This is a genomic window from Cupriavidus sp. FW306-1B-F12B (assembly GCF_058781795.1).
Genome location: NZ_JBYSXC010000025.1, coordinates 1 through 54,771 on the forward strand (window position 1 = coordinate 1; position 54,771 = coordinate 54,771).

Sequence of the window (54,771 nt, forward strand, 5' to 3'; positions counted from 1 at the left end):
GGGCTGAGCCCCGTGCAATACAGGACTCAGCCCTTGGCGGCCTAACTTACCCGTCCAACTTTACGGGGTCAGTTCAGTTTCCGGTGCCGTTTTTTTCTGCCGCTGGCGCGGCAGGCTTACATCCCGACGTAGTTCGGACCGCCGCCGCCTTCCGGCGTCACCCAGACGATGTTCTGGGTCGGATCCTTTATGTCGCAGGTCTTGCAGTGCACGCAGTTCTGCGCGTTGATCTGCAGGCGCTCCTTGCCCGACGTCTCGTCCTGCACGAACTCATATACACCTGCCGGGCAGTAGCGCGACTCGGGGCCGGCGTACTTGTCCCAGTTGATGTTGACCGGAACGCTGGCGTCCTTGAGCGTCAGGTGCGCCGGCTGGTTCTCTTCATGGTTGGTGTTGCTGATGAACACCGAGCTGAGGCGGTCGAAGGTCAGCTTGCCGTCCGGCTTCGGATACTCGATCTTCTGGCACTCGGCCGCCGGCTTCAGGTACACATGGTCCGGCTTCACGCGGTGGATGGTCCACGGCGGGTTGCGGATGCCCAGCTTGGGCAGCAGCCATTGCTCGATGCCGGTCATCAACGTGGCGGTGGTGCGGCCCTTCTTGAACCACTGCTTGAAGTTCTTGGCCTGCAGCAGTTCCTTGTGCAGCCAGCTCTGCTCGAACGCGGCCGGGTAGGCGGCCAGCTCGTCGTGCTGGCGGCCGGCCTGCAGCGCGTCATAGGCGGCCTCGGCGGCCATCATGCCGGTCTTGATGGCGGCGTGGCTGCCCTTGATGCGCGAGGCGTTCAGGTAGCCGGCATCGCAGCCGACCAGCGCGCCGCCCGGGAACACGGTCTTGGGCAGCGACAGCAGGCCGCCGGCGGTGATGGCGCGCGCGCCGTAGGAGAGGCGCTTGCCGCCCTCGAAGTACTGGCGGATTTCCGGATGCGTCTTGAAGCGCTGGAATTCCTCGAACGGCGACAGCCACGGGTTGGTGTAGTCCAGGCCGACCACAAAGCCGACCGCGACCTTGTTGTCTTCCATGTGGTACAGGAACGAGCCGCCGTAGGTGGCGGGGTCGAGCGGCCAGCCGGCGGTGTGCACCACCAGGCCGGGCTTGTGCTTGGCCGGGTCGATCTCCCACAGCTCCTTCAGGCCGATGCCGTAGCTCTGCGGATCCTTGCCGGCATCGAGCTTGAATTTCTCGATCAGCTGCTTGCCCAGGTGGCCGCGCGCGCCTTCGGCGAAGATGGTGTACTTGGCATGCAGTTCCATGCCCAGCTGGAAGTTGTCGGTGGGCTCGCCTTCCTTGTTGATGCCCATGTTGCCGGTGGCCACGCCCTTGACCGAGCCGTCTTCGTTGAAGAGCACTTCGGCGGCGGGGAAGCCCGGGAAGATCTCAACGCCCAGCGCCTCGGCCTGCTGGCCCAGCCAGCGCACGAAGTTCGACAGGCTGATGATGTAGTTGCCTTCGTTGTGGAAGCACTCGGGCAGCAGGGCCGGAGGCGTGCCCTTGGAGCCGGACTCGTTCAGGAACAGGAACTTGTCTTCGGTGACTGCCTGGTTCAGCGGCGCGCCCAGTTCCTTCCAGTTCGGGATCAGTTCATTGAGGGCGCGCGGGTCCATGATGGCGCCCGACAGGATGTGGGCGCCGGGCTCGGAGCCCTTTTCCAGCACGCACACGTTGACGTCGGCGCCTTTCTCCTGCGCGAGTTGCTTCAGGCGGATGGCGGTGGCCAGGCCGGCGGGGCCGCCGCCGACGATGACCACATCGTATTCCATGGCTTCGCGCGGGCCGAACTGCTCCAGGAGCTGTTGCTGATCCATTGTCTCTAACCCTCTATTTCTTTGCTGCTTGCTTGCAATTGTGGGAAATGCGGTGATCGTTTTGCCGAGAACCGGGCCAGCGCGCGGACGGGAGCCGCGGGTGGGTGAGTTGGCAGCGATTTGGGGTCCAAAGACTCCCGGATCGCGCGTTTTCCCTCTTTCCCTTTGCTGGTCAAGTTCTTAGAATCTCCGGCATTGTCCGGGACTCGCCACCCACAGGCAAGGATTTTTTTGGAACGGTCGTTCTTTTTTTTGATATGCTGCCTTCTGCTCCCGAATAGGCCGGAGGAGCTCCCGCACAAGAGGTAATCATGGGTTTGTCGATCAATCTGGAAGGCAAGGTCGCGCTGGTCACCGGCGCTTCAAGCGGGCTGGGCTCGCGTTTCGCGACGGTGCTGGCCGCCGCCGGCGCCAAGGTGGTGCTGGCCTCGCGCCGCACCGAGCGGCTCAAGGAACTGCGCGCGGCGATCGAGGCCGAGGGCGGCAGCGCCCATGTGGTGCGGCTGGACGTCACCGACCCGGACAGCATCCGCGCCGCGGTGGCGCATGCGGAGACTGAGGCCGGCTCCATCGACATCCTGGTCAACAACTCCGGCGTGTCGACCACGCAGAAGCTGACCGATGTGACCGCCGATGACTTCGATTTCGTGTTCGACACCAATACCCGCGGCGCCTTTTTCGTCGCCCAGGAAGTGGCCAAGCGCATGATCGCGCGCGCCAAGGGCGCCGAGCGCAACGGCAGCCCGCTGCCGCAGGCGCGGATCGTCAATGTCGCGTCGGTGGCGGGGCTGAAGGTGCTGTCGCAGATCGGCGTGTATTGCATGAGCAAGGCGGCCGTGGTGCACATGACCAAGGCCATGGCGCTGGAATGGGCGCGCCATGGCATCAATACCAATGCGATCTGCCCGGGCTATATCGATACCGAGATCAACCACCACCACTGGGACTCGGACGCGGGCCAGAAGCTGATCCAGATGCTGCCGCGCAAGCGCCTGGGCAAGCCGGAGGATCTAGACGGCCTGTTGCTGCTGCTGGCATCCGACCAGTCGCAATTCATCAACGGGGCTGTCATCACCGCCGACGACGGCATGGTCTGACCGCCTGATCGCTGACCCGGGGGCGCAAGGCCCCAGCTTCCCGGTTGCGCGCCAAAAGCGCCGTGGGATGGCCGGTTTGCACGCCCCAGGGCTTATCCGGTCCCCTTGGGTGCGCCGTAGTCAGCACACATCAATCATCAAAGAAAATTCGTGCGTGGCGGGCCAGTCTTGGCATAATCCGCCATGTCTGCAGATTAAGTCTTTACATACAAATAGAAAAACGCCGCGGTGGCCGCATGGCCCGAGCGGTCCGGACCGGAGGCCGGGGAGATGGAGCAACAAGAAGAGGCACGGCGCAACGCCGTGCCGCAACACGTCGTCGATTCCGCGGTGATCCCGCAGGCGGCCGACGAAGCGCAGGACGCTGATTTCCGGGTATCGCCCCGCATCGAGGACTGGATTGGCGTGATCGTGATGGTGCTGCTGGTCGGCATCACCTTCGCCAACGTGGTGGTCCGCTATTTCACCGACGAGTCGTTTGCCTGGACCGAGGAGTTCTCGGTCTTCCTGATGATCGTGCTGGCGCTGGTCGCCGGCAGCGCCGCGGTGGCGCGCGACCGTAATATCCGCATCGAATTCTTCTTCGAACGCGGCAGCGAGGCCCGCCAGCTGCGCCTGGCGTTCCTGTCGGCGCTGGCCGTGGCGGTGATGTTCATCGCGCTGGCAGTGCTGGGCGCACGCATTACCTGGGATGAGTACTCCTTCGGCGAGACCTCGCCGGGCATCGGCGTGCCGAGCTGGTGGTACTCGATCTGGCTGCCGGTGCTGTCGGCCGGCATCGCGCTGCGCGCGCTGGGGCTGGTGCTGCGCAACGTGCGCGCGCTCAAGGCGCTGCATGAAGGCAAGACCACCACGACGGAGAAGGCGCAATGACGTTCGTCGCCATCACTTTGTTCGTGGTCTTTATCGGCCTGATGCTGCTGGGCGTGCCCATCGGCGTGTCGCTGGGCCTGGGTGGCCTGGTTGCCATCGGCCTGTCCAACCTCGACACCCAGATGTTTGGCCTGCTGGCCGTGCCGCAGAACTTCTATGCGGGGCTGGCCAAGTATCCGCTGCTGGCGATCCCGATGTTCGTGCTGGTGGGGTCGATCTTCGACCGTTCCGGCGTGGCGCAGCGGCTGGTGACCTTTGCCATCGCCATCGTTGGCCGCGGCCCGGGCATGCTGCCGCTGGTGGCGATCCTGGTGGCGATGTTCCTCGGCGGCATCTCGGGCTCCGGCCCGGCCAACGCGGCCGCGGTGGGGGGCGTGATGATCGCGGCGATGTCGCGCGCCGGTTATCCGGGCTCGTACAGCGCCGCGGTGGTGGGCGCGGCAGCCGCGACCGACATCCTGATCCCGCCGTCGGTGGCCCTGATCATCTACAGCGTGCTGGTGCCCGGTGCATCGGTGCCGGCCTTGTTCGCCGCGGGCATGATCCCCGGCATCCTGGCCGGCGTGGCGCTGATCGTTCCGGCGGTGTGGCTGGCGCGCAGGCACAGCATGGGCGCGATCGAGGCCGCGCTGGCGCGCCCGCCGTTCTGGAAGAGCCTGCGCGAGGCCGCGTGGGGGCTGGTGGCGCCGTTCCTGATCCTGGGCGGCATGCGCGCCGGCTGGTTCACGCCGACCGAAGCCGCCGTGGTGGCGGTGGTCTACGGCCTCTTCGTCGGCATGGTGGTGTACCGCAGCATCGGCATGCGCGACCTGTTCACGATCTTCCAGGAGGCGGCCGAGACCTCGGCGGTGATCCTGCTGGTGGTGGCGCTGGCCGGCATCTTCGCCTATGCGCTGTCGACGCTGGGCGTGATCGACCCGCTCGCGCACGCCATCGCCAATTCCGGGCTGGGCGAGTACGGCGTGCTGGCGCTGATCGTGCTGCTGCTGATGACGGTGGGCATGTTCCTGGATGGCATCTCGATCTTCCTGATCTTCGTGCCGCTGCTGCTGCCCATTGTCAATGCCTTCCACTGGAACCCGGTGTGGTTCGGCGTGGTGCTGACGCTGAAGGTGGCGCTGGGCCAGTTCACGCCGCCGCTGGCCGTGAACCTGATGGTGTCGTGCCGGATTGCCCGGGTGCGCATGGAAGAAACCGTGCCCTGGGTGATCTGGATGCTGCTGGCGATGTTTATCGCCATGCTGATGGTGCTGGCCTATCCGCCGCTGGCGACCTGGCTGCCTGAGTACCTCGGCTACTGATGTTCCGCATTCACCAACAAGAATTGACGCTTTCCCGAGAGGAGATGAAATGAAACGTCGTGCCCTGATGCTCGCAACGGCTGCCGCCATTGCCGCTTCCGCCTTCGCCCCCGCCGGCGCAATGGCCCAGACCTACAAGTCCGAGTACAAGATGTCGCTGGTGCTCGGCCCGGCCTTCCCGTGGGGCAAGGGCGGCGAGATCTGGGCCGACCTGGTCAAGCAGCGCACCAACGGCCGCATCAATATCAAGCTGTACCCGGGCACCTCGCTGGTGGCCGGCGACCAGACCCGCGAGTTCTCGGCGATCCGCCAGGGCGTGATCGACATGGCGGTGGGCTCGACCATCAACTGGTCGCCGCAGGTCAGGGAACTGAACCTGTTCTCGCTGCCGTTCCTGATGCCCGACTACAAGGCGCTGGACGCGCTCACGCAGGGCGAAGTCGGCAAGTCGATCTTCACCACGCTGGAAAAAGCCGGCGTGGTGCCGCTGGCCTGGGGCGAGAATGGCTTCCGCGAGGTGTCCAACTCCAAGCGCGAAATCCGCAAGCCGGAAGACCTCAAGGGCATGAAGCTGCGCGTGGTCGGTTCGCCGCTGTACATCGAGACCTTCAACGCGCTGGGCGCCAACCCGACCCAGATGAGCTGGGCCGATGCGCAGCCGGCGATGGCCTCGGGCGCGGTCGACGGGCAGGAGAACCCGCAGTCGGTGTTCGCCGCCGCCAAGCTGTACACGGTGGGCCAGAAGTTCGTCACCACCTGGGGCTACGTGGCTGACCCGCTGATCTTCGTGGTCAACAAGCAGATCTGGGAAAGCTGGACCCCGGCCGACCGCGAGATCGTGAAGCAGGCCGCCATCGACGCCGGCAAGCAGGAAATCGCGCTGGCCCGCAAGGGCCTGGCCGAGCCGGGCGCGCCGGCCTGGAAGGACATGGAGGCGCACGGCGTCAAGGTTACGCACCTGACGCCGGCCGAGCATGACGCCTTCCGCAAGGCCACCGCCAAGGTCTACGACAAGTGGAAGAAGCAGATCGGCACCGAGCTGGTGACCAAGGCTGAAGGCGCGATCGCCAAGCGCTAAGCCACGCAGAGGGCCCGCCAGACTCGGCGGGCCTGTTCTTTTGGAGGCTGTGATGAAGCACGTCTATACGGTGGTCATGCCGATCCGCTGGGGCGACATGGATGCCATGGGCCATGTCAACAACACCGTCTATTTCCAGTACCTGGAGCAGGCGCGCATCGAGTGGTTCGCGTCGCTGGGCCGTGGCGGCAAGGATGCAGGCGGGCAGGGGCCGGTCATCATCAATGCGCACATGACTTTCCTGAAGCAGCTGCGCTACCCGGGCGACATCGAGTGCCGCGTCTACGCCGGCCAGCTCGGCCGCACCAGCTTCGAAACCCGCATGGAAATCCGCCGCACCGACCTGCCCGACGTGGTCTGGGCCGAGGGCGGGGCCAAGGTGGTGTGGTGCGATTACACGCAGGAGAAGTCGGTGCCGGTGCCGGCAGAGATCCGCGCGATCATCGAGGGCTGACGCCCGCCACGGGGCTCAGTGGTTGACCAGCCGCTGCACCAGGTCCACCGAGGTACTGGCCCCGTACTTCTTCATCAGCCGCGCCCGGTAGATGTCCACCGTGCGCGGGCTGATCGCCAGCAGCTTGCCGATCTGCTTGCTGGTCTTCCCCTCCACCAGCTGCGCCGCGATCTCGCGTTCGCGCGCGGTCAGCTCGGCCGTGACCTGGCGCTTCTGCGACAGGTCCTCGAAAGTCCAGATCCCGGCGCCCAGCGGTTGCGTGCGGTCCAGCGCGCGCCCGGTGACATGGCACCAGAACAATTCCCCGCCGGCGCGCTTCATGATGCGCTCGTCCGAGTACATGCCGCGCGTGCCCATGATCGGCGCAATGCGCGCGCCGGTGCGCTCGAACTCGTCGGCGGTGGGGTAGAGCACCTGGAACGACTGGCCCAGCAGCGCTTCGCGCGTGGTGCCGAAAATGCGGCAGACCTCCTCGTTGCAGTCTTCGATCACGCGTTCGCGTGACAGCACCAGGCCCACGGGGGCGAGCTGGAAGGCGGTCTGGTAGTCGATTGCGGGCATCTGCTTATGTATTTTTACGTAATGGCGTAGCCGGCTGTGCTTGCGTATGCTGTCGGTCGGACGAGTTGCGGCGACTGTCGCCCGCCTGTTGCCGATTGTACCGTTACAATTTCCCTGCGTCGCCCGCCGCACAACCCGGTGGCGGGAAGAGCGACAGGGAACTACCGAGGAAGGAGCGAAGCATGAACAAGGTCTACGCCAGCGCCGCAGAAGCGCTTGCAGGCGTCGTCCGCGACGGCCAGACGATCGCCGTGGGCGGTTTCGGCCTGTGCGGCATCCCCGAGGCGCTGATTGCCGCGCTGCGCGACAGCGGCGCCAAGCAGCTGACCTGCATCTCCAACAACGCCGGCGTCGATGGCTTCGGCCTGGGCCTGCTGCTGGCCACGCGCCAGATCAGGAAGATGATCTCGTCCTACGTGGGCGAGAACAAGGAGTTCGAGCGCCAGTACCTGGCGGGCGAACTTGAGCTGGAATTCACGCCGCAAGGCACGCTGGCCGAGAAGCTGCGCGCCGGCGGCTCGGGCATCCCGGCCTTCTTCACCAAGACCGGTGTCGGCACCATCGTCGCCGAAGGCAAGGAAATCCGCGAATTCGACGGCCAGCAGTACGTGATGGAGCGTTCGCTGACCGCCGACGTGGCGCTGGTCAAGGCATACAAGGCTGACAGGGCCGGCAACCTGGTGTTCCGCCGCACCGCGCGCAACTTCAACCCGATGTGCGCCATGGCGGGCAAGGTCACCATCGCCGAGGTCGAGCATATCGTCGAGACCGGCGAGCTGGATCCGGATGAAATCCACCTGGCCGGCATCTTCGTGAAGCGCCTGGTGCTGAACACCACCCCCGAGAAACGCATCGAGCAGCGCACCGTGCGCGCGGCCAGCTAAGGAGACGCATCATGGCATGGACACGTGACGAAATGGCCGCGCGCGCCGCGACCGAGCTGCAGGACGGTTTCTACGTCAACCTGGGCATCGGCCTGCCGACGCTGGTGGCCAACTGGGTGCCCGAAGGCATGGAAGTGTGGCTGCAGTCCGAGAACGGACTGCTAGGCATCGGCCCGTTCCCGACCGAGGACGAAGTCGACGCCGACATGATCAACGCCGGCAAGCAGACCGTGACGACGCTGCCGGGCTCGTCGATCTTCTCGTCGGCCGACTCGTTCGCGATGATCCGCGGCGGCCACATAAACCTGGCGATCCTGGGTGCGATGCAGGTCAGCGAGAAGGGCGACCTGGCCAACTGGATGATCCCGGGCAAGATGGTCAAGGGCATGGGCGGCGCAATGGACCTGGTCGCCGGCGTCGGCCGCGTGGTGGTGCTGATGGAACACACCGCCAAGAAGAAGGACGGCACCGAGGACATCAAGATCCTGAAGGACTGCAACCTGCCGCTGACCGGCGTGGGCGTGGTCAACCGCATCATCACCGACCTGGGTGTGATCGACGTGACCGACGAAGGCCTGAAGCTGGTGGAAACGGCTCCGGGTGTCAGCCGCGAGGAAATCCAGGCCAAGACGGGCGCTCCGCTGCTGTAAGCGGGCTGAGCTCCGAAGCCTGGCAGGGCCCCTGAGGTGCGATGCGCCGCAGGGGCTTTTTTTCGGGTCGCTTCGCTTTGGAATTGCCCGGCCGGGCTACGCCAGCCGGCTGCACTCCCTAGCTCTTCCGGCGAATAGCCCGGCAACATCGCTGCGCACTAAGCTGGCTGCTCTCCGGCAAGGCGCAGACCCTGCCGCGGTCGAACCCTCACGGAAGGTGCGCCATGCCGGCTTCCCCGAACCAATCCTTGCCACTGGTCTACGCCTGCTCCGGCTGCTCCAGCGTCGCGCAACTGGCCAATGCCTGCGCGGTACGGCTCGACCGCGGCGGCCGTGCCGAAATGTCCTGCATCAGCGGCGTGGGCGGCGGCGTGCCGGCGCTGACGCGAGTGGCGCGCTCGGGGCGGCCGATCCTGGCGCTGGATGGCTGCCCGCTGGCCTGTGTCAAGGCCTGCCTGGCCAGCGTGGGCGTGGCGGCGGACCGGCACCTGGTGCTGAACCGACTCGGCGCGACCAAGCGCCAGCACGGCGCATGCACCGAGGCCGAGGAACAAGCGATCTGGGGAGAGGTAGAGGCGGCACTGGCGAGCCTGGCCGCCGCAGGCTGAAGCCCGGACGCGCCGTGGCGCGCCCGGTAGCCGCAGGTCAGCCTGCCTGCTTGTTGTAGCTGGCGAACACCGAAGCGGCGCCGTCCGCTTTTACGATCAGCACGTCGAAGGGGTCCTTGCGCGGACCCTGTTCCATGCCGGGCGAGCCGACCGGCATGCCCGGCACGGCCAGGCCGACGGCCTTGGGTTTTGCGGCCAGCAGCTTGCGGATATCCGCCGCCGGCACGTGGCCCTCGATGGCGTAGCCGCCGATATACCCGGTGTGGCAGGAGCCAAAGCGTTCCGGCATGCCGAAACGCTTGCGGTACACGCCGGTGTCCTCGACATCATGCACCGTCACGGTGAAGCCGTTGCTGCGCAGGTGCTTGACCCAATCCTCGCAGCAGCCGCACAGCGGGCTCTTGTAGACGTCGATGGCAAGCGGCTTGGCGGCTTGCGCCAGCGCGCCGGCCACCGGTGCCAGCGCCCCGGCCGAGACCGCGCCCAGCGCCAGCGCGCGCAGGAAACTGCGTCGTTGCATCGCTTGCTCCTTACTGCGCCACCCAGCCACCGTCCATGTTCCAGATCGCGCCGCGGACTTGGCGGGCTGCTTCGGACGACAGGAACACGGCCAGCGCGCCCAGCTCATCGGGCGTGACAAACTGTCCCGAGGGTTGTTTCTCCAGCACCAGCTCGCGCTTGGCCTGTTCCACCGGAATGCCCTCCTTCTGCGCGCGGGCTTCGACCTGCTTCTGCACCAGTGGCGTCAGCACCCAGCCCGGGCAGATCGCGTTGGCGGTGACGCCGGTCTGCGCGGTTTCCAGCGCGGTCACCTTGGTGAAGCCGACGATGCCGTGCTTGGCCGCCACGTAGGCGGACTTCTGCGCCGAGGCCACCAGCCCGTGGGTGGAGGCGACATTGATGATGCGGCCCCAGTCCTTCTGCTTCATGCCGGGCAGCGCCAGGCGCGTGGTGTGGAAGGCCGAGGTCAGGTTGATGGCGATGATCGCGTCCCAGCGCTCGGGCGGGAAATCCTCGATCGCGGCCACGTGCTGGATGCCGGCGTTGTTGACCAGGATGTCGGTGCCGCCGAAGTCGGACTGCGCGTAGCGCATCATGTCTTCGATCTCGGCCGCCTTGCTCATGTCAGCGCCGTGGTAGCCGACCCGGATTCCCTGGCCGGCCTGCGCGATCTCTGCCTTTGCGGCGTCCGCGTCACCAAAGCCGTTGACGATGATGTTGGCGCCCTGGGCCGCCAGCGCTTTCGCGATGCCGAGCCCGATGCCGCTGGTCGAGCCAGTCACCAGTGCGGTCTTGCCGTTGAGCATGTAAGCCTCCGTCGAGAGAAAGGGATGCCACAGAAGGGATGCCACAGGGTTGGCGGAGCGCGCCGTGGCGGTGCGCGGCCGCGCATGCGGGGCGCTGACACTGTGCTGTGGCATTGTACCCGCTGCGGCGTACAATCCAGCTTTGCTCAACCTCCGGCAGCGCCGTCTTTTTGCGGTCCGCGGTCCGGTTCGTCAGGGAGTCCAGATGTCTGCCAGTCCGCGTCTCGGTTTTGTCCAGTGCATCAGTCCGGCGGGCCTGCACCGCATGGCCTACCACGAGTGGGGCGACCCCGCCAATCCGCGCGTGCTGGTGTGCGCGCATGGGCTGACGCGCACCGGCCGCGATTTCGACGCCGTCGCCAGTGCGCTGTGCGGCGATTACCGCGTGGTCTGCCCCGATGTGGCCGGGCGCGGCCGCTCGGAATGGCTGGCCGATGCCAACGGCTACGTGGTGCCGCAGTACGTGTCCGACATGGTTACGCTGATTGCGCGGCTCAATGTGGAGAAGGTGGACTGGTTCGGCACCTCGATGGGCGGGCTGATCGGCATGGGTCTGGCGGGGCTGCCGAAATCGCCGGTGCGCAAGCTGCTGCTCAACGACGTGGGCCCGAAGCTGGCGCCGTCGGCGGTGGAACGGATCGGCGCCTACCTGGGGCTGCCGGTGCGCTTCAAGTCCTTCGAGGAAGGCCTGGCCTACCTGCAGACCATCGGCGCATCGTTCGGCCGCCATACGCCCGAGCAGTGGCGCGAGCTCAACGCCGCCATCCTGAAGCCGGTGCAGGGCACCGACGGCCTGGAATGGGGCTTGCATTACGATCCGCAACTGGCGGTGCCGTTCCGCAAGTCCACGCCCGAGGCCATTGCCGCCGGCGAGGCCGCGCTCTGGCGCAGCTTCGAGGCCATCGAAGGCCCGGTGCTGGTGGTGCGCGGTGCGCAGTCGGACCTGCTGCTGCGCGAGACCGTGGCCGAAATGGTGGCACGCGGCAAGCATGTGAGCTCGGTGGAAGTGCCCGACGTGGGCCATGCCCCGACCTTTGTCGATCCGGCGCAGATTGCGATCGCCCGGCAGTTCTTTACCGGGGCCTGATTGCATCGCATGCCGGCCTTGTTTTTATCAGTCAACGCATTGTCATGAGTAACCTTGAACTGAAGCGCGCCCACGTGGGCAAGCGGTTGTCCGAATACGCGGTCTATAACGGCGTGGTGTATCTCGCCGGTCAGGTGCCCGAGGTCGATCCCAAGGCCGATATCCGCGGCCAGACGCGCGAGGTCCTCGGCCATATCGACCGGCTGCTGGCCGAGGCCGGCAGCGACAAGACCCGCATCCTGTCGTGCCAGATCTTCCTGACCAATGTCGACCAGATCGGCGAGATGAACGAAGTCTGGGACGCCTGGGTGCCGCAAGGCAACACGCCCCCGCGCGCCACCGTCGAAGCCCGCCTGGCCAATCCCGATTACCTGATCGAAGTGGTGGTGACCGCTGCGCTCAACTGATGCAGGCGTTGTGACATGGTGACGTCCACCGACCTGACCGGTCGGGTCGCGGGCATTCCGGATGCCGAACTGGTCGAGCGCGCACTGGCCTACGTGCGCGAGCATGGTGCCGAGGTCGCGCTGCCCACCGGCGAGACCGTGCAGTCGCACGCGCAGGGCATGCTGCGCATCCTCGACGGCCTGCGCGTCGACGACGCCGCGCGCGCCGCCGCCTGCCTGTTCGGGCTGGTGGCCTTCGTGCCCGGCACCGAGGCCGAGATCGCGCCGCGCTTTGGCGACGAGGTGGCACGGCTGGTCGACGGTGTGCGGCAGCTGCTGCGCATCGGCGCCATTGCCGGCAGCCGCCCCGATGCCGAGCCCTCGAAGAACGAAGCGCAGGCGCGCCACGAGCAGGTCGAGGCGCTGCGCAAGATGCTGCTGGCGTTTGCGCAGGATATCCGCGTGGTGCTGGTGCGCCTGGCCTCGCGGCTGCAGACCCTGCGCTGGCTGGCCGAGACCAAGCAGGCGCCGCTGCCCGGCGTGGCGCGCGAAACGCTGGACATCTACGCGCCGCTGGCGAACCGCCTCGGCATCTGGCAGATGAAGTGGGAGCTGGAGGACCTGGCGTTCCGCTTCGAGCAGCCCGATACCTACAAGCGCATCGCCAAACTGCTGGACGAGAAGCGCATCGAGCGCGAAGGCTATATCGGCAGCGCCATCGAACGGCTGCAGTCCGAGCTGGCGACCGCCGGCATCCGTGCCGAGGTCAGCGGGCGGCCCAAGCATATCTACAGCATCTGGAAGAAGATGCGCGGCAAGGAGCTGGATTTTGCCGACCTGTACGATGTGCGCGCCTTCCGCGTGATCGTCGACGATATCAAGGACTGCTACACGGTGCTCGGTATCGTCCACCATATCTGGCAGCCGATCCCGCGCGAGTTCGACGACTACATCTCGCGGCCCAAGGCCAACGGCTACAAGTCGCTGCATACGGTGGTGATCGGCGATGACGGGCGCGCCTTCGAGGTGCAGATCCGCACCCACGAGATGCACCACTTCGCGGAATACGGCGTGGCCGCGCACTGGCGCTACAAGGAAGCGGGCAGCCGCGGCTATGCCGGGCAGTTCTCCGCCAGCGAGCGCTATGACGAGAAGATTGCCTGGCTGCGCCAGCTGCTGGCGTGGAAGGACGATGCCGACCACAGCGTGGCGCACGACGAATCATGGGAGCAGATCAAGCACGCCGCGATCGACGACCACATCTACGTGCTGACGCCGCAGGCGCGCGTGGTGGCGCTGCCGCAGGGCGCCACCGCGGTGGACTTTGCCTACTACCTGCACAGCGACCTCGGCCACCGCTGCCGCGGCGCGCGCGTGGACGGCACCATGGTGCCGCTGAACACGCCGCTGAAGAACGGCCAGACCGTGGAGATCATCGCGGTCAAGCAGGGCGGCCCGTCACGCGACTGGCTCAACGCGGACCTGGGCTACCTGGCCAGCAGCCGCGCGCGGGCCAAGGTGCGGGCCTGGTTCAATGCGCTCGATTCGCAGGAGACCATCGCCCAGGGCCGCGTGCTGATCGACAAGACCCTGCAGCGCGAAGGCAAGACCGCGGTCAAGCTGGAAGACCTGGCCACGCGGCTGGGCTTCAAGACGCCGGAGGACCTGTTTGCGGCAGTGGCCAAGGACGAGTTCAGCCTGCGCCACGTGGAGCACGCGCTGCGACACCCGGAGGGCGAGGTCCAGGTGCCGCTGAGCGAGGAAGACGCTGTCACCAAGAAGAGCCGCGCGACCAGCGTGGCGCGCGGCGCCAAGAGCGGCGTGCTGGTGGTGGGCGTGGATTCGCTGATGACGCAGATGTCGCGCTGCTGCAAGCCGGCGCCGCCGGACGACATCGTCGGCTTTGTCACGCGCGGGCGCGGGGTGTCGATCCATCGGCGCAGCTGCCACACCTTCCAGCAACTGGCCGGGCGCGCGCCGGAGCGGGTGATCCAGACCGAGTGGGGCCAGAAGAGCCACGCCGCGGTCTACCCGGTCGACATCCATGTCGAGGCGATCGATCGCCAGGGGCTGCTGCGCGATATCTCCGAAGTGCTGTCGCGCGAGAAGATCAACGTCACCGGCGTCAAGACGCTCTCCAGCAAGGGCGTTGCGCGCATGCAGTTCACTGCCGAAGTGTCCGAGGCCACGCAGCTGCAGCGCGCGCTGCAGTTGATCGAAGACGTGCAGGGGGTGTTGCAGGCGAAAAGAAAGTGATGCTATACTTGCGGCTTCGCTAGGCTCGTAGCTCAGCTGGTTAGAGCACCACCTTGACATGGTGGGGGTCGTTGGTTCGAGTCCAATCGAGCCTACCAACGAATTGCAGTAAAGCAGTAAAAAGAAGTGCGGCAAGTCCGATTCAACCCCATACGGAACGGAAGGGCATCATGGTTATGACACCGCGAACTACTACCGCTGGCAAGCGACAGTAGTCGAGGTGCGCCTTCGACCCGGTTGGATCGGGTTTGACAAAGAGAAACGCGGCCTTGGCCGCGTTTTTTTTCGTCTGTCGCCTGCCAGCGCCCTGATAAGCTGCCGCGTTTCCGGTGCCGCAGGGCAGGGCAGCAAAGAATAAATCGCCGGTCCCGCAGACATTCAGGGCCGGTGCCACAAGATGCAGTTTGATCCGCTCGGGCGAAGCGCAAGACGCCGCCGGCGGAATCCTGGAGAGTCGAAATGATCGCAATCACGCTGCCGGATGGGTCCCGCCGCGAGTTTCCCGGCCCGGTGACGGTTGCCGAAGTCGCGCAGAGCATTGGCGCCGGCCTGGCCAAGGCCGCGCTGGCCGGCAAGGTGGACGGCCAGCTGGTCGACACGAGTTACAAGATCGACCGCGATGCGGGGCTGGCCATCGTCACGGACAAGGACGCCGATGGCGTCGATGTGATCCGCCACTCCACGGCGCACTTGCTGGCCTATGCCGTCAAGGAGCTCTATCCGGAAGCGCAGGTGACGATCGGCCCGGTGATCGAAAACGGCTTTTACTACGACTTTGCCTACAAGCGTCCCTTCACGCCCGAAGACCTGGCCGCCATCGAGAAGAAGATGACGGAACTCGCCCGCAAGGACGAGAAGGTCGTGCGCGAAGTATGGAACCGCGACGAAGCGGTGGCGCTGTTCGAGTCGATGGGCGAGAAGTACAAGGCCGAGATCATCGCCTCGATCCCCGCCGACCAGGAAATCGGCCTGTACCGCGAAGGCAGCTTCGTCGACCTGTGCCGTGGCCCGCACGTGCCGTCCACGGGCAAGCTGAAGGTCTTCAAGCTGATGAAGGTGGCCGGCGCCTACTGGCGCGGCGACGCCAACAACGAGATGCTCCAGCGCATCTACGGCACGGCCTGGGCCAGGAAGGAAGACCAGGAAGCCTACCTGCACATGCTGGAAGAGGCCGAGAAGCGCGACCACCGCAAGCTGGGCAAGACGCTCGACCTGTTCCACCTGCAGGAAGAGGCGCCCGGCATGGTGTTCTGGCACCCGAAGGGCTGGCAGGTGTGGCAGGCCGTCGAGCAGTACATGCGCGGCCGCCTGACGGACGCCGGCTACGATGAGGTCCGCACGCCGCAGGTGATGGATCGTTCGCTTTGGGAAAAGTCCGGCCACTGGCAGAACTACAAGGAGAACATGTTCGTCACGGAGTCGGAGAAGCGCGATTACGCGATCAAGCCGATGAACTGCCCGGGCCATGTGCAGATCTTCAACCACGGCCTGCGTTCGTACCGCGACCTGCCGCTGCGCCTGGCCGAATTCGGCGCCTGCCATCGCAACGAGCCGTCGGGCGCGCTGCACGGGCTGATGCGCGTGCGCGGCTTTGTGCAGGATGATGCGCACATCTTCTGCACGGAAGAGCAGATCGTGGCGGAGGCCAAGGCCTTCAACGAACTGGCGTTCTCGGTCTACGACGACTTCGGCTTCAAGGATGTGAAGGTCAAGCTGTCGCTGCGCCCGGACCAGCGTGCCGGCTCGGACGAGATCTGGGATCACGCCGAAGAGGGCCTGCGCCTGGCGCTGCGCGCCTGCGGCGTGGATTGGGAAGAGCTGCCGGGCGAGGGCGCGTTCTACGGCCCCAAGGTCGAGTACCACATCAAGGATGCGATCGGCCGCTCGTGGCAGTGCGGCACGCTGCAGCTTGACCTGGTGCTGCCGGAGCGCCTGGATGCCGAATACGTCTCCGAGGACAACTCGCGCAAGCGCCCGGTGATGCTGCACCGGGCCATCCTGGGTTCGTTCGAGCGTTTCCTGGGCATCCTGCTGGAAAACCACGCCGGTGCGCTGCCGGCCTGGCTGGCCCCGGAGCAGGTGGTGGTCATGAATATTGCGGATTCGCAGGCGGAATACGCCGAAAGCGTCGTGCAATTGCTGCAAAAACAAGGGTTTAGGGCCAAGGCTGATTTGCGTAATGAGAAAATTACGTATAAAATCCGCGAGCATTCGCTTCAAAAGGTTCCCTACCTGCTGGTAGTGGGCGACAAGGAGCGGGATGCCAGTCAAGTGGCCGTGCGTGCCCGTGGCAACGTGGATCTGGGTGTGATGCCCGTCTCCGCGTTTGTTGAGCGTCTGCAAAACGACGTCGCCAGCAAAGCCTGATGGGTGGTGAGCACGGCTTGTTTTTTTGTCTTCTTGAGGTAACGCAACATCGCTACGGACAAAGGTCATCGCATCAACCGGGAAATCAGCGCGCCTGAGCTGCGCCTGGTAGGGGTTGATAACGAACAGCTCGGCATCGTCAAGTTCATGGACGCGCTCCGGCTGGCTGAAGATAAGGACTTGGACCTGGTCGAGATCGCGCCGAACGCGGTTCCGCCCGTCGCCCGGATCATGGATTACGGGAAGTTCAAGTACGAGGAAGCCAAGCGCGCCCACGAGGCGAAGCTGAAGCAGAAAATCATCCAGGTCAAGGAAGTCAAGTTCCGGCCGGGTACGGATGATGGCGACTACAACGTCAAGCTGCGCAACCTGAAGCGCTTCCTGGAAGACGGCGACAAGACCAAGATCACGCTGCGGTTCCGTGGTCGCGAGATGGCCCACCAGGAAATCGGCGCGCGCATGCTCGAACGCCTGAAGGCGGACCTGGAAGAAATCGGCCAGGTCGAGCAGATGCCGAAGATGGAAGGGCGCCAGATGGTGATGGTGCTCGCCCCCAAGAAGAAGAAGTAATTCCTGCGCGGTGCAGCGGCCGGGATGCCAGGCATCCCGGCGTTGCTTCGCGCGGAAGTCGCGCGTGGTCCGCAAGGGCCGCTGTGCAACAACAAGTGGATGCGGGTCTTGCAAGCGTCGGCGTGAGCCGTCCACCTGCATGCATGTCATATGAGCTGGAGTTTTTCATGCCGAAGATGAAGACGAAGAAAAGCGCCTCCAAGCGCTTTACTGCCCGTCCGAACGGTTCGTTCAAGCGTGGCCAGGCCTTCAAGCGTCACATCCTGACCAAGAAGACCACCAAGAACAAGCGTCAACTGCGCGGTACTCAGGACGTCCATGAGACGAACCTGAAGTCGGTGCGCGCGATGATGCCTTACGCATAACCCCTGACGAAAACGAAAGGAGAATTACATGCCTCGAGTAAAGCGTGGGGTCACTGCACGGGCCCGTCACAAGAAAGTCATCGATGCTGCCAAGGGTTACCGCGGCCGTCGCAATAATGTCTACCGCATCGCCAAGCAGGCGGTCATGCGTGCTGGCCAGTACGCGTACCGCGATCGCCGCAACAAGAAGCGCGTGTTCCGCGCTCTGTGGATTGCGCGTATCAATGCCGCGACGCGTGAGCATGGCATGACCTACAGCGTGTTCATGAACGGTCTGAAGAAGGCCTCGATTGAACTGGACCGCAAGGTGCTGTCGGACATGGCTATTCACGACAAGCCTGCCTTTGCCGCCATCGTCAACCAGGTGAAAGCCACCGTTGCCTGATGCCGGCTGCGGCAGCGCGTAAGCGCTGCCGGGCAAGCACCGACCGCAAGGTCGACCGCCGACCGCAAGGTCCGCTGAAACGGGGCTCCTCACCGAGCCCCGTTTTTATTTCGAATGCCGTTTCAGTTGCCGCTATCCGGTTGCCGAGACCGCATTCGAAACGAACACCGCACGTAGTGCCAACCCACGTCGGACCGGTGCGTACCGGCCCGACGCCAAAAATCCCACGACCGCCGCCATGTCTCAGGATCTGGATCAAATTGTCGCCGATGCCCAGGCCGCCTTCGCCGCTGCCAACGACAACGCCACGCTGGAAAACGAAAAGGCCCGCTTCCTGGGCAAGACCGGCGCGCTGACCGAACTGCTCAAGGGCCTCGGCAAGCTCGACCCGGAAACCCGCAAGACGGAAGGCGCCCGCATCAACCAGATCAAGCAGCAGGTTGAAGCTGCCCTGCAGGCACGCCGCCAGGCGCTGGCCGATGCGCTGATGAACGCGCGCCTGGCCGCCGAGGCCATCGACGTCACGCTGCCTGGCCGTGCGGTCAGCCGCGGCAGCCTGCACCCGGTGATGCGCACGTGGGAGCGCGTCGAGCAGATCTTCGGCTCGATCGGTTTCGATGTGGCCGACGGCCCCGAGATCGAGACCGACTGGATGAACTTCACCGCGCTGAACAATCCGGACAACCATCCGGCGCGTTCGATGCAGGACACGTTCTACGTGGATGGCCGCGACAGCGAAGACAAGCTGTTGCTGCTGCGCACGCATACCAGCCCGATGCAGGTCCGCTACGCCAAGATGCATGTCGAGAAGTACGCCGGCAAGGCGATGCCGCCGATCAAGGTGATCTGCCCGGGCCGCACCTACCGTGTCGACAGCGACGCCACGCACTCGCCGATGTTCAACCAGGTCGAAGGCCTGTGGATCGGCGAGGACGTCAGCTTTGCCGACCTGAAGGGGGTGTACACCGACTTCCTGCGCAAGTTCTTCGAGCGCGATGACATCCAGGTGCGCTTCCGCCCGTCGTACTTCCCGTTCACCGAGCCGTCGGCAGAGATCGACATGGCCTTCGGCAACGGCAAGTGGCTGGAGATCTCCGGTTCGGGCCAGGTGCATCCGAACGTGCTGCGCAACATGGGCCTCGATCCCGAGCGCTATATCGGTTTCGCGTTCGGCTCCGGCCTGGAGCGCCTGACCATGCTGCGCTATGGCATCAACGACCTGCGCCTGTTCTTCGAGGGTGACGTGCGCTTCCTGCGCCAGTTCGCCTGACGCGCCGCCGTCCCCTCGTCAACGACCACACAGAATACTTACCGGATCAGAAGCGCCATGCAATTCTCGGAATCCTGGCTTCGCACCTTCGCCAACCCTGAAAAGATCTCCACCGACGCGCTGTCGCACACGCTGACCATGGCCGGCCTGGAAGTGGAAGAGGTCGGCTCGGTCGCGCCGCCGTTCGACAAGGTGGTGGTCGCGCGCGTGCTGTCGACCGAGCGCCATCCCAACGCCGACCGCCTCAACGTGTGCCAGGTCGATGCCGGCACCGGCGAGACCCTGCAGATCGTCTGCGGCGCGCCCAACGTCAAGCCCGGCATCCTGGTGCCGTGCGCACTGGTCGGCGCCGTGTTGCCGCCGTCCGAGGATGGCGGCAAGCCGTTCGAGATCAAGATCGGCAAGCTGCGCGGCGTGGACAGCTACGGCATGCTGTGCTCGGCGCGCGAACTCAAGCTGTCGGAGGACCACGGTGGCCTGATGGTGCTGCCGGAAGACGCGCCGGTCGGCCAGGACATCCGCCAGTACCTCGACCTGGACGACCAGGTCTTTGTCATCAAGCTGACGCCGAACAAGGCTGACTGCCTGTCGATCCACGGCGTGGCGCGCGAAGTGTCGGCGCTGACCGGCGCTGCGCTGAACCTGCCGGAGATGACGCCGGTGGCGGTGACGATCCAGGACAAGCTGCCGGTCAAGGTGTCGGCGCCGGACCTGTGCGGCCGCTTCTCCGGCCGCGTGATCCGCGGCGTGAATGCGCGCGCGGCCACGCCGGCATGGATGGTGCAGCGCCTGGAGCGCTCGGGCCAGCGCAGTGTTTCCGCGCTGGTCGATATCTCGAACTACGTGATGCTGGAACTGGGCCGTCCGTCGCACGTGTTCGACCTGAGCAAGATCCACGGCGGCCTGGACGTGCGCTGGGGCCGCAAGGGCGAGAAGATCAAGCTGCTCAACGGCAATACCATCGAGGTCGACGAGCAGGTCGGCGTGATCGCCGATGACAAGGAGATCGAAAGCCTGGCCGGCATCATGGGCGGCGACAGCACCGCCGTGACGCTGGACACCACGGACATCTATCTCGAGGCCGCATTCTGGTGGCCCGCTGCGATCCAGGGCCGTGGCCGCCGCTATAACTTCTCGACCGATGCCGGACACCGCTTCGAGCGCGGTGTGGACTACGCTACCACGGTCGAGCATATCGAGCGCATCACCGCGCTGATCCTCGAGATCTGCGGCGGACAGGCCGGCCCGGTGGACGACCACGTGGTCAACCTGCCGCAGCGCAAGCCGGTCAGCCTGCGCGTGGCGCGCGCCGAGCGCGTGCTGGGCATCGAGCTGTCGCCTGCGGCCATCGCCGATGTATTCCAGCGCCTGCAGCTGCCGTTCACGCGCACCCAGGGCGCCGAGGGCGAGGTGTTTGAAGTCACGCCGCCGAGCTACCGCTTCGATATCGAGATCGAGGAAGACCTGATCGAGGAAGTGGCCCGCATCTATGGTTTCGAGCGCATCACGGCCCGTCCGCCGATCGCCGAAAGCGAGATGCGCCCGACCAACGAGGCCCGCCGCTCCAGCCACGTGGTGCGCCATGCCGTGGCCGCGCGCGACTACCAGGAAGTCATCAACTTCGCCTTCGTCGAAGAGAAGTGGGAGCGCGACTTCGCCGCCAACGACAACCCGATCCGCCTGCTGAACCCGATCGCCAGCCAGCTGGCGGTGATGCGCTCGACGCTGATCGGCGGCCTGGTCGACAAGGTGCGCTACAACCTGAACCGCAAGGCTGCGCGCGTGCGCCTGTTCGAGGTGGGCCGCGTGTTCCATCGCGACGCCAGCGTGAAGGATGGCGGCCTGACGGTGGCCGGCTACGATCAGCCGATGATGGCCGCGGGCATTGCCTATGGCCCGGCGTTCGAAGAGCAGTGGGGCATCCCCGCGCGCAACGTCGACTTCTTCGACATCAAGGGCGATGTCGAGGCACTGTTCCATCCGCGCGTGCCGCGCTTCGAGCCGGTGTCGCACCCGGCGCTGCACCCGGGCCGCGCCGCGCGCGTGCTGCTCGACGGCAAGGCGGTGGGCGTGGTCGGCGAGCTGCATCCGCGCTGGCTGCAGGAATACGAGCTGACGCACGCCCCGGTCGTGTTCGAGCTGGCGCTTGACGCGCTGCGCGACACCGGCCTGCCGGTGTACACCGAGATCTCCAAGTTCCCGGCCGCCGTGCGCGACCTGGCCATGGTCGTGAAGCAATCGGTGCGCGTGCAGGACCTGCTCGACGCCATGCGCGCGGCACTGGAAAAGCAGGGCTACGGCCGCTACTGCCAGAGCCTGGTGCTGTTCGACGAGTTCCGTCCCAAGGGCGCTTCCGCTGCCATTGGCGCGGACGAGAAAAGCCTTGCGTTCCGGGTGACCTTGCAAGATACTGGGTCGACCCTCCAGGACGAAACCGTCGACAGCGCAGTGCGCTGCATGGTCGACGCGCTGACAGAGGCCTTCCAGGCCCGGCTGCGCGGCTGAGCCATCGCCAGTACGCAACAAGTACGCGACGGACACACGATAAACAAGGGCGCCCGGGCTTGCCCCGGGCGGATCGCCAGACACACACTTGAGCGATCGACATGAATGATCGAGACGCGAATTCCATGACCGCTGCAGCACTGGGTGAGATGAGCGACCGGCAGGCTTCCTCCCTTGACGACGCGATGCCGGATGCGCGCGCGACCGAAGTTCCCACGCTGACCAAGGCCGAACTCGCCGAGATGCTGTTCGACCAGGTGGGCCTGAACAAGCGCGAATCGAAGGATATGGTCGAGGCCTTCTTCGACGTCATCCGCGAAGCGCTGGAGCAGGGCGACAGCGTCAAGCTGTCCGGCTTCGGCAATTTCCAGTTGCGCGACAAGCCGCAGCGGCCCGGCCGCAATCCCAAGACCGGCGAAGTCATTCCAATCACCGCTCGCCGCGTGGTCACGTTCCACGCCAGCCAGAAACTCAAGGGCCTGGTGGAAGAACGCGCGGGCATCGTCGGCTGACGCGTCACCCGAACGGCGGATTGCTTCCCGAAGCCGGCATCGGTATGCTTCTGGGCGCGCACCTGGTGTGCGCCAACCGCATGGCCGGCATGGCCTGACGCTCGTCTACACACCACATGTCGGACAAATCCAGCGATCGCATCGCGTTGCCGCCGATTCCGGCCAAGCGCTACTTCACCATCGGTGAGGTGAGCGAGCTTTGCGCCGTCAAGCCGCACGTCCTGCGCTATTGGGAACAGGAGTTCACGCAACTCAAGCCCGTCAAGCGCCGCGGCAACCGCCGCTACTACCAGCACCATGAAGTCCTGCTGATCCGCCGCATCCGCGAACTGCTCTACGAACAGGGCTTCACCATCAACGGCGCGCGCAATCGCCTCGATGAAGGCCGTCATCACAGTGGGGCAGCGGCAGCGCCTGAGGCCGCAGAGGCTGGCGAAGAAAATGCGGCGGCATTGTCGGTCGACATCGGCGGCCTGCGCAATGAACTGGTCGAAGTGCAGCACCTGCTCGCGCAACTGCGGGAGATCGCGAAGCACGGATAATTTCGACGTCGGGAGCTAGTCATACGGGAAATGCTTCTGTTATAATCTTTTGCTTCGGGGCGTAGCGCAGCCTGGTAGCGTACCTGCATGGGGTGCAGGTGGTCGGAGGTTCAAATCCTCTCGCCCCGACCAGACAGAACCCGCTTGGTGAATAGCCAGGCGGGTTTTTTATTTTCTGCGTGGAAATGGCCGGCCGGTGCGGTAACGCTTTGATACAGCCGTCGCCGATGCCCGTTGCTATGCTCTGCCATCCTCCCGACCGATTCCCCACTTATGTTCCGAAAGCTCTGTGTGGCTACCCTTGCGCTCCTCTGGCTGACGGCCGCGGCTGCCGCACGCGCCGATGACCGCGGCTACCCGAGCGCATATCGTGGCGGTGAGTACAAAGAGAAATTCCGTAGCGGCCCTTGTGAAATCGAACGCGAACAGAAGCGCGATGGCGAATACAAGGAAGAGCGCAAATGCAAGGGCGGCCCGCGTGGCTATGAGCGGAAGCAGAAGTACCGCGACGGCCCTTGCCTGATCGAGCGCGAATGGAAGGACGACGGTGAATACGAAGAGAAGGTCGAATGCAAGCGTGGATAAGTGCATGACCTTTCGGCCCGCCATGCGCGGCGCTGGCTGTTACTGCGAAAAGCAGGCCGCTTTCTACCTAACCTGTTGCAACGATAGCGATCGCTGCTGTCGTTCTTACTTTTCCTGTGGAGCTTGCGCCATATATGCGCAACGCACGCAAGCACTCGGACGCCCGGGAAGGGCAGGTCGCCGATTGCATCAGCGAGCTTGGTTGGACGCGGCCGGTGCTGGCTGACTCCGGGTAGCCCGCCAAGCTGCCCTATTGGACCGCATCCAATACTCAGGCATGGTGTGGCTCTGACATAGGCCAAAGGTCTTCTCGCTGGACCAGGGAATCGGCTTCGCTGTCGGTGAGACTGTCACTCACAAAGAACTCGCGGCGTTCGACGTTGTTTCCAATGGCACGTTCGAGGGTTACCCGACGATACGTTGCCTGATGCGCAGGGTCGTTCGCGAAGGCTGTTACCGGGCGATAGGTGAGAACGGATGACAAGGTGTTGGGGTTGTCACGGACCGTGGTTCCATGCAGTGGGCCCCCAACGTAGGTAATGTCCATGGCCTGTTGAAGCGCAACGTTCAGCGTTGCGTTCATCAGCGTCTGCCAACCTTCCCCGCTGGCGCGGAATGCATCCAGTACGTCCGCGTCATAGCGAATGCTCACCAGTTCCTTGGTGCTGGCGAGCCTGGGTCGACCGCGGCCGCGCTTGCCGAGCGGCTTCATGGCCTGCATCTCTTTCGCCGAGACCTCGTACGTGTCCGGATCCGCAGCGATGCCGCGGTTGATGGCCGCGTCCTCTTCGTCGGTCGGCACGACGATCTTAGGCTTGGTCGACATAGTTCCTTGCCTCGCGTTTGTTGGCCTTGCGCAGGCTGATGATATGCATTGCATTCCCGCGCTGGGTGAACACCACGCAATAGATGCGCTCATCAATGACGCCGAGTGATGTCCATGCAGAATAATTGTAGCTGCAAATAATGGGTGGGCCCAAGATTATCTGTGCTGCAGGATATGAATCCGCATCCTGAGTGCCTGTTGGGCTATACGCGCTGCTCGACCGTTGCCAGAAAAGGCGGCGAGATACCCGGGTTCTCCCGTCATGGCGCGCCGGTACCCTGGCTTAGACTGGTCCCGCTGTACTCACCAGCCCGCCCGCACCCCGCCGCCGCGGGCTGTTTTTTGGGTGGAGGCTAGCGCGCCAGCCTGCGCAACAGCGCGTCATGTCCGCATGCCAGGCCGGCAAGCGCCGTTGCGTCGGCCAGTTCGAATTCGCTGAACTGGAAGGCTGGTGCCACGGTGCAGCCGACCAGGGCGAAGTCCATGCCATCGGCCATATCCACGCGTTCGGCGGCAAACCATTGGCCGGCGGGCACCATTGCCTGGAAGGCCGCGCCGGGATGCCGCAGCGGGTCGCCCAGGCGCTGCGTGACGATGGTGCCGTCCACGATCCGGTGCACGTCCACGGGGGAGCCTGCGTGGTAGTGCCAGAGTTCGTCGGACCGGATGCGATGCCACGCGGAATAGTCGTTGCCGCACAGCATGTAGTGGATCGCGGTGCAGGCTGCGCGTGTGCGGCCGTCCTGGCAGACGACCTGCTCTTCGCCGCGATAGGTTTCGCGGTAGTAGCCGCCTTCCGGATGCGGCTGCAGGTCGAGCGAGCGGATCAGTTGGCTGGCGGTCGGGCTGAGGTCTGGCATGTGGGCAAGCGGCGTGGCGCATCGGCGATGCGGAAGCCGTAGCTTAAAGCAGTGCGAAGCGTGCCTGGCCGGGGCCGACGAGGGTGGGGCGGCTGACCGGGTAGCGGTGACGGGTGCCCTGGGCGTCGAAGGACAGGAAATCCGGCGTCCAGCGCAGGGCCTGCAACTGGAGTGGCTCGATGCCGTCGACGAGGATGGCGCCGGCGTCCACGCAGACACTGCCGCAAGGCAGGCGCAGGGATTCGCTGTCGTCGCCGAAGTAGTAGGCCTCGAGCAGGATGGAATCGGACTGGTACAAGGGCATGGGCAGTATCCGAATACTGTATGGATGTACAGTATAGCTCTGGCCAGCGCTTCGGTCATCCCCGACGATTCTCATTTTCGTGCGCCGCCACACCCTGCGGCGCTGTGCCATTGCCGCGTGGAAGTTGGTGGCAAGCGGTGTCGGCCTGTATTGGTATAACCTGAAAGCGATGCCGGTCGCACAGCATGGTCGTGCCAGGACCGGCAGGGTCGCTGCGGGGGATGCCATGGCGAGGTGCGGGAGCAGGGCTTGCTGGTTTGGTTTGGGCGTGGTGCTGGGCGCGGCGGTGGGCGGTGCCTGCGCCATGCTGGTGCGCACGGCCGCGGAGCGGCGGGTGCTGCGCCAGCCCGATGTGCCGCTGGTGCCGTCCGATCCCACCGCGGATCAGGCGCTGACCGATACTGCCACTGACGTGGTGGAGTACGGCGGCTTCGTGATCCACGTGTATTGCCACGCGCTGGGCATGGGGCGATTCAAGGCCCTGTGCGATATCTGGGAGTCGGGCGCCGTGGTGCTGGAGGGCGGCGCGCCGCCGGCCACGCACGCCACGCCCGAAGATGCGCGCGCCGCGGCGATTTCGTGGGCGCGGCAATGGGTGCAGCACAATGGCTGAGGGCGCCGGCGCGCAATCATCGCCATGACAGGAGATGCCGATGCACGCCTGTGACCTGTGTCATCAGCTGGTGGGCGAACCGTCCAGCGTGCCGCCACACGAGCACCTGGCTGCCTCGGGCATTGCGGCCATGAGCAACCGGTGCAAGGTCGACAGCCGCTGGCGCTGCACCGGCTGCGGCGCCTGGATGTACCAGAGCACGGCATTGGGTGAGCCGCCGAATATGTGGCGAATGGGCGCGCGCCCGGTCGACTGGCCTGATAATCACGGCTGAGCAGGCATGGCCGCGCCGCCACCGGGCAGTGCGGCCATGCCCCGTATCGCGCCCGGCTCAGGCTCTCGGGCGTCTGTTTCAAGGAGATTTCATGTTTGTTTGTGGGAACCAGGCTTGCGGTGCGCGCTGGGAGCCGAATGAGGTGCAGATCCGCAATGAAGGGCAGGGTCCCGTGTTCCGTTGCCCGCAGTGCGGCGCACGCAATCACGTCCACGCACGCACCGCGCGCGACGGCAGCACGGTCTACCGCCAGGTGGCGGCGAAGCCGGTACCGCGCTAGCCCGGATCGGCGGACGGCAAGCCATGTCACCCCACGCATGTGGGGTCAAATCCACATGGTTGCCGCCTTAAGCTTGCTCAGGCGGGACCGTTATACACAATCATGGACTTTGCCGACCTTCCTCAAGACTCTGCCTCCAATGCTGAACGCATGGGCTGGGCGAACGCTTCGCCGGAAGTGATCGCCAAGGTATTGAATTCAGCACTGGCAGCGCAGGACCTCTCAGGGTTTGCCGCGCTGCTGTCGGATATCGCGCGTGACCGCGGCCTCAAGGGCGAGCGTGCCGCGCACCAGTCGATCTACGACATGCCGTACGCCAGCCTGCTGCCCAGGCAGAAACACCTGCTTTCCGATGCCTTCGACCTGCTGGTCCTGCTCGGGCTGGAACTGCGCCCGCGTGGCGCCGGCGCCGGCATCGGTGACGATGCGGACCTCGACACGGACGCGGAAGCAGACGAATAAGCGCGGGCTGGCCAGCGCTATGCGCGTTCCAGCATGCCGATCTCGCGCACCGCGACCGACAGCATCGACAGCCCCGCAGCCCCCGAGGCGCGCTGGTCGGCCAGCATGCGCGTAAAGCGTTCCAGCGCGCCATGACGGCTGGAGCGCCAGGCATCGATCATGGCTTCGGGCGTATCCAGTTCACCCGCCTGTGACAGCACGCTGACGGTCAGTGCGCGCTTGAGCCGCCCCAGGTCTTCCAGCGTGGTGGTGCGTGCCAGCAGGTCCCAGTGCGTGTCCGATGGCAGCGCCAGCGCGCGCTCGCGCAGCCAGCTGAAGCTCAGGTGGCTGTCCAGCGCGAAATAAACCCCCGCCACCAGGTCCAGGCTGCGTTCGCATGCGGTGGCCACTTCGGCGATATCGAGCGCGGCGGCGGAGATCTCGCTGCCGGCCACGCGCACAGCCAGCGCTTCGTCGACCCCTGCATCCGTCAAGGCCCGGGTGCGCTCTGACAGTGCCGTCGCATCGGCCGGCGGCAGCAGCCGCGGCAGTTGCGGGGCCAGCCATTGCGCGGCCTGGGCAAAGCGCGCCAGGTCCTCGGCGGCCTTGCTGCCGCTGCGCAGATAGCGGATGAACCACAGGCACGCGCGCTCCAGCAGCAGCGCCACGGCCCCGAACATGCGCGCCTGCTCGGCATCGGCCACACGGTTGTCCAGCGCATCGATCTCCTGCCACAGGGTGGTCAGGCCGAAGACATCGCGTGCGATCAGGCAGGCGCGCACGATATCGGCCGGGCGTGCGTCGGTCTCTTCCATGATCCGGTGCACGAAGGTGGCGCCGATACGGTTGACCAGCATATTGGTCAGGTGCGTCGACAGGATCTCGCGCCGCAGCGGGTGGCGCTGCATCGCGTCGGCGTAACGCTGGCGCAGCGGCACCGGGAAATAGTCCGACAGCAGTCCGGCGACCAGCGTGTCTTCCGGCACGTCGGAGGCCAGCAGTTCGTCGTACAGCCACATCTTGCTGTAGGCAAGCAGCACGGCACGCTCGGGCGATGCCAGGCCTTCATCGGCCAGCTTGCGCTCGGCGATTTCTTCCTCCGAAGGCAGGAACTCCAGCGGCCGGTTGAGCCGTCCGGCGCGCTCCAGCCAGCGCACCAGGCGCGCCTCGCCGTCGAGCAGCGCGGGGCTGCTGCGCCCGGCCACGGACAGTGCCTGGGTCTGGTAGTAGTTGTCCTGCAGCACCAGCAGGCCGACCTCGTCGGTCATCTCGGCCAGCAGCTTATTGCGCTGCTTCTCGGTCATTTCGCCGTCGGCAACCACCAGCCCGAGCAGGATCTTGATATTGACCTCGTGGTCCGAGCAGTCCACCCCGGCCGAGTTGTCGATGGCGTCGGTGTTGATGCGCCCGCCCTTGCGCGCGAACTCGATGCGGCCCAGCTGGGTGAAGCCGAGATTGCCGCCTTCGCCGACCACCTTGCAGCGCAGGTCATTGCCGTTGACACGCACCGCGTCGTTGGTGCGGTCGCCGGCCTGCAGGTGGGTTTCCTGGCTGGACTTGACGTAGGTGCCGATGCCGCCGTTGTAGAGCAGGTCGACCGGCGCCATCAGGATGGCGTGGATCAGCTCGGCCGGCGACAGCGTGGCTGCCGTGACCCCCAGCACCGCCTGCACCTGCGGCGACAGCGCGATGGTCTTGGCGCTGCGCGGATAGATGCCGCCGCCGGCGGAGATCAGCGTGGCGTCGTAGTCGGCCCAGCTGGAGCGGGGCAGGCCGAACAGCCGCGTGCGCTCCTGCAGGCTCCTTGCCGTGTCCGGGTCGGGATCGAGGAAGATATGCCGGTGGTCGAAAGCCGCCACCAGCCGGATATGCGGCGACAGCAGCATGCCGTTGCCGAACACGTCGCCCGACATGTCGCCGATGCCGGCCACGGTGAAGTCCGTGGTCTGGATATCGACACCCATCTCGCGGAAATGCCGCTTGACCGATTCCCACGCACCGCGCGCGGTAATGCCCATCTTCTTGTGGTCATAGCCGACCGAGCCCCCGGACGCAAAGGCATCGCCCAGCCAGAAGCCGTATTCGGCCGAGATCGCGTTGGCGAAGTCGGAGAACGTCGCGGTGCCCTTGTCGGCGGCGACCACCAGGTAGGGGTCGTTGTCGTCGTGGCGCACCACCTCGGGTGGCGGCACCAGCTGGCCGCCGACGAGGTTGTCGGTCAGGTCCAGCAGCCCGCGCAGGAAGGTCTGGTAGCAGGCAATGCCCTCCTGCAGGAATGCATCGCGGTCGGTGGGCGGGGGCGGGCGCTTGACCACGAAGCCGCCCTTGGAGCCCACCGGAACGATCACCGTGTTCTTGACCATCTGCGCCTTCATCAGGCCCAGCACTTCAGTGCGGAAGTCCTCGCGCCGGTCTGACCAGCGCAGTCCGCCGCGGGCCACGCGCCCGCCGCGCAGGTGCACGCCCTCAACGCGCGGCGAGTAGACCCAGATCTCGAACATCGGGCGCGGCTCGGGCAGGCCGGGGACCAGCGCGGGATTGAACTTGAACGACACATACGGGCGCGGCTGGCCTTCCTCGCCGCGGTGGAAATAGTTGGTGCGCACGGTGGCGTTGATCACGCCCAGGAAGAGCCGCAGGATGCGGTCCTCATCCAGGTTGGGCACCTTGTCCAGCGCCGCGCCGATATCGGCCAGCAGCTTGTCGCAGCGCGCCTGGCGGGCGGTGTCGGTGGCGACCTCGCTGAAGGTGTCGAAGCGCGCCACGAACAGGCCGACCAGCATGGCGGCAATGGCCGCGTTGCCGGTCAGCGCGCGCTCGATATAGGCGTCACTGAAGGTCGAGCCCACCTGGCGCAGGTAGCGGGCATAGGCGCGCAGGATGGTGACGTCGCGTGCGGCCAGCTCGGCGCGCAGCACCAGGCGGTTGAAGTCATCGTTCTCGATCTCGCCGTGCCAGGCGCGCGCGAAGGCATCCTCGAACAAGGCCTTGACGCGCGCGATGTCGAATTCCGCCGCGCTGCCGCTGTCGGCAATCTCCAGCCCGAAGTCGTGCACCCATACCGGCGCGCCGCTGTCGGGTTCGATCAGGTAGGGGCGCTCTTCATCCACGCGCACGCCCAGGTGTTCCAGCATGGGCAGGCTGTGCGACAGCGCGATCGGCTCGCCGGCACGGTACACCTTGAAGCGGAACACCCCCGGCGCGGCCTCGATCGGCCGGTACAGGTTCATCGCCATGCCGTTGCCGCGCAGCGCGTGCTCCATCAGCTCGATATCGCGCACCGCGGTGCGGGCCGGGTAGTCCTCACGGTAGCCGGCGGGGAACGAGCCGCCGTAGCGCTGCAGCAGCCGGTTGCCTTGCTCTTCGCCGTGGCTTTCATGCAGGGCTTCAGCGAGATCGTCCTGCCAGCGGCGGCTGGCGTGCACGATGCGCGCCTCCAGCTCGCGCGTATCAACGTGCGGCATGGTGCCGGGCTCGCCGCGCACGGTGAGCTGGATGCGCGCCAGCGGCGACTCGGACAGCAGTGGCGTGAACTCGCAGCTGGTGCCGTGGAAAGCCGCGGTCAGCAGCTTCTGGATCTTTTGGCGCAGGTCGGTGTTGTACTTGTCGCGCGGCACGAACACCAGGCACGAGACAAAGCGGTCGAAGCGGTCGCGCCGCACAAAGAGCCGGGTGCGCTGGTGTTCCTGCAGCCGCAGGATGCCGGTGGTGATGTCGAACAGTTCGTCCTCGGTGGCCTGGAACAGTTCATCGCGCGGATATTGCTCAAGGATGGTCACCATCGACTTGTACAGGTGCCCCTTGGCCAGGAAGCCCGCGCGCGCCAGGATATTGGCGCACTTGCGCCGCACCAGCGGAATTTCCGCGATCGGCGCCATATAGGCAGTCGAGGTGTACAGGCCGACAAAGCGCCGCTCGCCGAACAGCTGCCCGTTTTCATCGAGCAGCTTGACGCCGATATAGTCGAGATAGCCCGGCCGGTGCACGGTGGCGCGCGAATTGGCCTTGGTCAGGAAGATCGGCGAGGCCCCTTCGATGATCGCGGTGGCCGCGGCGGGCAGCAGCGTGAGGTCTTCGGCATCAGGCTCGCGCAGGCTTTCGCGCAGGATGCCCGCGCCCGAGCCCGGCACGCCGCGCAGGAAGTAGCGGCCGTCCTGCGACACCAGCTGGTAGTCACGCTGGCCGAGGAAGGAGAAGTGGTCATCCATCATCCAGTCCAGGAAGGCGCGCGCTTCGGCGCTTTCCGGCGAGGCCGCGTCGGGCGCCTGCGCCATCGCGGCGATGGTGGCCTGGGTGATGTCGCACATCTTCGGCCAGTCTTCCACCGCCGCGCGCACGTCGACCAGCACCTGCGCAATGGCGCTGCGCAGCGCTTCCAGCCGCGCGGCCTCGCCGCTGCGGTCGATCTCGAAATGGATAAACGATTCCAGGCGCGAACTGTCCCCGGTCTCGCCGGCGCCGCCCGGGGCGATCCGCTCGATGCCGCCGCGCGCGTCGCGCCAGACCCGGAACACGGGATGGATGGCCGAGTGCAGCGCCAGTCCCTGCCGGTTGATCTCCATCGTCACCGAGTCGACCAGGAAGGGCATGTCGTCATTGACGATCTCGACCACGGTGTGGTCCGAATGCCAGCCGTGCTCTTCCAGGTTGGGGTTGTAGACGCGGATGCGCGCACTGCCGGGGGTGAATTTCTGGGCGGTCTGCCAGTGCGCCATCACGGCGCCGTAGAGATCGTCGACGTCGCGCTGGAGCAGGTCCTCGGCGTCGGCCTGGTCGTAGTAGTGCAGCAGGAAGGGCTCGACCACGGCGAACATCGCCGCCGGCAGCCGCTCGCGCGCGAAGCTGGCCAGTTCGTCCAGCAGGTGCGCGACCTTGTCTTCGTTCTCCTGCGGCATGATCCCTCCTCGCGGTGTCGATGGGCGGCCCGCGGCATGTGCCGGGGCATGCTCATACTTTAGGAAAAAACCGCTTGCCCGGCGCAAGAAAAGTGGCGGGTATGACGATGGCGCGTGAAGAAAGGTGGGCGGCTCCCGCTGCTGCCCGCGGGACGGCTTGCGCGGCGCTCAGAGGCGCGTGGCGGCGAGGGTGGGGCAGGAGGTGGGGCGGTGCGCGACCGGCGGCAGGCCGGGGCAATGCGAGGGCGCGGCAGCCGTCTCCTGCCGGGCGGCTTCGGTGCCGGCGCGAACCTGGCGCGTGGTGTGGTCGCTCAGCGTGGTCTTCATCCGCTCCAGCAGGGTGCCCAGCGCAGCACGCTCTTGCGGACTGAACGCTGCCACCGACACGCTGTGCAGCGCGCTGAGGGCCTGCGCGGTGCGCTGCAGCCGGTTGGCTGCGCTTGCTGCAATGCGGGGCGCCTGGGTGCCGGCGTATTCGATCCAGCCGTCGCGCTGCAGTTCATCCAGCATCTTCTCGGAACGAGCGGCATCGATCGGCATCGGGCCCGTCAAGGGCGAGCCGCGCACGAACGCATCCTGGCGGATGGCCCGCAGCAGCAGCCACTGGGCGTAGTTCAGGCCAGAGGCGCACAGCGTCTGTTCCAACGCACCCTGCCAGGCGGTTACGGCATCAACCAGGGCAAGGACAACCGGCTCGCTGGGTTCGAGGGGTCTTGGCTGCATGAATGGCGTCTCCTGTTTTGGTTTGCCGCCACTGCGATGCGCTGGCATCCGTCGTGCGGGTACCAGGGGCCGGAGCATGGCCGGCCCGGGCGGCACGGACGCCGCAGCCTCTCTGGCGGGGCACGGTCGACCGATGGGCCAGACACTACCAGAATCTTTTGCCGGAATTGTGACAGGTCGGGAATGCCCTGTGGCACCACAGGGACATAGTATCCCGCACGACCCCTGGCATGGCTTTGACTATGAATAAAGCGACTGGAAGCCATGACTTTAAATCACAGCCAGAATATATGCGGCTGGCTACACTGCCTGCCGGAGACCCCGCCAACGAGCCTTCAGGCCAGCAGGGGCGCGCGGCGCGGGCACGGGCCCGGCCGCCAGACCGGAGATAAGGATGTACAAGGAACGCATTCGCCTGGCCAGGCTGCACGACAAGGTAGTCTCGGCCGACGAAGCCGCCGCGCTGATCCGCGATGGCATGACGGTTGGGATGAGCGGTTTCACGCGCGCGGGCGACTGCAAGGAAGTCCCGTTTGCGCTGGCGCGGCGCGCGGCCACCGAGCCGCTGCGCATCACCCTGATGACCGGCGCGTCGCTGGGCAATGACATCGATCGGGTATTGGCCGAGGCGGACGTGATTGCGCGCCGCCTGCCGTTCCAGTCCGACGCGACGCTGCGCCGCAAGATCAACGCAGGCGAAGTGATGTTCATCGACCAGCACCTGTCCGAGACCGTGGAGCAACTGCGCTCCGGCCAGATCGCACCGGTGGACGTTGCCGTGGTGGAAGCGGTGGCGATTACCGAGCAGGGCGGCATCATCCCCAGCACCTCGGTCGGCAACTCGGCCAGCTTCGCCATGCTGGCGCGCAAGGTGATCGTCGAGATCAACCTGAACATGCCGCTGGAGCTGGAAGGGCTGCACGACATCTACTTCCCGGTGCAGCGCCCGTACCGCCAGCCGATCCCGCTGATTGCGCCCGAGCAGCGCATTGGCCTGCCGTATATCCCCATCGATCCCGAGAAGATCGCGGCCATCGTCATCACCGCCAAGGACGATAGCCCGTCCAACGCGCTGCCGCCGGATGCCGATACCCGCAATATCGCCGGCCATCTCAACGATTTCCTGCTGCGCGAAGTCCGCGCCGGCAGGCTCTCGCCCTCGCTGCAGCCGCTGCAGGCGGGCATTGGCACCATTGCCAACGCGGTGTTGCACGGCATGGTCGATTCACCGTTCCGTGACCTGCAGATGTATTCCGAGGTGCTGCAGGACAGCACCATCGAACTTCTGGATGCGGGGCGGCTGGCGTTTGCCTCGGCCTCTTCGGTGACGCTGACGCGCGAGGTGTACCAGCGCTTCCTGTCGAACCTGGACCGCTATCGCTCGCGCCTGCTGCTGCGTCCGCAGGAGATCAGCAACCATCCTGAGATCCTGCGCCGGCTCGGGCTGATTACCATCAACACGGCGCTGGAGTGCGACATCTACGGCAACGTCAACTCCACGCATGTGGGGGGCACGCACATGATGAACGGCATCGGTGGCTCCGGCGATTTTGCGCGCAATGCGCACCTGTCGGTATTCGTGACCAAGTCGGTGGCCAAGGGCGGCGATATCTCGAGCATCGTGCCGATGGTGGCGCACGTGGACCATACCGAGCACGACGTCGACATCATCGTCACCGAGCACGGCCTGGCCGACCTGCGCGGCCTGGCGCCGCGCGAACGCGCGCGCACGGTCATCGACAACTGTGCCGACCCGCAATACCGCGAGCTGCTGGGCGACTACTTCCGGCGCGCCAGCACCCATGGCGGCCAGACCCCGCACCTGATGGAAGAGGCGCTGTCCTGGCATGTCGGCTTCCGCGACCGCGGCACCATGCTGCCCGCGCAGCCGGCCCAGGCGATGGCTGCCTGAGCGCCGCCTCCGCCAAAAAGCAAAACAGCCCGCGCAAGCGGGCTGTTTGCCTTGGTGCCGCCGGTTGGAGGCGGGGCAGGCTTACTGCGCCTTGCCGCCCTGGCTGGCAGGCGCCTTGGCGCCGTCGGTGTACGGATCAGCCTTGCCGGCCTTGGCGCCGTCGGTGTACGGATCGAACTTGCCGGACTTGGCGCCATCCGTGTTCGGGTCGAACTTCTTGCCCGAGTTGGTCAGGTCCGACTTGGTCGATTGCTTGGCGCCATCGGTGTACGGGTCGAACTTGCCGGATTTGGCGGGGTTCTGGTTCGGGCTGGCCTTCTTGGTGTGGCTGCCACCGTAGAGATCGCCGCCTTCGGTGTAGTTCTTCTGCGCATAGACCTGCGTCGCGCCCAGCGCGGCCAGTGCTGCAACGATCAGGGTCGAAACGGTCTTCTTCAGCATCTTGCTTATCCTCGCGATTGACGGTCGCGCAGCGCCTGCGCGAATCCGGTTTTGGGGCCGAGCTTGGCCGGTGACGGCCGGGCACATGTGGCGGAACACCCGGTTAATGTACCGAGTCAGCGCTTGTCCGCAAAGTGAAAGTTTCTTCTACAAGTATTGAATACCGATGGCGTTGCCTGCGTACTGCGCCGGATCAAATGCAACGATCCTGGGACAGATGTGGGTGACTGATGGCACATTTTCAACCGGCAGCCATAAAAAAACCGGCTGCCAGGTGGCAGCCGGTCATGACCCCTCGCGGGACGGTTTCGCCGTGCGGTTATTCCAGTGTGATGTTCTGGTCGCGTGCGATCTTCTTGCGCAGGTCCAGCTCGCGCTTGATCTGGGCGGCGTACTGCGCCGGGGTGTTGCCGTCGGTGTAGGCACCGCTGTCGGCCAGGCGGCGCTTGACGTTGGGGTCCTGCAGCGCCTTGACCGCGGCATCATGCACGCGCGTGATGATTGCCGTGGGCGTGCCGGCCGGGGCCACCAGTCCGTACCAGGCCATGTTGTTCATGTCCTTCATGCCGGCTTCGGCAAAGGTCGGCACGTCTGGCAGGCCCTCGACCCGCTTGGGCGCCGCCACTGCCAGCGCGCGCAGCTTGCCGGCCTGGATATGCGGCATCGACGACGGCAGGTTGTCGAACTGCGCGTTGACCTGGCCGGCCAGCGTGTCGTTCAGCGCAGGGCCCGATCCGCGGTAGGGGATATGGACCATGTCGGTCTTGGTAATGTCCTTGAACAGCTCGCCGTCCAGGTGCGAGATGCTGCCCTTGCCGGCCGAGGCGTAGCTGTACTTGCCGGGGCTGGCCTGCAGCATCGCGACGAACTCCTTCAGGGTCTTGGCCGGCACCTTCGGGTTGACCGTCAGTACGTTCGGCACGTTGACGAGGTTGGTGATCGGCGCGAAGTCCTTGAGCGGGTCGTACGGGTTCTTGGGGTTGGTGGCGGGGTTGGTCGCCATCGTGCTGACGGTGGCGATGCCCAGCGTGTAGCCGTCCGGGGCGGACTTGGCGAGCGCGTCGGCGCCGATAGCGCCGCCACCGCCGCCGCGGTTTTCCACCACCACCGGCTGGCCCAGCTCGCGGCCGAGGCCGTCGGAGACCGCGCGCGCAACGATGTCGGTGGTGCCGCCGGCCGCGAACGGAACGATCAGGCGGATCGGCTTGTTGGGGTAGGACTGGGCCTGGGCCAGGCCGTGGGCCAGGCCAAGGGCCGCGATGCAGGCGGCTGCGCCGGCGTTGATAACTGCTTTCAAGGAGTGCCTCCGTTCTTCTTTCACTGATTCGCCAGGCGGGCTGCAGGCGTTTCTTCGGACCCAGACCTTTCGTCTGCGCCCCGCGCTGTCACGGATCCCCGCGCTGGCATGACCGGGCCGTGCCGGGATGCGGCGACGGCCGGCACCTTGCGATAGTTCCGCGATACGGAACTATGTTCCACAATGTGCGCGGATGCGATTCAACCGGGAAAGCGGGCGCAGGGGAATTGGTGAGAACCCGCGTATCAAGAAACCGGCAGCGATGCCGACCGCGCGCGCAAAGCAGCGCGGCGGAAATGAAAAAAGCCGGAAGCAAGGCTTCCGGCTTTTCCTGAATTCGCTGGTGGGGCGTGAGTGACTCGAACACTCGACCTACGGATTAAGAGTCCGCTGCTCTACCAACTGAGCTAACGCCCCAACGAAGAAAAAGATTGTAGCAAGGTATCGGATAAGACGCAATAGCCTTCGCGCAATTTTTGCGAGCCAGGCTGCACTGGCCGCTACAATGCCAGGCCACCGTGCTTATCCCGCCGCGCGGTGGTTCCGATCCACCAGCTTGCCCAGCCCATGCACGCCAGAGTCCTGCGCTATCTCGACGAGGTCGTCCGCCGCGGTTCGATCCGCAAGGCGGCCGAGCAACTGCATGTGGCGCCGACCGCGGTCAACCGCCAGATCCTGGACCTGGAGGCGGAACTGGGCGCGCCGCTGTTCGAGCGCATCAACAAGCGGCTGCGGCTGACGCCGCTGGGCGAGATGGTGCTGGCCCACGTGCGCCAGACGCTGCGCGAGCATGATGCGCTGCGCGAGCGCATCGAGGACTTCAAGGGTGCGCGCCGCGGCGAGGTCACCGTGGCGGTCACGGCCGGCCTGGCGGGCTCGCTGATGCCATCGCTGGTGCATGACTTCCGCCAGCGCTACCCGGGCATTGTGGTGCGCGTGGCCGACCTGCCGGTGGCCGACATCATCGCGGCGGTGGAGCAGGGCGACGCCGACCTGGGCCTTGGCTATGACCTGCCTGAGCTGCCCGCCTTCCGCGCGCTGGCCACCAGCGACTGGCAGATCGGCGCGGTGGTGCCGCCGGGCCATGCGCTGGCGGCCCGGCAATCGGCGCTGCTGAGCGAATGCGTCGGCTATCCGCTGATCCTGCCGGCGCCGTCGCTGTCGATCCGCGCCATCCTTGACGCGGCCTTTGCCCGCAATGCGATCGAGGTCTCGCCGGTGGCGGAGTCCACCTCGACCGCGCTGATCCGGCAACTGGTGATGCTGGGCACCGGCATCGCGCTGCTGAACCCGCTCGATGTGATGGAAGAGCGCGCCCGCCAGGCGCTGGTCTACGTGCCGCTGCGCGACCGCCACCTGCAGGGCCAGACGCTGACGCTGGTGGCGCGCGCTCGCGGCCCGCTCAGCGCCGCGGCCGAGTTGATGGCCGAGCGCATCGGCGACGCGCTGGCGGTGTTGTTCGCGCAGGCGCGCTGAGCAACAGGGTGTCGCGGGTGTCCACTTTTTGTGGACAGGATGATCGGAATTCTGCGCTTGGGGGATGGCACCTCGCCACCGTAGACTGGCGGCCATCCCGTCCCCCAATTCGTTTTGCAGAAGGAATTCCGCCATGACCCTGATTGCCCTGAACGCCGACGTGCTGGTCACCATGGATGCGCAGCGCCGCGAGATCCGCGATGGCGCCCTGGTTGCCGAAGGCCCCGCCGTGCACTGGGTCGGTCCCACCTCGGAACTGCCGCCGCAGTACCGGCGCATGGTCGACGACGGCAGCGCGCAGGTGCTCGACATGCGCGGCCGCGTGGTCACGCCCGGCCTGGTCAACACCCACCACCACATGTACCAGAGCCTGACGCGCGCGGTGCCAGCGGCGCAGGACGCCGAGCTGTTCTCGTGGCTGACCAACCTGTACCTGCTGTGGTCGCACCTGACGCCGGAAATGATCGCGGTGTCGACCAAGACTGCGATGGCCGAGCTGATGCTGTCCGGGTGCACCACCACCAGCGACCACCTCTACCTGTTCCCGAACGGCTCGCGCCTGGATGACTCGATTGCCGCGGCGCAGGAGATGGGCATGCGCTTCCACGCCGCGCGCGGCTCGATGAGCGTGGGCCGCAGCAAGGGCGGCTTGCCGCCGGACGTGGTGGTGGAAGAGGAGGCCGCCATCCTGCGCGACAGCCAGCGGCTGGTGGAGCAGTACCACGACAGTGCGCGCCACGCGATGCTGCGCGTGGTGCTGGCACCGTGCTCGCCGTTTTCGGTGTCGCGCGACCTGATGCGCGAATCGGCCAATATGGCGCGGCACTATGGCGTGTCGCTGCACACGCACCTGGCCGAGAACGACAACGACATTGCCTACTCGCGTGAGAAATTCGGCCTGACGCCGGCCCAGTATGCCGAGGACCTGGGCTGGGTCGGCCGCGATGTGTGGCATGCGCACTGCGTCAAGCTGGACGACGAGGGCGTCGCACTGTTTGCCCGCACCGGGACCGGCGTGGCGCATTGCCCGTGCTCGAACATGCGGCTGGCGTCCGGCATTGCACCGGTGCGGGCCATGCGCGATGCCGGCGTGCCGGTGGGCCTGGGCGTGGACGGCAGCGCGTCGAACGACGGCGCGCATATGCTGGGCGAGGCGCGCCAGGCCATGCTGCTGCAGCGCGTTGGCTACGGGCCGGCCGCCATGAGCGCGCGCGAGGCACTGGAGATTGCCACGCTGGGTGGTGCGCGCGTGCTCAACCGCGACGATATCGGCGCGCTGGCGCCGGGCATGTCGGCGGATTTTGTCGCCTTCGACATGTCGCAGGTCGGCTTTGCCGGCGCCGGCCATGACCCGGTGGCGGCGCTGGTGTTCTGCACGCCGGCCAATGTCGCGGCGAGCGTGATCAACGGCAGGGAAGTGGTGCGCGACGGTGCACTGCTGACGGCCGACCTGCCCAACGTGCTGCTGCGCCATCGCGCGCTGGCACGTACGCTGTTCGAGCGCGCCAGCCAGGGCGCCTGATGCACGGGCCGCTGTGGCGTGGCACGTGCCTGCGCCGCAGCGGATAAGCCAATCAGGCAAGTGCACAAAGCCAAAGGCCGGAAGCATTGCTGCTTCCGGCCTTTCTGTATTCGGTGGTGGGGCGTGAGTGACTCGAACACTCGACCTACGGATTAAGAGTCCGCTGCTCTACCAACTGAGCTAACGCCCCAACGAAGAACGAGATTCTAGCATGATTTCTGGCGCTGTCAAATGTTTGACGCACTTGCCGGAACAACCCCCGTCGTTGTGACCGGGAGGCGCACATACGCGCGGATGGAACTCGAAGGCGGCCGTGATGGTCTTCGCAATGAGCGCATTCGCATGGGCTCTCTCCATACGATTTTGCCGGAGCCATGTTAGGATGTTTCTCCACTTGCATATGGAGGGCTGCACCGATGGAAATCAAATTCCAAGAGCAAGAGCGCTACGACATCAATAATGAAGGCTTGTTGTTCCAGGCACTTGTCAATGGCGAGAAGGTGACTTGCGTGGTGACACGCGAAGCACTGTGGGAAGGCTTCAGTGCCGACCAGGTACTGTCGCTGGAAGAGGCATTCCGTGCCGGCCGCGAAACCATCGAACGCGCCGCCGTGGTGCTGATCGAGCAGGGCGCGCCCCAGCCAATCGTCGTCAAGCGCGCCCACGTGGCGCCGATCTGATGCGGATGGATGCCCCGGCCAGGCCCCGGCATGCCGCGGGCGCCCATCTGTTATCAGGTTCCCAGACGTAGGGCCGTCCGGCCTTGCGTGCCAAGCCGGCAACGCCGGCACAGGCAGATTCCCGGTTTTCCCGTTTCAGTTTCCTGGTTTTTCCTGCAGCGTACTGTTGCTGAACGCTGGTGCGCGGCCGCCGCTCATGCCGGCGTGCCGGCGCTTCAGTTCATTGTGCTGCCGGGGCTGCGGCGCCAGGCCGTGACGCGCACTCTTCAAAGATCCGCACGGTGCATTGCGCGCAGATGTCCGGCGAGAGCTCGCCGACGATCGTGTGCAGCGCCTGCCGCTTGGTCGGGAAGATATGGTCGGCCCCGAGCTTGTCGGTAAAGCCGGTCTGCGCCCAGGTCTGCAGCACCTGCGTGCGCGGGCGGTGGAAGTACAGGTCGCCGCCCAGCGCGCGCCGTTCGGCGAGCTCGTTTTCCCACATCTCGGCACCGGCCAGGTCGATGAAGTTCATGCTCTTGGTCATCGCCAGCAGGTGCGTCTGGCCGGCGTTGACCGTGCGCAGCCAGTGCAGGCGATCCGTCACGTACTGCACCGCGCCGAAATAGATCGCGCCTTCCATGCGCAGCAGCTTCAGTTGCGGGCATTCCGGCTGCGGGCGGCGCAGCTCGTCCAGCGGCGTGAAGCGCCGGCCGGGATCGTCGGCATCGGGCACCAGGCTGCGCACGGCCGGCCGCGAGGTGCGGTACAGGTAGGCCACCAGCGACAGCACGGTGCCGAGCAGCACCGCCATCTCCAGCCGGATCACCAGCGTGGCGGCGAAGGTGCCGATGGCAATGGCGAACTCCGTGCGGCTGAGCGTGAAGATGCGGCGCAGCCGCGCGGTGTCGAGCAGGCCCCACGCCACCAGCAGCAGCATCGCGGCGATCGCCGCCATCGGGATCTGTGCCAGCAGCGGGGCGCTGACGGCCACCAGCGCCACCAGCCACAGCGCCGAGAACACGCTGGCCAGCGGCGTGCGCGCGCCGGCTTCGAAGTTGGGCACCGAGCGGTTGAGCGAGCCGCACGAGATATAGCCTGAGAAGAAGCCGCCCGCGATATTGGACAGGCCCTGGCCGATGAACTCGCGGTTGGCGTCGATATGCTGGCCCGAGCGCAGCGCCACCGCCTTGGCGATCGAGATCGACTGGCCCAGCGCGACGATGGTCAGCGCCGAGGCGATGCCCAGCAGGTCTGGCAGCTTGCGCCAGTCCACATCGGGAAGGTGGAAGCGCGGCAGCGCCGACGGGATCGGCCCAACCACGTTGACATGGTGGGCGCCGCCCGCGCCGGACTGGTTCAGCAGCAGCGCCACGCCGTAGCCGGCCAGCAGCCCCAGCAGCATGAACGGCAGCCGCCGCCACAGCCGCTTGCACAGCAGCGTCACCACCAGCGTGACCGCGCCTACGGTGGCCGCGCCCCAGTTGATGGCGTCGATGTTCTCGAACAGGTGGCGCAGCACGCCGAATGCACTGGTGCCGGTCGGCACCGCCAGCCCGAACAGGTCCTTGAGCGCATACAGGCCGATCAGCGTCGCGGCGCCGCAGGTGAAACCGAGCAGCACCGACGGCGAAATAAAGTTGGCCAGCGTGCCCAGCCGCAACGTGCCCACGGCGAGCTGCATCACGCCCACCACGATGGTGACCGCCAGCGCCAGCCCGATATAGGCCGGGCTGCCGGCAAACGCAAGCGGGCTCAGCATCGCGAACAATGCCAGCGAATTGGCGTTGGTCGGCCCCGACATCACGTGCCAGCTCGAACCGAACAGCGCCGCCACGATGCACGGCACCACCGCGCTGTAGATGCCGTATTGCGGCGGCAGGCCGGCCAGCGTGGCGAAGGCCACGCCCTGCGGCAGCACCAGCACGGCGCCGAGCAGGCCGGCCACCAGGTCGGCGCGCAGCGTGGTCTTGTCGACGCGCTGGCTCCATGGGAACAGGCGCGGCAGGAGTGATCCGGGATGGGACGCGGGCATCGGCAATGAAGGGGCAGGCTCAGCCGGCCTCGCCGCCGCGCCCAGGCGGTGGCGAGGCAACGGATTCGGGCGGGGTGGATTCGGGCAGGTTCGGCTGCGGCGCCAGGCCGGCCAGCATCGCGTCGAGCGCGCGGTAGACCTCGGTCAGACGCTCTGGGCCGAGCCGCTGCGCCAGCTCCTGGTAGCGTGCATCGACCAGCGGCTCCATTTGCACGATGATGGCGCGCGCCGACGGCGTCAGGCTGACCAGCTGGCGGCGCTGGTCGGTGGCAGAGCGGGTCCGTTCGACCAGCCCGGCGTCTTCCATGCCGCACAGCATGCGGGTCAGGCTGGGGCTCAGGATCAGGCAGGCTTCGGCCAGCTGGTTAGGCTCCATCGGCTCGCGCTCGTTGAGCGTGCGCATCACGCGCCATTGCTGCTCGGTGATGCCGAACTGCCGCAGGATCGGGCGAAAGCCGGCCAGCAATGTCTCGCGCACTTGCAGCAGCAGGTGAGGAAGGTTGCGGTGGCGGAACATGGCCTGGCGGGTGTGGCTCATGCCCGCAGTGTAGCGGGCGCGGCGCCGCGCGGCGAGCGGGGCTTGTGCGGACTTGCCTGAACCCGCGCGCGGCGCCAGCGGCGCGTTCAGCTGCAACTGAGCGTGGCGACCACCGGCGTGTGGTCAGATGGCTGCTCCCACGTGCGCGGCACGCGGTCGATCACGCAGGCGCTGCAGCCGCTGGTCAATGCCGGCGACAGCAGGATGTGGTCGATGCGCAGGCCCGCATTGCGGCGGAACGCCATCATGCGGTAGTCCCACCACGAGAAGGCCTTCTCCGGCTGCTCGAACTGGCGGAACGCATCCGCCAGGCCGAGCTCCACCAGCGCGGCAAAGGCGGCGCGCTCCTGCGGCGAGACCAGGTTCTGGCCTTCCCATTTCTTGGGGTCGTGCACGTCGCGGTCTTCCGGCGCGATATTGAAGTCGCCCAGCAGCGCCAGCTTCGGGTAGCGCTTCATTTCTTCGCGCAGCCAGGCCGTCATTGCATCCAGCCACTTGAGCTTGTAGACGAACTTGTCCGAGTCCGGCGCCTGCCCGTTGGGAAAGTAGGCGCAGACCAGCCGCAGGTCGCCGTATGTGGCAGCGATCACGCGCTGCTGCGCGTCCTCGAAGCCGGGGATGTTGCGCACCACGTCGGCGGGGCCGGGCATGCTGGCGTCGCGGGCGAGGATGGCCACGCCGTTGTACGTCTTCTGCCCGGTGTAGATGCTGTGGAAGCCCGCGTTCTCCAGTTCGGCGAGCGGGTACTTGTCGTCCGGCAGCTTCAGTTCCTGCAGGCACAGCGCGTCGATCGGCGCGCCGGCCTGGTCCTGCTCGGCCAGCCATTGCAGCACCTGCGGCAGGCGCACCTTGAGCGAGTTGACGTTCCAGCTGGCAATGCGAAGCGGGCCGCTGGCGGGCAGGGCGGCCGCGCTCATGCTGCCATCCCGCCGTGGCGCAGCAGCGCGTCGATCTGCGGCGCGCGGCCGCGGAACGCGACAAACGAGTCCATCGCCGGACGGCTGCCGCCGACCGACAGGATCTCGCGCTGGTAGCGCGCACCGGTCTCGCTGTCGAGCACGCTGCCCGACAGCTGCGCGGCTTCCTCGAACGCCGCGTACACGTCGGCCGACAGCACCTCGGCCCACTTGTAGCTGTAGTAGCCCGCCGCATAGCCGCCGGCGAAGATATGGCTGAAGGTGTTCGGCCAGCGCGACAGCGGATGCTGCGGCACCACGTGCACGCGGTCGTTGATCTGGCGCGACAGGTCCAGCACCGAGGTGGCGCCGGCCGGGTCGAAGTCGGTATGCAGGTGCATATCGAACGACGAGAACACGATCTGGCGCAGCGTCATCATGCCGTTCTGGAAGTTCTTGGCGGCCAGCATGCGATCGAACAGGGCGCGCGGCAGCGGCTCGCCGGTCTCGACATGCTGCGTCATGCCGGTCAGCACTTCGTACTCCCAGCAGAAGTTCTCCATGAACTGCGACGGCAGCTCCACCGCATCCCATTCCACGCCGTTGATGCCCGACACGCCGAGCTCGCCCACCTGCGTCAGCATGTGGTGCAGGCCATGGCCGAACTCATGGAACAGGGTGATCACCTCATCGTGCGTGAACAGCGCGGGCTTGCCGCCCACCGGCGCCGAGAAGTTGCAGGTCAGGTAGGCCACCGGCGTCTGCACGCCGCCTTGCTCCAGCACCTTGCGGCCGCGCGCGTCGTCCATCCAGGCGCCGCCGCGCTTGCCTTCGCGCGCGTACAGGTCGATGTAGAACTGGGCCAGCAGCGTGCCGTCGGCGGTGGTGACGCGGAAGAAGCGCGCGTCCTTGTGCCAGGTCTGCGCCTGCTCAGGCTCGATGCGCACCGAGAACAGCTTCTGCACCACGCCGAACAGGCCCTCGAGTACCTTCGCTTCCGGGAAGTACTGCTTGACCTCTTGCTCGGAGAACGCATAGCGCTGCTGGCGCAGCTTCTCCGAGGCATAGGCGACGTCCCACGGCGCCAGTTCAGGCAGCCCCAGCTCTGCCGCGGCAAAGGCCTTCATTTCGGCCCAGTCCTTCTCGGCGTAGGGGCGCGCCTTGACGGCGAGCTCGTCGAGGAACTTCAGCACCTCGGCCGGCGATTCGGCCATCTTCGGCACCAGCGAGACTTCGCCGTAGCACTGGTAGCCCAGCATCTGCGCCTCTTCGCGGCGCAGGGCCAGCTGCTCGCGCATATTGGCGGTGTTGTCCCAGTCGGCCTGGCCCTGGCCATGCTGCGGGCCCAGTTCCGAGGCGCGCGTGACATTGGCTTCATACAGGGTCTGGCGCAGCGCGCGGTCGTCCGCGTACTGCAGCACCGGGAAGTAGGACGGGAAGTGCAGCGTGAATTTCCAGCCGGCCTTGCCATCCTTCTCGGCGGCATGGCGGGCGGCTTCCCTGGCGTCGTCGGGCAGGCCGGACAGTCGGGCCTCGTCCTCGACATGCAGCGCGTAGGCGTTGGTGGCATCCAGCACGTGGTCGGAGAAGGCCTTGGACAGCTGGGCCTGCTGCTCCTGGATCTCGGCGAAGCGCGGCTTCTTGTCTTCAGGCAGTTCGGCACCGCCCAGGCGGAAGCCGCGCAGTTCGTTTTCGATCAGCTGGTGGCGCGCCGCGCTCATGCCTGCGAACTCCGGGCTGGCAGCCAGCGCCTTGTACTTGTCATACAGCGCCAGGCTCTGGCCGAGCGAGGACCAGAACTCGGTCATGCGCGGCAGGTTCTCGGCGTGAGCCTTGCGCAGTTCGGGCGTATCGGCCACGGCGCTCAGGTGGCTGACCACGCCCCAGGCGCGGCCCAGCGGCTCGGTGGCCGCTTCCAGCGCCTGCACGGCGTTGCCCCAGTCGGCGGGCGTGGCCGGATCTTCAGCGCGGGCGACGGCCTGCTGTGCGCTTTCCAGCAGCACGTCCAGCGCCGGGCTGATGTGCTCGGGCCGGATCTCGGCAAAGCGGGGCAGGTCGGAAAAGTCCAGCAGAGGATTGGTAGCGTTGGCGGCTTGGTCCATGGCGTGTTCTCGGTTGGCTGGCCTCGATCGGGCAATCATCCCGCAGATGGGGCCGGGGCGCCGGATTTTCCAGGGCCCCGGGTGGCGTATCGTACGCGCGGCCTCAGCCGGCGGCGCGCTCGGCGGCTTCCAGCGTATTGACCAGCAGCATGGTGATGGTCATCGGGCCGACGCCGCCCGGCACCGGCGTGATGTAGCCGGCGACTTCACGCACGCCGGCAAAGTCGACGTCGCCGCACAGCTTGCCGTTGTCGTCGCGGTTCATGCCCACGTCGATCACCACCGCGCCCGGTTTGACCATGTCGGCGCTGATCAGGTTGCGTTTGCCGACCGCGGCCACCACCACATCCGCGTCGCGGGTGTGGGCGCCGATGTCGCGCGTCTTGCTGTTGCAGATGGTGACGGTGGCGCCGGCCTGCAGCAGCAGCATCGCCATCGGCTTGCCGACGATATTGGAGGCGCCCACCACCACGGCGCGGGCGCCGCGCAGCGGGAACTGGACCGATTCCAGCATCTTCATGCAGCCGTAGGGCGTGCACGGGCGGAACAGCGGGGCACCGGTCATCAGCGCGCCGGCATTGGCCACATGGAAGCCGTCGACATCCTTTTCCGGGGCGATGGCTTCAAGCACCTTGTGGCTGTCGATATGCTTGGGCAGGGGCAGCTGCACCAGGATGCCGTGGATGTTCGGGTCCTGGTTCAGGGCGTCGATGCGGGCCAGCAGTTCCGCCTCCGACAGGTCGGCCGGGTAGCGGTCGAGCGAGGAATGAAAGCCGTTGTCCTGGCAGGCCTTGACCTTGTTGCGGACGTAGACCTGGCTGGCCGGGTCCTCGCCGACCAGGATCACGGCCAGGCCGGGCCGGTGGCCACGCTCGGTCAGGCGGGCGGCGCGCAGGGCGGCTTCGGAGCGGATTTGTTTGGCAAGGGCATTGCCGTCGATCAGTTGGGCAGGCATGGAGGCAGGGCGGGTTTGTGGCCGGGAGGTGGAGGTGCCGCCGCGCGCCGGAGCGCGGGTTGGGCTAAAGGCGGAATTATAAAGGTTGCGTGGGGCTTGCCGCACGGAGCTTGAGCGGGTGCAAGGCCGGGCGGGGGCAGCGCTGGTAGCATCGGCCGCATGCACACCGCGCTTCCATCCCTGCTGTCCCATCCCTTGCTGCTGTTGCTGTCCCTGGCGGGGCTGCTGTGGGCGCTGACGCGCCGGCCCTGGCAGCTGCTGCGGCGCAATGCGCTGCAGAACGCCTGGCTGGGTGCGATGGTGCTGGTGGCGCTGCTGTGGACGTTGCGCGCCACGCTGGTCGGCGGGCTGGTGATCCAGTTGCTCGGCGCCACGCTGATGGTGACGCTGTTCGGGCTGCCGCTGGCGCTGCTGTCGCTGTTCGTGGTCGACGTGGTGTCGCTGTTCGGGCTCGAATACCTGGCCGGGCATGGCTGGGCCCAGTTCGACTGGCCCTCGCTGTGGGTGCGCTACGTCTGGCTGGCGCTGCTGCCGGCGCTGATCTCCGCGGCGTTGCAGGCGATGATGCGGCGCCTGCTGCCGCGGCATCCGTTCGTCTTTATCCTCGGACACGGCTATTTCACGGCCGGGCTGGCCGCGCTGGGCGCCAGCGCGGCCGAGGCCGGCTGGCGCCACCTGACGGCACCGGGCCTGCCATGGAGCGTTGCCGATACCCTGACGGCAGCCGTCATCCTGGCCTTCGGCGAGGCCTTCCTGACCGGCATGCTGGTGGCGATTTTTGTGGTCTATCGGCCACAGTGGGTCGTCACGTTCCGGGACGAGGAATACCTGGACCGATGACGGGGCTGACGGGATGCAGGGGCGGCGCCGGACGGCGCGCGGAGAGGGCAGCCGGTGCGGCCGCGGGGCCGCACCGAGTCAGGCAGAGGCAGGCGCCAGCCGCTCAGCTGTTGCGCGACAGCGCCAGGCGCAGCAGGTCGGCGACGGTGTTGACGTTGAGCTTTTCCATGATGTTGGCGCGGTGCGCCTCCACGGTCTTGATGGAAATGCCCAGGTCATCGGCGATCTGCTTGTTCAGGCGGCCGGCAACGATGCGCTCGAGCACCTGCTGCTCGCGCGTGGTCAGCTTGCCCAGCAGGTCCTTGGCGGCGCGCTGCTCGCGTGCGGCGGAATGGTCGGTGCGGGCCTTGGTCAGCATGCGCTCGACCAGTGCGCGCAGCTCGGATTCATCGAAGGGCTTTTCGATGAAGTCGATGGCGCCGCGCTTCATCGTCGATACCGCCATCGGCACGTCGCCGTGGCCGGTGATAAAGACGATGGGAATGTCGATCTGCTCGGCCAGCATGCGCTCCTGCAGTTCCGGGCCGCTCATGCCGGGCATGCGCACGTCAAGGATCAGGCACGACACCTGGCTGGCATCGTAGGCGGCGAGGAACTGCTCGGCGCTGGTGAAGCTGCGCACCTGATAGCCATTGCCCTCCAGCAGCCAGGTCAGCGAGTCGCGCATGGCTTCATCGTCGTCGACGATGAACACGGTCTCGCCGCGGTGGGGCGTGGGGTTTGGCGTTGCGGTCATGTAGTCTCCTCGGGACAACAATTCATTGCTGCGAAGTGTAACCGGCAGCGGCCCTCTGTGGCGAGACAGGCCCCCCACATCCGTGGGGGAAACGGGGCGGGCCGGCTTTTTCTGGAATCCTTGGGCATGCCCGGGCGCGAAGGCCCCGGCAACAGGGCCTGTGCTTCGGCTTAATGCTCGGCCAGCGCCGATTGCAGCGGCAGCATGATTTTAAATGTACAGCCGATGCCGTCGGCATTGTTCTCCACCCACAGGCGGCCCTGGTGCGACTCGATGATCGAGCGGCAGATGTTCAGCCCCATGCCCATGCCGTCGGACTTGGTGCTGAAGAAGGGCTCGAACAGGCGCTCCTTGGTGGCTTCGTCCACGCCCGGGCCCTGGTCGATCACGTCGATATGGACGTTGTCGCCGATCTCGCCCGGCTCCACCCGCGCGTGCAGGCGCACCACGCCGCCGGCGTGCAGGGCGGGCAGGCCGGCCATGGCCTCGACCGCGTTCTTGAGCAGGTTCACCAGCACCTGCTCGATCAGCACCGGGTCGACATAGACCGTCAGCGGCGGGGTCGGCAGGCGGGTCAGGATGGTGACGCGGCGGCGCGTGGCCTCCAGGTCGGCCAGGCCTACCGCGTCGGCGACGATGTCGTGCAGCGCGGCCTCGCGCCGCTGCGGCTGGCTGCGCTTCACGAAGCCGCGGATGCGGCTGATGATGGTGCCGGCGCGCACCGCCTGGGCCGAGGTCTTCTCCAGCACCGGGATCAGGTCCTCCGGCGTGCTGCGGCCCGAGTGCAGCCGCGCCACCGCGCCCATGCAGTAGTTGTTGATGGCCGCCAGCGGCTGGTTCAGCTCATGCGCCAGCGACGAGGCCATCTCGCCCATGGTGGTCAGGCGGCTGGTGAACTGCAGGCGCTCTTCATGCTGGCGCGCCATTTCCTCGGCGGCCTTGCGCACGGTGATGTCGGTGGCGATCTGCATCTGCGCCAGGTGGCCGTCGACCCACTGGATATAGCGGCGGCGCACTTCGAACCATTTCTGCATGTCCGGCACGAACACTTCGCGCGCATCCGATGCGTACGGCATCAGCTCGGACGCCGGCAGGCCGGCATAGGCGTCGACATAGTCGGTGTTGTCGCTGGAGACCTGGTCCTTGTCGAGGTCGTCGCCGGCCAGCTTCAGGTGGCCCTCGGCCTCCCAGCCGAACAGCTGGCGGTAATAGCGGTTGGCAAAGAGCAGCTCCGCCTTGTCGGTGGCCAGCACCGACACCGCGGCGTCCAGGCTTTCCAGCACCGTGGTGAAGCGGTCATGCGCGGCGGCCAGTTCCTCGCGCGCGCGCTTGGGCTCGGTGATGTCCGTCATCGAGCTCATCCAGCCGGTATGGCGGCCGCGGCTGTCCACCAGCGGCGACACGTACATGCGCGCATAGAAGCTGCTGCCGTCGCGGCGCATCACGCGCATCTCGTAGCCGCCGGCGGGCGACTTGCCCTGCAGGGTCAGGTCGATCTGCTTCTGCATTTCCTGCTGGTCGTTGGGCGGCCAGTAGGGGAAGGGCGGCAGGCGCCCGACCAGGTCGTTCTCCTGCCAGCCGGTCATGCGGCAGAAGGCCGGGTTGACATAGGTGATGCGGCCGTTCAGGTCGAGCGCGCGCAGGCCGATCAGCATCGAGTTTTCCATCGCGCGCCGGAACGAGGTCTCGGCCAGCAGCGCGCGCTGCGCCTCGGAGCGGCGGCTGGTGTGGCGCCACATGCTCCACAGGCTCCACAGCAGGAAGCACGACAGCCCCACCACCAGCCACAGCAGCATGTTGTTGGGCAGGTTCGACGCCGGCGGGTAGGCATCGGCGCGCAGCGACAGCGAGTGGCCCGGCGGATCCAGCAGCACCTCGTACGACAGCGCGTTGCCCGGCACCGGCCGCAATGAGGTGCTGGCGCGGGTCTGGTTGTTCTTGTCGATCAGCGAGAAGCGGTAGCGCTCGGTCAGCTCGGGCGGCAGCAGGTGCGTCAGGATGCCGTTGATCGAGTACAGCGCGCCAAGCGTGCCGAGAAACTCGTTGTCGCGCACGATCGGCACTTCCATCAGCATGAAGCTGTCGCCGCGCTCGTTGACCAGCGGGCGCGAATAGACCACGCGCTGGGTCTCGCGCGCGGCGTCGAAGGTGTCGAGCACTTCCGGTTCGAGCGGCTGGTCCTGGTTCTCGCGCAGGCGGCTGGCGAATTCCGAGGTCGATGGCAGCGACCAGCGGCCGCGCTTGGTGGCATCGAGCCAGTTGATGAAGACGATCTCGGGGTTTTCGCGCAGGATTTCCTGCGCCGCGGTGCGGTAGGCGCCTTGCTCAAGCTGCGCGGCGGCGATGTCGCGCGCCAGCGAGGCCAGCTGGTCCTGGTTGCTTAGCAGCGACAGGCGCACGCGCTGCTGTGCCCAGGCCGCGTCGCGGTACAGGGCGTCGCGCTGCTGCTGGCGCTCGGTCTCGTGCAGGGACCACAGGATCACGCCCATGGCCACCGTGAACAGTACGATGGCAACCAGCGGGATGAACATGAACCAGCTGGTGGCCACCAGGTTGCGCCAGCGCAGCCACCACAGCCCGCGCGGTGCGGCCACGGGGGCGCCGTCGTCGGGGCCCAGCGGCTCGATCGGCCCCAGTCCGGCAGCCGGCGAAGGGGCGTGCGCGGGATCGCCTCCGGCCGCCTTGGCTGACCCCGACGCGTCGGGAGGAAGCATGGCTGCACGCAGGCTGGAAAGGAGTCGGTTGAAAAACGGCATGGGAGGGATTGACGGCTGACCGACCAGTGTACCGAGATTATTGCGGTGCGTCGCTTGGGGAAAGCGCCAATGAAAACATTGCTGCTGCGGCCGGGGCGGGCAGGCTTATGGCGCATGGCGGGCCAGCCGGGCAGTGATTCTTGGTGCGCTGCCGCATAATTCCACATTATAAAAAACGATACCGCAATTTGAAAATTTCACTTGTGCTGGACTTTGGGCTTCCATAGAATCGGTTCGACCCAAGAATGCGGGCGGCAGCCATGCGCCTGCCGCGCGGAGAAACCGGAACAGGTTTCCCGGCGGCGGCCCCGATGCAAGGCGGCATGGCGCCGGATCCGCAAGTCGGTGCGAGTCATACGTAAAGTCGTGTCCGGGCGCTGCCAGCGCGGGCGCGGATGCAAAGAATTCACCCAGGAGACAGTCATGTCCGCCGTACCAGAGCAGATTCTCGGCGCCTCGAGCGCCAACGACGCCGATCCCCAGGAAACCCATGAATGGCTCGACGCCCTGCAGGGCGTCCTGGCCGCCGAAGGTCCGGCGCGCGCCGCTTTCCTGATCGACAAGCAGATCGAATACGCACGCGTGAACGGCGTCACCCAGCCGTTCCACGCCGAGACGCAGTACATCAACACGATTCCGGTCGAGCAGCAGGCCCGCATCCCCGGCGACCAGGACATCGAGCACCGGATCCGCTCGTACACCCGCTGGAACGCCATGGCGATGGTGCTGCGCGCCAACAAGCACACCAACGTCGGCGGCCACATCTCGTCGTTCGCCTCGGCGGCCACGCTGTATGACGTCGGCTACAACCACTTCTGGCGCGCCCCGTCGGAAGCCAGCGGCGGCGACCTGGTGTTCGTGCAGGGCCACTCGGCTCCGGGCGTGTATTCGCGCGCCTTCCTGCTCGGCCGCCTGACCCAGGACCAGCTCGACAACTTCCGCCAGGAAGTGGACGGCAAGGGCATCTCGTCCTACCCGCACCCGTGGCTGATGCCGGACTTCTGGCAGTTCCCGACGGTGTCGATGGGCCTGGGCCCGATCATGGCCATCTACCAGGCCCGCTTCATGAAGTACCTGGACAGCCGCGGCCTGGCCAAGGCAGGCGACCGCAAGGTCTGGGCCTTTCTGGGCGACGGCGAGACCGACGAGCCCGAATCGCTGGGCGCGATCGGCATGGCCGGCCGCGAGAAGCTCGACAACCTGGTCTTCGTCATCAACTGCAACCTGCAGCGCCTGGACGGCCCGGTGCGCGGCAACGGCAAGATCATCCAGGAACTGGAATCCGAATTCCGCGGTGCCGGCTGGAACGTGATCAAGGTGGTGTGGGGCAGCAAGTGGGATTCGCTGCTGGCGCGCGACACCAAGGGCCTGCTGATGAAGCGCATGATGGAATGCGTCGACGGCGAGTACCAGACCATGAAGGCCAAGGACGGCGCCTACGTCCGCGAGCACTTCTTCAACACGCCTGAGCTGAAGGCGATGGTGGCCGACTGGTCCGACGACGACATCTGGCGCCTGAACCGCGGCGGCCACGATCCGCACAAGATCTACGCCGCCTACAAGTCCGCCAGCGAGCACAAGGGCCAGCCCACGCTGATCCTGGCCAAGACCATCAAGGGCTATGGCATGGGCGACGCCGGCCAGGCCATGAACGTGGCCCACCAGCAGAAGAAGATGCCGGTGGACGCGATCCGCAAGTTCCGCGACCAGTTCAACCTCCCCGTTGCCGACGACCAGCTCGAAGAGGTGCCGTACATCACCTTCCCGGAAGGTTCGAAGGAACTGGAATACATGCGCCAGGCGCGGCAGAACCTGGGCGGCTACCTGCCGGCCCGCCGCCAGAAGGCCGAAGCCCTGCCGGTCCCGCAGCTGTCCGCGTTCGACGCGCTGCTCAAGGCCACCGGCGAAGGCCGCGAAGTGTCCACCACCATGGCCTTCGTGCGGATCCTGAACACGCTGCTGAAAGACAAGCAGATCGGCAAGCACGTGGTGCCCATCGTGCCGGACGAGTCGCGCACCTTCGGCATGGAAGGCCTGTTCCGCCAGGTCGGCATCTGGAACCAGGAAGGCCAGAAGTACGTGCCGGAAGACCATGACCAGCTGATGTTCTACAAGGAATCGCAGACTGGCCAGGTGCTGCAGGAAGGCATCAACGAAGCCGGCGCCATGTGCGACTGGATCGCGGCCGCCACGTCGTACTCGACGCACGGCGTGCAGATGATCCCGTTCTACATCTACTACTCGATGTTCGGCATCCAGCGTATCGGCGACCTGTGCTGGGCCGCTGCCGACATGCGCTCGCGCGGCTTCCTGCTGGGCGGCACCGCCGGCCGCACCACGCTGAACGGCGAAGGCCTGCAGCATGAAGACGGCCACTCGCACGTGTTCCACGCCGCGATCCCGAACTGCATCTCGTACGACCCGACCTTCCAGTACGAGCTGGCGGTGGTCATGCAGGACGGCCTGCGCCGCATGTACGCCGAGCAGGAAGACGTCTACTACTACCTGACGGTGATGAACGAGAACTACGAGCATCCGGAAATGCCGGCTGGCGTGGAGCAGGACATCGTCAAGGGCATGTACCAGTTCCGCAAGGGCGTCGAGAACAGCAACGCGCCGCGCGTGCAGCTGCTGGGCTCGGGCACGATCTTCCGCGAGGTGATCGCCGCTGCTGACCTGCTCAAGAAGGACTGGGGCGTGGAGTCGGACCTGTGGGGCTGCCCGAGCTTCACCGAACTGGCCCGCGAAGGCCACGACGTCGAGCGCTTCAACCTGCTGCACCCGACCGAGACCCCGCGCGAATCGCACGTGGCCAAGAGCCTGAAGTCGGCCCGCGGCCCGGTGATCGCCTCCACCGACTACGTGCGTGCGTTTGCCGAGCAGATCCGTCCGTTCGTGCCGCGCCGCTACGTGGTGCTGGGCACCGACGGCTTCGGCCGCTCGGACACGCGCGAGAAGCTGCGCCACTTCTTTGAAGTGGACCGCTACTGGGTCACGCTGGCCGCGCTCAAGGCGCTGGCCGACGAGGGTGCGATCGGCCGCGACAAGGTTGCCGAGGCCATCAAGAAGTACAACCTCGACCCGAACAAGCCCAACCCGATGTCGGTCTGATCCGGCAGCCTGCACCAACCCCCGCAGTACGGCAACGCCGTGCCGCGGGCGCCCCGGCCAGATGCCGGACGGCGCCTTGCGGCATGGCGGCGTGACAGAAGCGGGCGGCGAAGGTAATCTCGCCGCTTGCGGATGTCGCGCGTGCCGGCCTGCCCAGGAGACACTGAATGAGTCAAGCGATTGAAATCAAGGTGCCGGATATCGGCGACTATGACGCCGTTCCCGTCATCGAAGTGCATGTGAAACCCGGCGACAGCATCAACGCGGAAGACGCGCTGGTGACGCTGGAATCGGACAAGGCCACCATGGACGTGCCCTCGCCGCAGGCCGGCGTGGTCAAGGACGTCCGCATCAAGGTGGGCGACAACGTGTCCGAAGGCTCGGTGCTGGTGATGCTGGAGGCGGCCAACGAGCCCGCCGCCACCGCACCTGCCCCTGCTGCCGCAGCACCGGCGCCGGCCGCCGCAGCCCCCGCACCGGCTCCTGCCCCCGCAGCAGCCCCAGCCGCGGCCCCGGCCGCTGGCGGTGGCGGCACCATCGAGGTCAAGGTGCCCGATATCGGCGACTACGACGCCGTGCCGGTCATCGAAGTCCACGTCAAGGCGGGCGACACCATTAACGCCGAAGACGCCGTGGTGACGCTGGAGTCCGACAAGGCCACCATGGACGTGCCGTCGCCGCAAGGCGGCGTGGTCAAGGAAGTCAAGGTCAAGGTCGGTGACAACGTCGCCGAAGGCACGCTGCTGCTGATCCTGGAAGGCGCCGCCGCAGCCGCCGCCCCGGCAGCTGCCGCCGCGGCACCGGCTCCGGCTGCCAGCGCGCCCGCACCGGCAC

The 54,771-nt window shown here is 66.3% G+C and carries 48 protein-coding genes, 4 tRNA genes and 1 pseudogene; 32 read left to right on the plus strand and 21 right to left on the minus strand.

What is annotated here, in order from left to right:
- Window positions 1–116: 116 nt before the first annotated feature.
- Complete coding sequence (locus AC3WLE_RS29145) at window positions 117–1,805, minus strand: electron transfer flavoprotein-ubiquinone oxidoreductase (protein WP_492320478.1); 1,689 nt, start codon at window positions 1,803–1,805, stop codon at window positions 117–119.
- Window positions 1,806–2,116: 311 nt separating this feature from the next.
- Here AC3WLE_RS29145 and AC3WLE_RS29150 point away from each other — a divergent pair, with 311 nt between their 5' ends.
- From AC3WLE_RS29150 to AC3WLE_RS29170, 5 genes are all read left to right on the plus strand, one after another.
- On the plus strand, window positions 2,117–2,902 hold the full coding sequence (locus AC3WLE_RS29150; protein WP_010813116.1) for an SDR family oxidoreductase: 786 nt from the start codon (window positions 2,117–2,119) through the stop codon (window positions 2,900–2,902).
- A 270-nt stretch (window positions 2,903–3,172) separates the two neighbouring features.
- A complete protein-coding gene (locus AC3WLE_RS29155) occupies window positions 3,173–3,775 on the plus strand; it encodes a TRAP transporter small permease (protein WP_492320479.1) in 603 nt (200 codons plus the stop codon).
- Complete coding sequence (locus tag AC3WLE_RS29160) at window positions 3,772–5,076, plus strand: TRAP transporter large permease (RefSeq protein ID WP_492320480.1); 1,305 nt, start codon at window positions 3,772–3,774, stop codon at window positions 5,074–5,076. Before AC3WLE_RS29155 ends, AC3WLE_RS29160 begins: the two co-directional genes overlap by 4 nt.
- A 49-nt stretch (window positions 5,077–5,125) precedes the next feature.
- Complete coding sequence (locus AC3WLE_RS29165) at window positions 5,126–6,154, plus strand: DctP family TRAP transporter solute-binding subunit (protein WP_492320481.1); 1,029 nt, start codon at window positions 5,126–5,128, stop codon at window positions 6,152–6,154.
- Between the two features lie 52 nt (window positions 6,155–6,206).
- The gene (locus AC3WLE_RS29170; RefSeq protein ID WP_340529975.1) at window positions 6,207–6,608 is read left to right on the plus strand and encodes an acyl-CoA thioesterase; all 402 of its coding nucleotides are present in this window, start codon (window positions 6,207–6,209) and stop codon (window positions 6,606–6,608) included.
- Between the two features lie 15 nt (window positions 6,609–6,623).
- On the opposite strand, the gene AC3WLE_RS29175 is transcribed toward AC3WLE_RS29170, so the two are convergent.
- Window positions 6,624–7,169 carry a LuxR C-terminal-related transcriptional regulator gene (locus AC3WLE_RS29175; protein WP_018310311.1) on the minus strand — a complete coding sequence of 182 codons (546 nt, stop codon included), beginning with the start codon at window positions 7,167–7,169 and terminating at the stop codon, window positions 6,624–6,626.
- A 182-nt stretch (window positions 7,170–7,351) separates the two neighbouring features.
- On the opposite strand from AC3WLE_RS29175, the gene AC3WLE_RS29180 reads away from it, so the two are divergent.
- The 3 genes from AC3WLE_RS29180 to AC3WLE_RS29190 all read left to right on the plus strand — a co-directional run bounded on the left by AC3WLE_RS29180 (window position 7,352) and on the right by AC3WLE_RS29190 (window position 9,311).
- Window positions 7,352–8,053: a CoA transferase subunit A gene (locus AC3WLE_RS29180; protein ID WP_492320482.1), complete on the plus strand. Its 702-nt coding sequence runs from the start codon at window positions 7,352–7,354 to the stop codon at window positions 8,051–8,053.
- 11 nt (window positions 8,054–8,064) lie between these two features.
- Window positions 8,065–8,703 (plus strand): CoA transferase subunit B, encoded by a 639-nt coding sequence (locus tag AC3WLE_RS29185; RefSeq protein ID WP_010813109.1) that lies wholly within the window; start codon window positions 8,065–8,067, stop codon window positions 8,701–8,703.
- A gap of 224 nt (window positions 8,704–8,927) precedes the next feature.
- Window positions 8,928–9,311, plus strand: a complete 384-nt coding sequence (locus AC3WLE_RS29190) for a putative zinc-binding protein (RefSeq protein WP_492320483.1) — start codon at window positions 8,928–8,930, stop codon at window positions 9,309–9,311.
- Between the two features lie 37 nt (window positions 9,312–9,348).
- On the opposite strand, the gene AC3WLE_RS29195 is transcribed toward AC3WLE_RS29190, so the two are convergent.
- Window positions 9,349–9,831: a DUF411 domain-containing protein gene (locus AC3WLE_RS29195; protein WP_010813108.1), complete on the minus strand. Its 483-nt coding sequence runs from the start codon at window positions 9,829–9,831 to the stop codon at window positions 9,349–9,351.
- Window positions 9,832–9,841: 10 nt separating this feature from the next.
- The gene (locus AC3WLE_RS29200; RefSeq protein ID WP_492320484.1) at window positions 9,842–10,618 is read right to left on the minus strand and encodes a 3-hydroxybutyrate dehydrogenase; all 777 of its coding nucleotides are present in this window, start codon (window positions 10,616–10,618) and stop codon (window positions 9,842–9,844) included.
- A 205-nt stretch (window positions 10,619–10,823) separates the two neighbouring features.
- Here AC3WLE_RS29200 and phaZc point away from each other — a divergent pair, with 205 nt between their 5' ends.
- From phaZc to AC3WLE_RS29270, 14 genes are all read left to right on the plus strand, one after another.
- Complete coding sequence (phaZc, locus tag AC3WLE_RS29205; protein WP_492320485.1) at window positions 10,824–11,705, plus strand: 3-hydroxybutyrate-oligomer hydrolase PhaZc; 882 nt, start codon at window positions 10,824–10,826, stop codon at window positions 11,703–11,705.
- A gap of 44 nt (window positions 11,706–11,749) precedes the next feature.
- Window positions 11,750–12,112: a RidA family protein gene (locus AC3WLE_RS29210; RefSeq protein ID WP_010813105.1), complete on the plus strand. Its 363-nt coding sequence runs from the start codon at window positions 11,750–11,752 to the stop codon at window positions 12,110–12,112.
- A gap of 15 nt (window positions 12,113–12,127) precedes the next feature.
- On the plus strand, window positions 12,128–14,347 hold the full coding sequence (locus AC3WLE_RS29215; protein ID WP_492320486.1) for a RelA/SpoT family protein: 2,220 nt from the start codon (window positions 12,128–12,130) through the stop codon (window positions 14,345–14,347).
- A 21-nt stretch (window positions 14,348–14,368) separates the two neighbouring features.
- Window positions 14,369–14,445: transfer RNA gene (locus AC3WLE_RS29220), tRNA-Val, on the plus strand.
- Between the two features lie 361 nt (window positions 14,446–14,806).
- A complete protein-coding gene (gene thrS / locus AC3WLE_RS29225) occupies window positions 14,807–16,714 on the plus strand; it encodes a threonine--tRNA ligase (RefSeq protein ID WP_454749836.1) in 1,908 nt (635 codons plus the stop codon).
- A 48-nt stretch (window positions 16,715–16,762) separates the two neighbouring features.
- Entirely contained in the window at window positions 16,763–17,284 is a 522-nt protein-coding gene (infC, locus tag AC3WLE_RS29230; RefSeq protein WP_078195944.1) for a translation initiation factor IF-3, read from the plus strand.
- Window positions 17,285–17,451: 167 nt separating this feature from the next.
- Entirely contained in the window at window positions 17,452–17,649 is a 198-nt protein-coding gene (gene rpmI, locus AC3WLE_RS29235; protein WP_006575466.1) for a 50S ribosomal protein L35, read from the plus strand.
- 28 nt (window positions 17,650–17,677) lie between these two features.
- Window positions 17,678–18,034 carry a 50S ribosomal protein L20 gene (gene rplT / locus AC3WLE_RS29240; protein ID WP_008650487.1) on the plus strand — a complete coding sequence of 119 codons (357 nt, stop codon included), beginning with the start codon at window positions 17,678–17,680 and terminating at the stop codon, window positions 18,032–18,034.
- A gap of 238 nt (window positions 18,035–18,272) precedes the next feature.
- Window positions 18,273–19,304 (plus strand): phenylalanine--tRNA ligase subunit alpha, encoded by a 1,032-nt coding sequence (gene pheS / locus AC3WLE_RS29245; RefSeq protein WP_010813101.1) that lies wholly within the window; start codon window positions 18,273–18,275, stop codon window positions 19,302–19,304.
- A gap of 57 nt (window positions 19,305–19,361) precedes the next feature.
- Complete coding sequence (pheT, locus tag AC3WLE_RS29250; RefSeq protein WP_492357000.1) at window positions 19,362–21,809, plus strand: phenylalanine--tRNA ligase subunit beta; 2,448 nt, start codon at window positions 19,362–19,364, stop codon at window positions 21,807–21,809.
- A gap of 101 nt (window positions 21,810–21,910) precedes the next feature.
- A complete protein-coding gene (locus tag AC3WLE_RS29255; RefSeq protein ID WP_037024300.1) occupies window positions 21,911–22,321 on the plus strand; it encodes an integration host factor subunit alpha in 411 nt (136 codons plus the stop codon).
- Window positions 22,322–22,437: 116 nt separating this feature from the next.
- The gene (locus AC3WLE_RS29260) at window positions 22,438–22,863 is read left to right on the plus strand and encodes a MerR family transcriptional regulator (RefSeq protein ID WP_492320488.1); all 426 of its coding nucleotides are present in this window, start codon (window positions 22,438–22,440) and stop codon (window positions 22,861–22,863) included.
- Window positions 22,864–22,918: 55 nt separating this feature from the next.
- Window positions 22,919–22,995 (plus strand) — tRNA-Pro (locus tag AC3WLE_RS29265).
- A 141-nt stretch (window positions 22,996–23,136) separates the two neighbouring features.
- Window positions 23,137–23,448, plus strand: coding sequence for a hypothetical protein (locus tag AC3WLE_RS29270; RefSeq protein ID WP_011615009.1), 312 nt, complete (start codon window positions 23,137–23,139; stop codon window positions 23,446–23,448).
- Between the two features lie 550 nt (window positions 23,449–23,998).
- On the opposite strand, the pseudogene AC3WLE_RS29275 reads toward AC3WLE_RS29270, so the two are convergent.
- The 4 genes and pseudogenes from AC3WLE_RS29275 to AC3WLE_RS29290 form a co-directional block, all read right to left on the minus strand.
- A pseudogene (locus AC3WLE_RS29275) lies at window positions 23,999–24,274 on the minus strand (BrnA antitoxin family protein); the annotation flags it as partial.
- Window positions 24,258–24,428, minus strand: a complete 171-nt coding sequence (locus AC3WLE_RS29280) for a BrnT family toxin (RefSeq protein ID WP_492351673.1) — start codon at window positions 24,426–24,428, stop codon at window positions 24,258–24,260. The gene AC3WLE_RS29280 and the pseudogene AC3WLE_RS29275, both read right to left, overlap by 17 nt.
- Before the next feature lie 199 nt (window positions 24,429–24,627).
- Window positions 24,628–25,134 (minus strand): cupin domain-containing protein, encoded by a 507-nt coding sequence (locus AC3WLE_RS29285; RefSeq protein ID WP_492320491.1) that lies wholly within the window; start codon window positions 25,132–25,134, stop codon window positions 24,628–24,630.
- A gap of 43 nt (window positions 25,135–25,177) precedes the next feature.
- The gene (locus AC3WLE_RS29290; RefSeq protein WP_492320492.1) at window positions 25,178–25,438 is read right to left on the minus strand and encodes a hypothetical protein; all 261 of its coding nucleotides are present in this window, start codon (window positions 25,436–25,438) and stop codon (window positions 25,178–25,180) included.
- A 304-nt stretch (window positions 25,439–25,742) separates the two neighbouring features.
- Between AC3WLE_RS29290 and AC3WLE_RS29295 the strand changes: the two genes are divergently transcribed.
- The 3 genes from AC3WLE_RS29295 to AC3WLE_RS29305 all read left to right on the plus strand — a co-directional run bounded on the left by AC3WLE_RS29295 (window position 25,743) and on the right by AC3WLE_RS29305 (window position 27,067).
- Window positions 25,743–26,051, plus strand: coding sequence for a DUF6566 family protein (locus AC3WLE_RS29295; protein WP_234788122.1), 309 nt, complete (start codon window positions 25,743–25,745; stop codon window positions 26,049–26,051).
- Between the two features lie 40 nt (window positions 26,052–26,091).
- The gene (locus AC3WLE_RS29300) at window positions 26,092–26,325 is read left to right on the plus strand and encodes a hypothetical protein (RefSeq protein ID WP_492320493.1); all 234 of its coding nucleotides are present in this window, start codon (window positions 26,092–26,094) and stop codon (window positions 26,323–26,325) included.
- Window positions 26,326–26,707: 382 nt separating this feature from the next.
- Window positions 26,708–27,067 (plus strand): hypothetical protein, encoded by a 360-nt coding sequence (locus tag AC3WLE_RS29305; protein ID WP_492320495.1) that lies wholly within the window; start codon window positions 26,708–26,710, stop codon window positions 27,065–27,067.
- Between the two features lie 17 nt (window positions 27,068–27,084).
- Here the strand turns inward: AC3WLE_RS29305 and AC3WLE_RS29310 are convergent, their stop codons facing one another.
- Together AC3WLE_RS29310 and AC3WLE_RS29315 are read right to left on the minus strand one after the other, a co-directional pair.
- Window positions 27,085–31,941, minus strand: a complete 4,857-nt coding sequence (locus tag AC3WLE_RS29310; protein WP_492320496.1) for an NAD-glutamate dehydrogenase — start codon at window positions 31,939–31,941, stop codon at window positions 27,085–27,087.
- 168 nt (window positions 31,942–32,109) lie between these two features.
- Window positions 32,110–32,664, minus strand: coding sequence for a MarR family transcriptional regulator (locus AC3WLE_RS29315; protein WP_492320497.1), 555 nt, complete (start codon window positions 32,662–32,664; stop codon window positions 32,110–32,112).
- A gap of 394 nt (window positions 32,665–33,058) precedes the next feature.
- Here AC3WLE_RS29315 and scpC point away from each other — a divergent pair, with 394 nt between their 5' ends.
- Window positions 33,059–34,576 (plus strand): succinyl-CoA:acetate CoA-transferase ScpC, encoded by a 1,518-nt coding sequence (gene scpC / locus AC3WLE_RS29320; RefSeq protein ID WP_492357001.1) that lies wholly within the window; start codon window positions 33,059–33,061, stop codon window positions 34,574–34,576.
- 81 nt (window positions 34,577–34,657) lie between these two features.
- Here the strand turns inward: scpC and AC3WLE_RS29325 are convergent, their stop codons facing one another.
- From AC3WLE_RS29325 to AC3WLE_RS29335, 3 genes are all read right to left on the minus strand, one after another.
- Window positions 34,658–35,017 (minus strand): hypothetical protein, encoded by a 360-nt coding sequence (locus tag AC3WLE_RS29325; protein WP_479941575.1) that lies wholly within the window; start codon window positions 35,015–35,017, stop codon window positions 34,658–34,660.
- 319 nt (window positions 35,018–35,336) lie between these two features.
- Complete coding sequence (locus tag AC3WLE_RS29330; protein WP_492320499.1) at window positions 35,337–36,314, minus strand: tripartite tricarboxylate transporter substrate binding protein BugE; 978 nt, start codon at window positions 36,312–36,314, stop codon at window positions 35,337–35,339.
- 341 nt (window positions 36,315–36,655) lie between these two features.
- Window positions 36,656–36,731, minus strand: a tRNA-Lys gene (locus AC3WLE_RS29335).
- Between the two features lie 150 nt (window positions 36,732–36,881).
- On the opposite strand from AC3WLE_RS29335, the gene AC3WLE_RS29340 reads away from it, so the two are divergent.
- Together AC3WLE_RS29340 and AC3WLE_RS29345 are read left to right on the plus strand one after the other, a co-directional pair.
- Window positions 36,882–37,790: a LysR family transcriptional regulator gene (locus AC3WLE_RS29340; protein ID WP_492320500.1), complete on the plus strand. Its 909-nt coding sequence runs from the start codon at window positions 36,882–36,884 to the stop codon at window positions 37,788–37,790.
- A gap of 133 nt (window positions 37,791–37,923) precedes the next feature.
- Window positions 37,924–39,312, plus strand: a complete 1,389-nt coding sequence (locus AC3WLE_RS29345) for an 8-oxoguanine deaminase (protein WP_492357002.1) — start codon at window positions 37,924–37,926, stop codon at window positions 39,310–39,312.
- 114 nt (window positions 39,313–39,426) lie between these two features.
- Here the strand turns inward: AC3WLE_RS29345 and AC3WLE_RS29350 are convergent.
- Window positions 39,427–39,502, minus strand: a tRNA-Lys gene (locus tag AC3WLE_RS29350).
- Window positions 39,503–39,728: 226 nt separating this feature from the next.
- On the opposite strand from AC3WLE_RS29350, the gene AC3WLE_RS29355 reads away from it, so the two are divergent.
- A complete protein-coding gene (locus AC3WLE_RS29355; protein ID WP_010813081.1) occupies window positions 39,729–39,992 on the plus strand; it encodes a DUF1488 family protein in 264 nt (87 codons plus the stop codon).
- A 220-nt stretch (window positions 39,993–40,212) separates the two neighbouring features.
- On the opposite strand, the gene AC3WLE_RS29360 is transcribed toward AC3WLE_RS29355, so the two are convergent.
- The 5 genes from AC3WLE_RS29360 to folD all read right to left on the minus strand — a co-directional run bounded on the left by AC3WLE_RS29360 (window position 40,213) and on the right by folD (window position 46,494).
- Window positions 40,213–42,003 (minus strand): SulP family inorganic anion transporter, encoded by a 1,791-nt coding sequence (locus AC3WLE_RS29360; protein WP_492357003.1) that lies wholly within the window; start codon window positions 42,001–42,003, stop codon window positions 40,213–40,215.
- 19 nt (window positions 42,004–42,022) lie between these two features.
- Window positions 42,023–42,541, minus strand: a complete 519-nt coding sequence (gene hpaR / locus AC3WLE_RS29365) for a homoprotocatechuate degradation operon regulator HpaR (protein ID WP_492357004.1) — start codon at window positions 42,539–42,541, stop codon at window positions 42,023–42,025.
- Window positions 42,542–42,627: 86 nt separating this feature from the next.
- On the minus strand, window positions 42,628–43,458 hold the full coding sequence (xth, locus tag AC3WLE_RS29370) for an exodeoxyribonuclease III (protein WP_492320503.1): 831 nt from the start codon (window positions 43,456–43,458) through the stop codon (window positions 42,628–42,630).
- The gene (locus AC3WLE_RS29375) at window positions 43,455–45,539 is read right to left on the minus strand and encodes a M3 family metallopeptidase (RefSeq protein ID WP_492320504.1); all 2,085 of its coding nucleotides are present in this window, start codon (window positions 45,537–45,539) and stop codon (window positions 43,455–43,457) included. The genes xth and AC3WLE_RS29375 overlap by 4 nt, the downstream gene beginning before the upstream one ends.
- A 103-nt stretch (window positions 45,540–45,642) precedes the next feature.
- Window positions 45,643–46,494, minus strand: coding sequence for a bifunctional methylenetetrahydrofolate dehydrogenase/methenyltetrahydrofolate cyclohydrolase FolD (gene folD, locus AC3WLE_RS29380; RefSeq protein ID WP_492320505.1), 852 nt, complete (start codon window positions 46,492–46,494; stop codon window positions 45,643–45,645).
- Window positions 46,495–46,653: 159 nt separating this feature from the next.
- Here folD and AC3WLE_RS29385 point away from each other — a divergent pair, with 159 nt between their 5' ends.
- Window positions 46,654–47,334 carry a hypothetical protein gene (locus AC3WLE_RS29385; protein ID WP_492320506.1) on the plus strand — a complete coding sequence of 227 codons (681 nt, stop codon included), beginning with the start codon at window positions 46,654–46,656 and terminating at the stop codon, window positions 47,332–47,334.
- A 103-nt stretch (window positions 47,335–47,437) separates the two neighbouring features.
- Here the strand turns inward: AC3WLE_RS29385 and AC3WLE_RS29390 are convergent, their stop codons facing one another.
- Together AC3WLE_RS29390 and AC3WLE_RS29395 are read right to left on the minus strand one after the other, a co-directional pair.
- Window positions 47,438–48,070 carry a response regulator transcription factor gene (locus tag AC3WLE_RS29390; protein ID WP_010813074.1) on the minus strand — a complete coding sequence of 211 codons (633 nt, stop codon included), beginning with the start codon at window positions 48,068–48,070 and terminating at the stop codon, window positions 47,438–47,440.
- Between the two features lie 170 nt (window positions 48,071–48,240).
- On the minus strand, window positions 48,241–50,826 hold the full coding sequence (locus AC3WLE_RS29395) for a PAS domain S-box protein (protein WP_492351659.1): 2,586 nt from the start codon (window positions 50,824–50,826) through the stop codon (window positions 48,241–48,243).
- Between the two features lie 423 nt (window positions 50,827–51,249).
- Here AC3WLE_RS29395 and aceE point away from each other — a divergent pair, with 423 nt between their 5' ends.
- Both aceE and AC3WLE_RS29405 read left to right on the plus strand, forming a co-directional pair.
- The gene (gene aceE, locus AC3WLE_RS29400) at window positions 51,250–53,937 is read left to right on the plus strand and encodes a pyruvate dehydrogenase (acetyl-transferring), homodimeric type (RefSeq protein WP_492351658.1); all 2,688 of its coding nucleotides are present in this window, start codon (window positions 51,250–51,252) and stop codon (window positions 53,935–53,937) included.
- 167 nt (window positions 53,938–54,104) lie between these two features.
- Window positions 54,105–54,771 (plus strand): biotin/lipoyl-containing protein (locus AC3WLE_RS29405; protein WP_492359049.1); only part of this gene is annotated, 667 nt, incomplete at its 3' end.

Excerpts from the sequence above, each read along its gene's own strand:
- AC3WLE_RS29145 (WP_492320478.1), bottom strand. The coding sequence starts at position 1,805 with ATGGATCAGCAACAGCTCCTGGAGCAGTTCGGCCCGCGCGAAGCCATG.
- AC3WLE_RS29150 (WP_010813116.1), top strand. The coding sequence starts at position 2,117 with ATGGGTTTGTCGATCAATCTGGAAGGCAAGGTCGCGCTGGTCACCGGC.
- AC3WLE_RS29155 (WP_492320479.1), top strand. The coding sequence starts at position 3,173 with ATGGAGCAACAAGAAGAGGCACGGCGCAACGCCGTGCCGCAACACGTC.
- AC3WLE_RS29160 (WP_492320480.1), top strand. The coding sequence starts at position 3,772 with ATGACGTTCGTCGCCATCACTTTGTTCGTGGTCTTTATCGGCCTGATG.
- AC3WLE_RS29165 (WP_492320481.1), top strand. The coding sequence starts at position 5,126 with ATGAAACGTCGTGCCCTGATGCTCGCAACGGCTGCCGCCATTGCCGCT.
- AC3WLE_RS29170 (WP_340529975.1), top strand. The coding sequence starts at position 6,207 with ATGAAGCACGTCTATACGGTGGTCATGCCGATCCGCTGGGGCGACATG.
- AC3WLE_RS29175 (WP_018310311.1), bottom strand. The coding sequence starts at position 7,169 with ATGCCCGCAATCGACTACCAGACCGCCTTCCAGCTCGCCCCCGTGGGC.
- AC3WLE_RS29180 (WP_492320482.1), top strand. The coding sequence starts at position 7,352 with ATGAACAAGGTCTACGCCAGCGCCGCAGAAGCGCTTGCAGGCGTCGTC.
- AC3WLE_RS29185 (WP_010813109.1), top strand. The coding sequence starts at position 8,065 with ATGGCATGGACACGTGACGAAATGGCCGCGCGCGCCGCGACCGAGCTG.
- AC3WLE_RS29190 (WP_492320483.1), top strand. The coding sequence starts at position 8,928 with ATGCCGGCTTCCCCGAACCAATCCTTGCCACTGGTCTACGCCTGCTCC.
- AC3WLE_RS29195 (WP_010813108.1), bottom strand. The coding sequence starts at position 9,831 with ATGCAACGACGCAGTTTCCTGCGCGCGCTGGCGCTGGGCGCGGTCTCG.
- AC3WLE_RS29200 (WP_492320484.1), bottom strand. The coding sequence starts at position 10,618 with ATGCTCAACGGCAAGACCGCACTGGTGACTGGCTCGACCAGCGGCATC.
- phaZc (WP_492320485.1), top strand. The coding sequence starts at position 10,824 with ATGTCTGCCAGTCCGCGTCTCGGTTTTGTCCAGTGCATCAGTCCGGCG.
- AC3WLE_RS29210 (WP_010813105.1), top strand. The coding sequence starts at position 11,750 with ATGAGTAACCTTGAACTGAAGCGCGCCCACGTGGGCAAGCGGTTGTCC.
- AC3WLE_RS29215 (WP_492320486.1), top strand. The coding sequence starts at position 12,128 with ATGGTGACGTCCACCGACCTGACCGGTCGGGTCGCGGGCATTCCGGAT.
- thrS (WP_454749836.1), top strand. The coding sequence starts at position 14,807 with ATGATCGCAATCACGCTGCCGGATGGGTCCCGCCGCGAGTTTCCCGGC.
- rpmI (WP_006575466.1), top strand. The coding sequence starts at position 17,452 with ATGCCGAAGATGAAGACGAAGAAAAGCGCCTCCAAGCGCTTTACTGCC.
- rplT (WP_008650487.1), top strand. The coding sequence starts at position 17,678 with ATGCCTCGAGTAAAGCGTGGGGTCACTGCACGGGCCCGTCACAAGAAA.
- pheS (WP_010813101.1), top strand. The coding sequence starts at position 18,273 with ATGTCTCAGGATCTGGATCAAATTGTCGCCGATGCCCAGGCCGCCTTC.
- pheT (WP_492357000.1), top strand. The coding sequence starts at position 19,362 with ATGCAATTCTCGGAATCCTGGCTTCGCACCTTCGCCAACCCTGAAAAG.
- AC3WLE_RS29255 (WP_037024300.1), top strand. The coding sequence starts at position 21,911 with ATGAATGATCGAGACGCGAATTCCATGACCGCTGCAGCACTGGGTGAG.
- AC3WLE_RS29260 (WP_492320488.1), top strand. The coding sequence starts at position 22,438 with ATGTCGGACAAATCCAGCGATCGCATCGCGTTGCCGCCGATTCCGGCC.
- AC3WLE_RS29270 (WP_011615009.1), top strand. The coding sequence starts at position 23,137 with ATGTTCCGAAAGCTCTGTGTGGCTACCCTTGCGCTCCTCTGGCTGACG.
- AC3WLE_RS29285 (WP_492320491.1), bottom strand. The coding sequence starts at position 25,134 with ATGCCAGACCTCAGCCCGACCGCCAGCCAACTGATCCGCTCGCTCGAC.
- AC3WLE_RS29290 (WP_492320492.1), bottom strand. The coding sequence starts at position 25,438 with ATGCCCTTGTACCAGTCCGATTCCATCCTGCTCGAGGCCTACTACTTC.
- AC3WLE_RS29295 (WP_234788122.1), top strand. The coding sequence starts at position 25,743 with ATGCTGGTGCGCACGGCCGCGGAGCGGCGGGTGCTGCGCCAGCCCGAT.
- AC3WLE_RS29300 (WP_492320493.1), top strand. The coding sequence starts at position 26,092 with ATGCACGCCTGTGACCTGTGTCATCAGCTGGTGGGCGAACCGTCCAGC.
- AC3WLE_RS29305 (WP_492320495.1), top strand. The coding sequence starts at position 26,708 with ATGGACTTTGCCGACCTTCCTCAAGACTCTGCCTCCAATGCTGAACGC.
- AC3WLE_RS29310 (WP_492320496.1), bottom strand. The coding sequence starts at position 31,941 with ATGCCGCAGGAGAACGAAGACAAGGTCGCGCACCTGCTGGACGAACTG.
- AC3WLE_RS29315 (WP_492320497.1), bottom strand. The coding sequence starts at position 32,664 with ATGCAGCCAAGACCCCTCGAACCCAGCGAGCCGGTTGTCCTTGCCCTG.
- scpC (WP_492357001.1), top strand. The coding sequence starts at position 33,059 with ATGTACAAGGAACGCATTCGCCTGGCCAGGCTGCACGACAAGGTAGTC.
- AC3WLE_RS29325 (WP_479941575.1), bottom strand. The coding sequence starts at position 35,017 with ATGCTGAAGAAGACCGTTTCGACCCTGATCGTTGCAGCACTGGCCGCG.
- AC3WLE_RS29340 (WP_492320500.1), top strand. The coding sequence starts at position 36,882 with ATGCACGCCAGAGTCCTGCGCTATCTCGACGAGGTCGTCCGCCGCGGT.
- AC3WLE_RS29345 (WP_492357002.1), top strand. The coding sequence starts at position 37,924 with ATGACCCTGATTGCCCTGAACGCCGACGTGCTGGTCACCATGGATGCG.
- AC3WLE_RS29355 (WP_010813081.1), top strand. The coding sequence starts at position 39,729 with ATGGAAATCAAATTCCAAGAGCAAGAGCGCTACGACATCAATAATGAA.
- AC3WLE_RS29360 (WP_492357003.1), bottom strand. The coding sequence starts at position 42,003 with ATGCCCGCGTCCCATCCCGGATCACTCCTGCCGCGCCTGTTCCCATGG.
- hpaR (WP_492357004.1), bottom strand. The coding sequence starts at position 42,541 with ATGAGCCACACCCGCCAGGCCATGTTCCGCCACCGCAACCTTCCTCAC.
- xth (WP_492320503.1), bottom strand. The coding sequence starts at position 43,458 with ATGAGCGCGGCCGCCCTGCCCGCCAGCGGCCCGCTTCGCATTGCCAGC.
- AC3WLE_RS29375 (WP_492320504.1), bottom strand. The coding sequence starts at position 45,539 with ATGGACCAAGCCGCCAACGCTACCAATCCTCTGCTGGACTTTTCCGAC.
- folD (WP_492320505.1), bottom strand. The coding sequence starts at position 46,494 with ATGCCTGCCCAACTGATCGACGGCAATGCCCTTGCCAAACAAATCCGC.
- AC3WLE_RS29385 (WP_492320506.1), top strand. The coding sequence starts at position 46,654 with ATGCACACCGCGCTTCCATCCCTGCTGTCCCATCCCTTGCTGCTGTTG.
- AC3WLE_RS29390 (WP_010813074.1), bottom strand. The coding sequence starts at position 48,070 with ATGACCGCAACGCCAAACCCCACGCCCCACCGCGGCGAGACCGTGTTC.
- AC3WLE_RS29395 (WP_492351659.1), bottom strand. The coding sequence starts at position 50,826 with ATGCCGTTTTTCAACCGACTCCTTTCCAGCCTGCGTGCAGCCATGCTT.
- aceE (WP_492351658.1), top strand. The coding sequence starts at position 51,250 with ATGTCCGCCGTACCAGAGCAGATTCTCGGCGCCTCGAGCGCCAACGAC.